Here is a 57,671-nt window from a genome sequence, read left to right as displayed (position 1 = left end):
AGGCCTCCACGTCCGTGCCCCCGGGCCGGGAGACCGCCGTGGCCTTCTCGCCGATCGGCGTGACGATCCAGTGCCGTATCGACGGTTTGGGGAAGCCGCCGGTGTTCAGCGGGCCGCGCTCCAGCAGGGTCAGCTGGTCGTGGATCGCGCGTATGACGTCCCAGCTGCGGAAGGGGTGGATCTCCCGCGTGGCGTCGGCGGGCACGAGGTCCTCGGCGAGCTGCCAGGCGCCCCAGCGGGTGCCCATGCCGAGTATGCCCTTGGGGCCGGCGTAGAAGACCGAGTTGGACTGCTGCTCGGCGCTCAGCCGGGCCAGCGACTGGCGCAGTTCCTCGGCAGCGGTCTGGCCGGGGCCGCGCGGCACCGCCTCCGGGACCTTCGCGCCGACGCTGGTGCCCGAGAGCAGGCCGTCCCAGCGGGCCCGCAGGTCCTTGGCGGTGCTCTCGCAGATCCGCTTCGCCCAGAACCAGCCGAGTACGGGCAGGACGACGGCCGCGCGGGCGTACCACGCCCAGAATCCGCTGAACGGCATCTTGACCAGGAACAGCGCGGCGAGTATGCCGACGCCGAGGAGCAGGGCGGTGGCGATCGTCCCGGCGCGTTTGTCGTCCCGTCTGGCGACCAACATGCGCAGCTGGAAGACGAGCAGCCAGACGATCAGCCCGGGCAGGAAGAGCAGACCGCAGACGACCGTGACGGCCGTCAGGCGGTTGTCGCGCTCCCGGCGGATGTTGTTGGCCGCCAGGCAGTGCTCCACCACGAACTGGGGCTCGGAACCGAAGGACTGGATGAGCGGCGCGCGGCCGGGGGCGAGCATCCGGTCGACCACGGCCCGCGAGAACGCCTCACCGAGATTGGGCCGGAACAGCTTGATCCTGCCGGGCTTGACCGTCGACTGGTGCCACTCGTTGTCGGCCTTCTTGATCTCCTCGACCAGACTGTCCCGGTACGCCGCCGAGGCCAGCGCGGAGGTCGCCGCCTGCCCCTCGTCGCCCGAGACGGGCACCTGGGGCCCGTCCCACTCCGTTCCAAACGACATTCCCGCCCCCATCACCGCCGGCGTCGCTCCTGCGGCCTTCCCGACTTCCCTGCCCCGCACACCTGTTGGACCGGCCGTCGTGCCGATACCGGACCACTACCGGACGGCTGCGGCACGACGTGATCAGGTGATCAGCGTATCCGCCGCCACCGACAACCCGTGGGCGGACGGCCGAAGCCGTCCGCCCGTGCGGAGCCGGACGCGCGGAACTACGCGCCGTCCCCGGCCTGTTCGCGGATCCGTTCGGCGATCTGCGGCGGCATCGGTTCGTGCCGGGCGTAGACCCGGTCGAAGCGGGCCGTGCCGTGCGACACCGACCGCAGGTCGACGGCGTACCTGCCGATCTCGAACTCGGGCACCTCCGCACGGATCAAGGTCCGGCCGGAGCCCACCTGTTCGGTGCCGAGCAGCCGGCCGCGCCGGCTCGACAGGTCGCTCATCACGGAGCCCACGTAGTCGTCGCCGACCAGCACGGTCACCTCGGCCACCGGCTCCAGCAGATGGATCTTCGCCTCCGCGGCGGCCTCGCGCAGTGCCAGCGCGCCCGCGGTCTGGAACGCGGCGTCGGAGGAGTCCACCGAGTGCGCCTTGCCGTCCACCAGCGTGACCCGGACGTCGATGAGCGGGTACCCGGCGGCGACGCCCTTGGCGGCCTGCGCCCGTACGCCCTTCTCGACGGACGGGATGAACTGCCGGGGCACCGCGCCGCCGACCACCTTGTCCACGAACTCGATGCCCGAGCCGCCGGGCAGCGGCTCCACCTCGATCTCGCAGATCGCGTACTGGCCGTGACCGCCGGACTGCTTCACGTGCCGGCCGCGCCCGGCGGCCTTGTGCGCGAACGTCTCCCGGAGGGAGACCTTGTGCGGCACCACGTCGACCTGGACCCCGTAGCGGTTGCGCAGCCGCTCCAGCGCGACGTCCGCGTGGGCCTCGCCCAGACACCACAGGACCACCTGGTGGGTGTCCTGGTTCTGCTCCAGGCGCATCGTGGGGTCCTCGGCGACCAGGCGGCTCAGCCCCTGCGAGAGCTTGTCCTCGTCGGCCTTGCTGTGCGCCTGGATGGCGAGCGGCAGCAGCGGGTCGGGCATCTGCCAGGGCTCCATCAGCAGCGGGTCGTCCTTCGCCGAGAGCGTGTCGCCGGTCTCGGCGCGGCCCAGCTTGGCCACGCACACCAGGTCGCCGGCGACGGCGTGCGTCACCGGCCGCTGCTGCTTGCCGAACGGCATGGACAGGGCGCCGATCTTCTCGTCGACGTCGTGGTCCTCGTGCCCGCGGTCGGCCAGACCGTGCCCGGAGACGTGCACCGTCCGGTCGGGGCGCAGGGTGCCGGAGAAGACACGGACGAGGGAGATGCGGCCCACGTAGGGGTCGGAGGAGGTCTTGACGACCTCGGCGACCAGTGGGCCCTCCGTGTCGCACGGCTTCAGCTCCCGCGACCGGCCGTCGATGGTGGTGACCCCGGGCAGGGGATGCTCGAACGGGGTCGGGAACCCGCGGGTGATCAGCTCCAGCAGCTCGACCGTGCCGAGGCCGTGCCGGGCGCCCTCGGCGGCGGGCGCGGCGGCCAGGACGGGGAAGAAGCTGCCGCGGGCGACGGCCCGCTCCAGGTCCTCGATCAGTGTCTTGATGTCGACCTGCTCGCCGCCCAGATAGCGGTCCATGAGGGTCTCGTCCTCGCTCTCGGCGATGATCCCCTCGATCAGCCGGCTACGGGCCTCCTCGATGTCCGGCAGCTGGTCCTCGCCGGGCTCGGACTCCTTGCGCTCGCCGGTCGAGTAGTCGAACAGCTTCTGCGACAGCAGCCCGATCAGCCCGGTCACGGGCGTGTGCCCGTCGGGGCCCTCGGGGGCGCGCAGTGGCAGGTACAGGGGCAGGACGGCGTCCGGGTCGTCGCCACCGAAGGCCTCCGCGCAGATCCGGGTCATCTCCTCGAAGTCCGCGCGCGCGGCCTCCAGGTGCGTGATCACGATCGCGCGGGGCATGCCGACGGCCGCGCACTCCTCCCACAGCATCCGCGTCGAGCCGTCCACGCCGTCCGAGGCCGAGACGACGAAGAGGGCCGCGTCCGCGGCGCGCAGACCGGCCCTGAGTTCCCCGACGAAGTCCGCGTACCCGGGGGTGTCGATGAGGTTGACCTTGGTGCCGTCCCATTCGACCGGCACCAGCGAGAGCTGGACGGAGCGTTGCTGCCGGTGCTCGATGTCGTCGTAGTCCGAGACGGTTCCGCCGTCCTCGACGCGGCCCGCCCGGTTCACCGCCCCCGCGGTCAGCGCGAGGGCCTCCACCAGAGTCGTCTTGCCCGATCCGCTGTGGCCGACCAGCACCACGTTCCTTACGGACGCGGGACGGTCGGCCGCCAGAGCCCTGCCGGCGGCTCCGGGGTGTGTCTGTGCCTTGTCGCCCATGATCCTGCCTCCCGTGCACGGTGAGGTCACTGTGGGCGCGGACACGCGGGACCCGCGTGCACTGGCTGGCGGCTCCGGCGACGCCCGCGGTCATTCGAGCTTTCCACTCCCGTCACGCCGCGTCCATACGAGGGACCGCGAAGGGTGCGCACGGGCACCGATCGGGCGTCGCACGCCCCGCCCGTGGCCGCGCGCACCGGTTCGCGGCGCGAGGTGCGGGTGCCCGCCCGTCACGCACGCACGCGCGTGGCTACGATGGGCCAGCCGGCGGCCACCAGGGCCACGGCGACACCGACCGTCGGGAAGGCCATGCTGAACAAGTACGCGCGTGCATTCTTCACGCGTGTCCTCACACCGTTCGCCGCGTTTCTCATCCGCCGGGGCGTGAGCCCCGACGCGGTCACGCTCATCGGCACGGCCGGGGTGGTCGCGGGCGCGCTGGTCTTCTACCCCATGGGCGAGTTCTTCTGGGGCACGGTCGTGATCACCCTGTTCGTCTTCTCCGACCTGGTCGACGGCAACATGGCCCGCCAGCTGGGCCGTTCCAGCCGATGGGGCGCCTTCCTGGACTCCACGCTCGACCGGGTCGCCGACAGCGCGATCTTCGGCGGCTTCGCGCTCTGGTACGCGGGCAACGGCAACGACAATGTGCTGTGCGCCGTCTCGATCTTCTGCCTGGCCAGCGGCCAGGTGGTGTCGTACACCAAGGCGCGCGGCGAGTCGATCGGGCTGCCGGTGGCCGTCAACGGGCTGGTCGAGCGCGCCGAGCGGCTGGTGATCTCGCTGGTCGCGGCCGGTTTCGCGGGCCTGCACAAGTTCGGCGTGCCGGGCATCCAGTGGCTGCTGCCGATCGCTCTGTGGATCGTCGCCGTGGGCAGCCTGGTCACCCTGATCCAGCGGGTGGTGACCGTCCGCCGCGAGTCCGCCGAGGCCGAGGCGGCCGCCGCCCAGGAGAACACGTCCCAGGGGAGCGAGGCCGCGAAGTGAGCACCGGCGAGCGGCTGACCGACGCGCTGTACGGCCTGGGCTGGAGCACCGTCAAGAAGCTGCCCGAACCCGCCGCGGTCCGCCTCGGCCGGACCATCGCCGACCTCGCCTGGAAGCAGCGCGGCAAGGGCGTGGAGCGGCTGGAGTCGAACTACGCGCGCGTGGTGCCCGACGCCGGGCCCGAGCGCCTGGCCGAACTCTCGCGCGCGGGCATGCGCTCGTACCTGCGCTACTGGATGGAGTCCTTCCGGCTCCCGGCCTGGAGCGCCGAGCGCGTGAAGACGGGCTTCGAGGCCAAGGACATACATTTCCTGACCGACGGTCTTGCCTCCGGCCGGGGCGTGGTCCTCGCCCTGCCGCACCTGGCCAACTGGGACCTGGCCGGCGCCTGGGTCACCACCGCGCTGGAAACGCCGTTCACCACGGTCGCCGAGCGCCTGAAGCCCGAGACGCTCTACGACCGTTTCGTCGCCTACCGCGAGGGCCTCGGCATGGAGGTGCTCCCGCACAGCGGCGGCTCCGCCTTCGGCACCCTGGCCCGGCGGCTGCGCGACGGCGGCTTGGTCTGCCTGGTCGCCGACCGCGACCTGTCCGCCTCCGGTGTAGAGGTCGACTTCTTCGGTGACCGGGCGCGGATGCCCGCGGGCCCCGCCCTGCTCGCCCAGCAGACGGGCGCCCTGCTGCTGCCGGTCACGCTCTGGTACGACGACTCGCCCGTCATGAAGGGCCGGGTGCATCCGCCGGTCGAGGTCCCCGAGTCGGGTACGCGGGCCGAGAGGACGTCCGTCATGACACAGGCGCTGGCCGACGCCTTCGCCACGGGGATCGCCGAGCACCCGGAGGACTGGCACATGCTCCAGCGGCTGTGGCTCGCCGACCTCGACCCCGCGAAGGGATCCTCGTGAGAATCGGGATCGTCTGCCCGTACTCCTGGGACGTGCCCGGTGGCGTCCAGTTCCACATCCGCGACCTCGCCCAGTACTTCATCCGGCTCGGCCACGAGGTGTCCGTCCTGGCCCCGGCCGACGACGACACGCCCCTGCCGCCGTACGTCATCTCGGCCGGCCGCGCGGTCCCGGTGCCGTACAACGGCTCCGTGGCCCGCCTGAACTTCGGCTTCCTGTCGGCCGCGCGGGTGCGGCGCTGGCTGCATGAGGGCAAGTTCGACGTGGTCCACATCCACGAGCCGACCTCGCCCTCGCTGGGCCTGCTCACCTGCTGGGCCGCCCAGGGCCCCATCGTGGCCACCTTCCACACCTCCAACCCCCGCTCGCGCGCGATGATCGCCGCGTACGCGATCCTGCAGGCCGCCCTGGAGAAGATCAGCGCCCGGATCGCGGTCAGCGAGTACGCCCGGCGCACCCTGGTCGAGCACCTGGGCGGGGACGCGGTGGTCATCCCCAACGGCGTCGACGTGGACTTCTTCGCCAGGGCCGAGCCCAAGCCGGAGTGGCAGGGCGGCACCATCGGCTTCGTCGGCCGCATCGACGAGCCCCGCAAGGGCCTGCCCGTCCTGATGAAGGCCCTGCCGAGAATTCTGGCCGCCCGCCCGCAGACGCGGCTGCTGGTCGCGGGGCGGGGCGACGAGGAGGCGGCCGTCGAGGGGCTGCCGAAGGAACTGCGCTCACGGGTGGAGTTCCTCGGCATGATCAGCGACGAGGACAAGGCCCGTTTCCTGCGCAGCGTCGACCTGTACATCGCGCCCAACACCGGTGGCGAGAGCTTCGGGATCATCCTGGTCGAGGCGTTGTCGGCGGGCGCCCCTGTCCTCGCCTCCGACCTGGACGCCTTCGTGCAGGTGCTCGACCAGGGCGGGGCGGGCGAGGTGTTCGCCAACGAGGACGCCGACGCGCTGGCCGAGGCCGCCGTCCGGCTGCTGGACGACCCGGCACGGCGGACGGAGCTGCGCGAGCGCGGCAGCGCCCATGTGCGGCGGTTCGACTGGTCGACGGTGGGCGCGGACATCCTGTCCGTCTACGAGACGGTGACGGCCGGCGCGGCGGCGGTCGCGGCGGACGAACGGACGACGGGCCTGTGGGCCCGCTTCGGACTGGCCCGGGACTGAGCCGCAGACGGTGCACGTGGCGTTAGCGGAGCCGGAGGCGGGAGCATGCGGCGGAGCGGATCCGGCGTGGGCCAGAGCTTGTGCGGCGTGGCCCGACCCGGCGGCGGCCCGGGCGCCGGACGCGCGGCACGGATCGTGAGCGGCAGCATGTGGCGGGAGTCCACCCGGCGCGGCCGGACGAGTGGGTCGTCCCGATAGCCTTCGCCCGTGACCGCAACCCTCATCTGGATCCTTGTCGCGCTCGTGGTGATCGGTGTGTACCTGAGCTGGACGGCCGGGCGGCTGGACCGGCTGCACGTGCGGATGGACGCCGCCCGGGCCGCGCTCGACGCCCAGCTGCTGCGGCGGGCCTCCGTGGCGCAGGAACTGGCGACCTCGGGTGTGCTGGACCCGGCCGCCTCGATCGTGCTGTACGAGGCCGCGCACGCGGCCCGGCAGGCCGAGGAGGAGCAGCGGGAGGTCGCCGAGAGCGAGCTGAGCCAGGCGCTGCGCGCCGTCTTCGCGGAGCCGGCCCAGGTGGAGGTCCTGCGGGAGGCCCCGGGCGGCGAGGAGGCGGCCCATGAGCTGGCCGAGGCCGTCCGCCGGGTCCCGATGGCCCGCCGCTTCCACAACGACGCCGTCGGGGCCGCCCGCAGGCTCCGCGGGCACCGCAAGGTCCGCTGGTTCCGGCTGGCCGGCCACGCCCCGTTCCCGCTGGCCTTCGAGATGGACGACGAACCGCCGGCAGCCCTGGTGGAGCGCGTCTCCTGACCGGCCCGGGGCCGACCCGGAGCCAAAAGGATCCACAGGCTTCCCATTGGCCCTTGCTGTGGCCTGGTCCACTCGCGTTTCCTCGGTGAAGCAAAAACCCTCTTTCACTTCAGTGAGGTCACCCGTGTCCACCATCGACAACCAGGCTCCCGAGACCGGCACCGCCCGCGTGAAGCGCGGAATGGCCGAACAGCTCAAGGGCGGCGTGATCATGGACGTCGTCACGCCGGAGCAGGCCAAGATCGCCGAGGACGCGGGCGCCGTCGCCGTCATGGCCCTGGAGCGGGTCCCGGCCGACATCCGCAAGGACGGCGGCGTGGCCCGTATGTCCGACCCGGACATGATCGAAGGCATCATCGACGCCGTCTCGATCCCGGTCATGGCCAAGTCCCGCATCGGCCACTTCGTCGAGGCCCAGGTCCTTCAGTCCCTCGGCGTCGACTACATCGACGAGTCCGAGGTCCTCACCCCGGCCGACGAGGTCAACCACTCCGACAAGTGGGCCTTCACCACCCCCTTCGTCTGTGGCGCCACCAACCTGGGCGAGGCCCTGCGCCGCATCGCCGAGGGCGCCGCGATGATCCGCTCCAAGGGCGAGGCCGGCACCGGCAACGTCGTCGAGGCCGTGCGCCACCTGCGGCAGATCAAGAACGAGATCGCCCGCCTGCGCGGCTACGACAACAACGAGCTGTACGCCGCCGCCAAGGAGCTGCGCGCCCCGTACGAGCTGGTCAAGGAGGTCGCCGAGCTGGGCAAGCTCCCGGTGGTCCTCTTCTCCGCCGGTGGCGTGGCCACCCCGGCCGACGCGGCCCTGATGCGCCAGCTCGGCGCCGAGGGCGTGTTCGTCGGCTCCGGCATCTTCAAGTCCGGCGACCCGGCCAAGCGCGCCGCCGCCATCGTCAAGGCCACCACCTTCTACGACGACCCGAAGATCATCGCGGACGCGTCCCGCAACCTCGGCGAGGCCATGGTCGGCATCAACTGCGACACCCTCCCCGAGACCGAGCGCTACGCCAACCGCGGCTGGTAGTCATCCCCCGAGGAACCACCGAGGAACTGCACGTACATGACTGACGCACCCGTCATAGGCGTCCTGGCCCTCCAGGGCGACGTACGGGAGCACCTCATCGCCCTGGCCGCGGCCGACGCCGTGGCCAGGCCGGTGCGGCGCCCCGAGGAACTCGCCGAGGTCGACGGCCTCGTCATACCGGGCGGCGAGTCCACCACCATCTCCAAGCTGGCCGTGCTCTTCGGCGTGCTGGAGCCCCTTCGCGCGCGCGTGCGCGACGGCATGCCCGTCTACGGCACCTGCGCCGGCATGATCATGCTCGCCGACAAGATCCTCGACCCGCGCTCGGGCCAGGAGACCATCGGCGGCATCGACATGATCGTGCGCCGCAACGCCTTCGGGCGCCAGAACGAGTCGTTCGAGGCCGCGCTCGACGTGCGGGGCGTCCCGGGTGATCCTGTGGAGGGCGTCTTCATCCGCGCTCCCTGGGTCGAGTCCGTGGGCGCCGGGACCGAGGTGCTCGCCGAGCACGAGGGCCACATCGTCGCCGTCCGCCAGGGCAACGCGCTCGCCACGTCGTTCCACCCGGAACTGACCGGCGACCACCGTGTGCACTCCCTGTTCGTCGACATGGTGCGCGCGAACCGTACGGCGGAGTCCTTGTAGGATCTCTGGCGTTCGTTCATGGATGGGTTACGCGAAGGAGACAGGCAGATGTCCGGCCACTCTAAATGGGCCACGACGAAGCACAAGAAGGCCGTGATCGACGCCAAGCGCGGCAAGCTCTTCGCGAAGCTGATCAAGAACATCGAGGTCGCGGCGCGGATGGGCGGCGTGGACCTCGATGGCAACCCGACCTTGTACGACGCCGTGCAGAAGGCGAAGAAGTCGTCGGTTCCGAACAAGAACATCGACTCGGCGATCAAGCGTGGCGGTGGTCTCGAGGCCGGTGGCGCCGACTACGAGACGATCATGTACGAGGGATACGGCCCGAACGGTGTCGCCGTGCTCATCGAGTGCCTCACCGACAACCGCAATCGCGCTGCCTCCGACGTCCGTGTCGCCATGACCCGCAACGGCGGCTCCATGGCCGACCCGGGTTCGGTGTCGTACCTGTTCAACCGCAAGGGCGTTGTCATCGTCCCCAAGGGCGGGCTGACCGAGGACGACGTGCTCGGTGCCGTCCTGGACGCCGGTGCCGAGGAGGTCAACGACCTCGGTGAGTCCTTCGAGGTCATCAGCGAGGCCACCGACCTGGTCGCGGTCCGCACCGCCCTCCAGGAGGCCGGCATCGACTACGACTCCGCGGAGGCCAACTTCGTCCCGACCATGCAGGTCGAGCTGGACGAGGAGGGCGCCAAGAAGATCTTCAAGCTGATCGACGCCCTGGAGGACAGCGACGACGTGCAGAACGTCTTCGCCAACTTCGACGTGAGCGACGAGGTCATGGAGAAGGTCGACGCGTAACGCTGCCGAGGGCTTCGCAGGGTCTCAGGGGCCGACGGGTCAACCCGTCGGCCCGTCGCGTTGCCGGGCGTTGGTGCGAAGCGTTGTCAGTGGCACCCGATAGCCTGCACGAACTGGGGGTATCGCCCAGCGGTGGCCGGGGGAGATCGAAGGGAGCGGCCCGTGCGGGTGTTGGGGGTGGACCCGGGCTTGACCCGGTGCGGTGTCGGCGTCGTCGAGGGCGTCGCGGGGCGCCCGCTCAGCATGCTCGCCGTCGGGGTCGTACGGACGCCCGCGGACGACGACCTCAGTCACCGCCTGCTCGCCGTCGAGCGGGGCATCGAGCGGTGGCTGGACGAGCACCGGCCCGAGTTCGTCGCCGTCGAGCGCGTCTTCAGCCAGCACAACGTCCGCACCGTCATGGGCACCGCCCAGGCCAGCGCCGTCGCCATGCTGTGCGCCGCCCGGCGCGGCATCCCCGTCGCCCTGCACACCCCCAGCGAGGTCAAGGCCGCCGTCACCGGCAGCGGCCGTGCCGACAAGGCCCAGGTCGGGGCCATGGTCACCCGGCTCCTCCGGCTTGCCGCGCCGCCCAAGCCGGCCGACGCCGCCGACGCCCTCGCGCTCGCCATCTGCCACATCTGGCGCGCCCCCGCCCAGAACCGGCTCCAGCAGGCCGTAGCCCTGCACACCGCCAACGCAACGAAAGGCCGTACGGCATGATCGCCTTCGTCAGCGGCACGGTCGCCGCGCTCGCTCCCGACGCCGCGGTCGTCGAGGTCGGCGGTGTCGGCATGGCCGTCCAATGCACGCCGAACACACTGTCGACGCTCCGCATCGGCCGGCCCGCCAAACTGCACACCTCCCTCGTCGTCCGCGAGGACTCCCTCACCCTGTACGGCTTCACCGACGACGACGAACGCCAGGTCTTCGAGCTCCTGCAGACCGCGAGCGGCGTCGGCCCGCGCCTGGCCCAGGCCATGCTGGCCGTGCACGCCCCGGACGCGCTGCGGCGCGCCGTCGCCACGGGTGACGAGAAGGCCCTCACCGCCGTGCCGGGCATCGGCAAGAAGGGCGCCCAGAAGCTGCTGCTGGAGCTGAAGGACCGCCTCGGCGAGCCCGTCAGTGCCCCCGCGATCGGCGCCCCGGTGAGCCAGGGCTGGCGCGACCAGCTGCACGCGGCCCTGATCGGCCTGGGCTACGCCACCCGCGAGGCCGACGAGGCCGTGGCCGCCGTGGCACCCCAGGCCGAGGCCGCCGGCGGCACCCCGCAGGTCGGCCGGCTGCTGAAGGCCGCCCTGCAGACCCTGAACCGCGCCCGCTGACCCGCGCCGCCCGCTAGGAGACCTTCAGTGAACTGGGACGACACGACCGACACCTCCGCCGAGGAGCGGCTGGTGGGCCCTGTCGCCGACCGGGAGGACCAGGCCGTCGAGGCCGCCCTGCGCCCCAAGGACCTCGGCGAGTTCATCGGCCAGGAGAAGGTCCGCGAACAGCTCGACCTCGTCCTGCGCGCCGCACGCGCGCGAGGCGCCACCGCCGACCACGTGCTGCTCTCCGGCGCCCCCGGACTCGGCAAGACCACCCTGTCGATGATCATCGCGGCCGAGATGGGCGCCCCCATCCGCATCACCTCCGGCCCCGCCATCCAGCACGCGGGTGACCTCGCCGCGATCCTCTCCTCCCTCCAGGAGGGCGAGGTCCTCTTCCTCGACGAGATCCACCGCATGTCCCGGCCCGCCGAGGAGATGCTGTACATGGCGATGGAGGACTTCCGCGTCGACGTCATCGTCGGCAAGGGCCCCGGCGCCACCGCCATCCCGCTGGAGCTGCCCCCGTTCACCCTGGTCGGCGCCACCACCCGCGCGGGCCTGCTGCCGCCCCCGCTGCGCGACCGCTTCGGCTTCACCGCGCACATGGAGTTCTACGAGCCGCGCGAGCTGGAGCGCGTCGTGCACCGCTCGGCGCACCTGCTGGACGTGGAGATCGAGGCGGACGGCGCCACCGAGATCGCCGGCCGCTCCCGCGGCACGCCCCGTATCGCCAACCGCCTGCTGCGCCGCGTCCGCGACTACGCGCAGGTCAAGGCGGACGGCGTGATCACCCGCGACATCGCCGCCGCGGCCCTGGCCGTGTACGAGGTCGACGCGCGCGGCCTGGACCGGCTCGACCGTGGCGTGCTGGAGGCTTTGCTGAAGCTGTTCGGCGGCGGTCCGGTCGGCCTGTCCACCCTCGCCGTCGCGGTGGGGGAGGAGCGGGAGACGGTCGAGGAAGTCGCCGAACCGTTCCTCGTCCGGGAGGGCCTGCTGGCCCGCACCCCGCGCGGCCGTGTCGCCACGCCCGCCGCGTGGGCGCACCTCGGTCTGACCCCGCCCGGCTCGGCGTCGGCGGGAAACGGACAACCGGACCTCTTCGGGACGTGACGGCGGCGTGATCGTTTCGTGACGGCGAGGCCATTGGCCGGGGCAGGAACCCAGGTGCCATGCTGGGCGTTGTTCCATGCGCGCGGACTCGCTTAGACTCCGCCGATGCCGCCCTTGCGGGTGGCGCCGACCACACCCCCATCCAAGGCCGCTCTCCGTCGCGGTCGCGCGAAGGAAACCCCGTCCCGTGAACACCTTTACCCTTCTCCCCTTCATCGTGCTCATCGCGGCCATGTTCCTGATGACGCGTTCGGCCAAGAAGAAGCAGCACCAGGCCGCCCAGATGCGCAACGAGATGCAGCCTGGCTCCGGCGTCCGCACGATCGGGGGGATGTACGCGACGGTCAAGGAGGTCAATGAGGACACCGTCCTCCTCGACGCCGCGCCGGGCGTCGATCTCCTCTTCGCCAAGAACTCCATCGGCGCCGTGCTCACCGACGACGAGTACAACCGCATCGTGCACGGCATCGAGCACGACCTGAAGTCCGACGCCGACGTCGTCCCGGACGACGCCTCCTCCCTCACCGAGACCGACGAGACCGACGGGCCCGCCGCTGCCGCCGCCTCCGACGACAAGATCGACCTCGGTAAGCAGGACGCCGCCGAGCGCGGGACCGACGCGATCCAGGCCGCAGAGGACAAGGCCGACGCGGCCGAGGCCGCCAAGGCCAAGGCGGAGGACGAGCCGAAGAAGACCGACGGCGACTCCGACGCGAAGTAGTCGCGCCCCGGGGTGTGCGGCGGCGGCATGATGACGCCCCGCACCCCGGGCGCGTCTGTTCCCGCACGGGAGCCCGACACCATGTCATGGCCGACCGCACCCGACCGGGCGCGGGACGGCCCGAGAGGGAGTACGAGAAGGTGGCAGCACCTAAGAGGGGCCGAAGCGCGAGCGCCCAGAGCAAGCCAGGGCGCTCGCTGGCTCTCATCCTGATCGCCATCGTGGCGATGACCGGAGGGATGTTCGCCTCCGGGCACACCACTCCGCGTCTCGGCATCGACCTCGCCGGTGGTACGAGCATCACGCTCAAGGCGAAGGCCGACCAGGGGGCCGCGATCAACAAGGCCAACATGGACACCGCGGTCGACATCATGAACCGCCGTGTCAACGGCCTGGGCGTCTCCGAGGCGGAGGTGCAGACCCAGGGGACCGACAACATCATCGTCAACATCCCCAAGGGCACCAACTCCAAGGAGGCCCAGCAGCAGGTCGGCACCACCGCCAAGCTGTACTTCCGCCCGGTCCTGGCCAGCGAGCCCAGCGGCGCCGCCACGCCGAGCCCCTCGCCGAGCGCCTCCTCCAGCGGCAGCCCCTCGCCGAGCCCGTCGGCGAGCGCCTCCGCCAAGCAGAAGGCGTCCTCCCCCGGCTCCGCGTCCCCCACGGCCACGGCGACCTCCCAGGGCCGCGCCGTCAGCGACGCGCTGAAGGCCGACTCGACCCCCTCGCCGAGCGGCTCCGCCTCCGGCAGCTCCAAGCCGTCGGCCACGCCCTCGGCCTCCTCCGGCAGCGGCGCGGACACCGCCAAGCTCCAGGCCCGCTACGCGGCCCTGGACTGCAGCAAGGCCGCCGACCGCGCCAACGCCGGCAAGAAGGCCAAGCCCAGTGAGCCCACCGTGGCCTGCGGCGAGATCGACAAGGTCTGGTACAAGTTCGTGCTCGGCCCGGCCGCCGTGGACGGCACCGAGGTGAAGAAGGCGCAGGCCGTCTTCGACACCCAGGGCGCCTCCGGCTGGCAGGTCCAGATGAAGTTCACCTCCACCGGGGCCAAGAAGTTCGCGGACATCACCGGCGAGCTGGCCAAGAACCAGCGGCCGCAGAACGAGTTCGGCATCGTCCTCGACGGCGAGGTCGTCTCCAGCCCCTTCGTGCAGCAGGCCATCACCGGCGGCCAGGCGGAGATCTCCGGCAGCTTCAAGCAGGAGGAGGCCCAGAGCCTCGCCAACATGCTGTCGTACGGCGCCCTGCCGCTCTCCTTCCAGGAGCAGTCGGTCACCACCGTCACCGCCGCGCTCGGCGGTGAGCAGCTGCACGCCGGTCTGCTCGCCGGCGCGATCGGCCTCGCCCTGGTCGTGATCTACCTGGTCGCCTACTACCGCGGTCTGTCGATCGTGGCCATGGCCTCGCTGCTGGTCTCGGCGATGCTCACCTACGTGATCATGGCGCTGCTCGGCCCGGCCATCGGCTTCGCGCTGAACCTGCCGGCCGTCTGCGGAGCCATCGTCGCCATCGGTATCACCGCGGACTCGTTCATCGTGTACTTCGAACGCATCCGGGACGAGATCCGCGAGGGCCGCACACTGCGCCCCGCCGTTGAGCGGGCCTGGCCGCGCGCCCGGCGCACCATCCTGGTCTCCGACTTCGTGTCGTTCCTCGCCGCCGCGGTGCTGTTCATCGTCACCGTCGGCAAGGTGCAGGGCTTCGCCTTCACGCTGGGCCTGACCACCCTGCTCGACGTGGTCGTCGTCTTCCTCTTCACCAAGCCGCTGATGACGCTCCTCGCGCGCCGCAAGTTCTTCGCCGACGGCCACAAGTGGTCCGGCCTCGACCCGAAGAGCCTGGGCGCCAAGCCTGCGCTGCGCCGCACCCGCCGTCCCGCCGGCCCTGCCTCCGGCCCCGTCGACCCCAAGGAGGCCTGAGCGATGTCGAAACTCGGCAACCTCGGCGCCCGGCTCCACCGCGGCGAGATCAGCTACGACTTCATCGGCAAGCGCAAGATCTGGTACGGCATCTCGATCCTGATCACCATCACGGCCATCGTCGGCCTGGCGGTGCGCGGCCTGAACATGGGCATCGAGTTCCAGGGCGGCGCGGTCTTCACGACGCCCACCAAGATGAGCACCTCGGTGGCCAAGGCGGAGGAGTACGCCCACGACGCCTCCGGCCACGAGGCGATCGTGCAGAAGCTGGGCAACGGCAGCCTGCGCATCCAGATCGCCGGCATCGAGACCGACCAGTCCGACAGGATCAAGCAGGAGCTGGCCAAGGACCTGAACCTCGACCCCGAGAAGCTCGCCGCCGACCTGGTCGGCCCGAGCTGGGGCGAGCAGATCGCCAACAAGGCCTGGGAGGGCCTGGCGATCTTCATGGTCCTCGTCGTCATCTACCTGGCGATCGCCTTCGAGTGGCGCATGGCCATCGCCGCGCTGGTCGCGCTGATCCACGACATCACCATCACGACCGGTATCTACGCCCTGGTCGGCTTCGAGGTCACGCCCGGTACGGTCATCGGTCTGCTGACCATCCTCGGCTACTCGCTCTACGACACGGTCGTCGTCTTCGACAGCCTCAAGGAGCAGACGAAAGACATCACGAAGCAGACCCGCTTCACCTACAGCGACATCGCCAACCGGTCGATCAACGGCACGCTGGTCCGCTCGATCAACACCACGGTCGTCGCCCTGCTGCCGGTCGCCGGTCTGCTGTTCATCGGTGGCGGCTTCCTCGGGGCCGGCACGCTGAACGACATCTCGCTGTCGCTGTTCGTCGGCCTCGCGGCCGGTGCGTACTCCTCGATCTTCATCGCCACACCGCTCGTGGCCGATCTCAAGGAGCGCGAGCCGGCGATGAAGGCCCTCACCAGGCGGGTGCTTGCCAAGCGGGCCCAGGCGACCACGGAGGAGGACCTCATGGCGGACCGCTCCGCCGGCGGTGACGACTCCGACGACGCCGCTCCCGCCGTCGTGGGCCCGCGCAACCAGCCCGCTTCCCGCACCCGGGGCCGCGGCCGACCCTCGGGGAAGCGCCGATGACCGACCTCGCGGACCTCTCGGAGCTGCTGCTCAGCCGCATCCGTGACGTCGCCGACTACCCGGAGCCGGGCGTGATGTTCAAGGACATCACCCCGCTCCTGGCGGACCCTGCCGCGTTCAAGGCCCTCACCGACACCCTGGCCGGGATCGCCGCGAGCACCGGCGCGACCAAGGTCGTCGGACTGGAGGCCCGGGGCTTCATCCTCGGCGCCCCGGTGGCTGTCCGCGCGGGCCTGGGCTTCATCCCGGTCCGCAAGGCGGGCAAGCTGCCCGGCGCCACCCTGAGGCAGGCGTACGACCTCGAGTACGGCTCCGCCGAGATCGAGGTGCACGCCGAGGACCTGGCCCCCGGCGACCGCGTCCTGATCGTGGACGACGTCCTGGCCACCGGCGGCACCGCAGAGGCCGCGGTCCACCTCATCCAGCGCGCCGGGGCCGAGGTCTGCGGTGTCGCGATGCTGATGGAACTGGGTTTCCTGGGCGGCCGCGCCCGACTGGAGCCCGCCCTCGGCGGGGCACCGGTGGAGTCCCTGCTCCAGGTCTGAACACGGCACTGAGCACGGCACGAGGCAGCCGTCGGCGTACCGAGCGATCTCGGCTTCGCCGACGGCCGCTTCGTTTCCACCCCCCGCCCCCGCTCGGAACATCCGAGATCCACCTCCGGAATCCCGTGGGGCCCTCCCGCGTTTCAGGGGTACACGGTCCTCACATCCGCCTGAAGGCGATGACTAGGCGCAGGATCGCTACCATGGGGTCTCCGGAGCCTGACCGGGGGACCCGGATCGCGCACGAGGAGTCCTCTTGCCAGACGAGGCCCAGCCACTGACCGCCGCCAAGCCCGAGCCCGCCTCGGCGCCCGCGGCCAAGCCCGCGCCGAACCCGTCGCACGCGACGAACGCGAAGAACGACACCCGCGGGACGGTCGAGCACGCCCAGTCCGGGCCCGTCGAGAAGAGCGCCGACGCCGCGCGGCCCAAGCCGGCCCCCACTGCCGACTCCGCTCGCCCGGGGGGCTCCCCGTCGTCCGAGCGCCCGGCGCAGCCGCCCGTGGTGCGCCAGCCCACCGCCCAGCCGGCCCGCAGCGGCTCCTCCAACCGCGTCCGCGCCCGCCTCGCCCGCCTCGGTGTCCAGCGAGCGAACCCGTACAACCCGGTCCTGGAGCCGTTGCTCCGCATAGTCCGCAGTAACGACCCCAAGATCGAGAACGCCACGCTGCGCCAGATCGAGCGCGCCTACCAGGTCGCCGAGCGCTGGCACCGCGGCCAGAAGCGCAAGAGCGGCGACCCGTACATCACGCATCCGCTCGCCGTCACCACCATCCTCGCCGAGCTGGGCATGGACCCGGCCACCCTCATGGCGGGACTGCTGCACGACACCGTCGAGGACACCGAGTACGGCCTGGACGACCTGCGCCGCGACTTCGGCGACGTCGTCGCCCTGCTCGTCGACGGCGTGACCAAGCTGGACAAGGTCAAGTTCGGCGAGGCCGCGCAGGCCGAGACGGTGCGCAAGATGGTCGTCGCCATGGCCAAGGACCCCCGTGTCCTGGTCATCAAGCTCGCCGACCGCCTGCACAACATGCGCACCATGCGCTACCTCAAGCGCGAGAAGCAGGAGAAGAAGGCGCGCGAGACCCTCGAGATCTACGCGCCCCTCGCCCACCGCCTGGGCATGAACACCATCAAGTGGGAACTGGAGGACCTCGCCTTCGCGATCCTCTACCCCAAGATGTACGACGAGATCGTACGGCTGGTGGCCGAACGGGCGCCGAAGCGTGACGAGTACCTGGCCATAGTGACCGACGAGGTCCAGGCCGACCTGCGCGCCGCCCGTATCAAGGCGACCGTCACCGGCCGCCCGAAGCACTACTACAGCGTCTACCAGAAGATGATCGTGCGAGGCCGTGACTTCGCCGAGATCTACGACCTGGTGGGCATCCGTGTCCTCGTCGACACGGTCCGCGACTGCTACGCCGCCCTCGGCACGGTGCACGCGCGATGGAACCCGGTCCCCGGCCGGTTCAAGGACTACATCGCGATGCCCAAGTTCAACATGTACCAGTCGCTGCACACGACGGTCATCGGGCCCAACGGCAAGCCGGTCGAGCTGCAGATCCGCACCTTCGACATGCACCGCCGCGCCGAGTACGGCATCGCCGCGCACTGGAAGTACAAGCAGGAGGCCGTCGCCGGCGCCTCCAAGGTGCGGTCCGACGCGCCCCGCAGCACCGGCAAGGACGACCACCTCAACGACATGGCGTGGCTGCGACAGCTGCTGGACTGGCAGAAGGAGACCGAGGACCCGGGCGAGTTCCTGGAGTCCCTGCGCTTCGACCTGTCGCGCAACGAGGTCTTCGTCTTCACGCCGAAGGGCGACGTCATCGCCCTCCCGGCCGGCGCCACCCCGGTCGACTTCTCCTACGCCGTGCACACCGAGGTGGGCCACCGCACGATAGGGGCCCGCGTCAACGGCCGCCTCGTACCGCTCGAGTCCACCCTGGACAACGGCGACCTGGTCGAGGTCTTCACCTCCAAGGCGGCCGGCGCCGGGCCCTCCCGCGACTGGCTCGGCTTCGTCAAGTCGCCGCGGGCGCGCAACAAGATCCGGGCCTGGTTCTCCAAGGAGCGCCGGGACGAGGCGATCGAGCACGGCAAGGACGCCATCGTGCGGGCCATGCGCAAGCAGAACCTGCCGATCCAGCGCATCCTGACCGGCGACTCGCTCGTCACGCTCGCGCACGAGATGCGCTACTCGGACATCTCCGCGCTGTACGCGGCGATCGGCGAGGGCCATGTCTCCGCACCGAACATCGTGCAGAAGCTGGTCCAGGCCCTCGGGGGCGAGGAGGCGGCCACCGAGGAGATCGACGAGACGGTCCCGCCGTCGCGCAGCCGGAGCCGCAAGCGGCGCTCCAGCGCCGACCCCGGTGTCGTCGTCAAGGGCGTCGACGACGTCTGGGTGAAGCTGGCCCGGTGCTGTACGCCCGTACCCGGCGACCCGATCATCGGCTTCGTCACGCGCGGCAGCGGCGTATCGGTGCACCGCAGCGACTGCGTCAACGTCGATTCACTGTCCCGCGAGCCGGAGCGCATGCTCGACGTGGAATGGGCGCCCACCCAGTCCTCGGTCTTCCTGGTCGCCATCCAGGTCGAGGCGCTGGACCGCTCCCGGCTGCTGTCGGACGTCACGCGCGTCCTGTCCGACCAGCACGTCAACATCCTCTCGGCGGCCGTCCAGACCTCCCGCGACCGGGTGGCCACCTCCCGGTTCACCTTCGAGATGGGCGACCCCAAGCACCTCGGCCACGTCCTGAAGGCCGTCCGGGGCGTCGAGGGCGTGTACGACGTCTACCGCGTGACATCGGGTCGCAGCCGGTCGTAGAAGTGTCCGGAACGGGGGCGGACGGCTCGCGTTCCAGGAGCAGCAGCCCGGGGACGCGGGGGGTGATCCGGTCTCCGTGGAACCGGCCCGGCTGAAACGACCGGGCGGCCCGGGGTGGGAGCACCACCGGGCCGCCGCGATCGGGACGGAGAGGTTCGCAGGACGGCCGGTCAGCCGCCGAACTCGTGCAGGCCCTTCAGAGCCTGGTCCAGCAGCGCCTGGCGGCCCTCCAGCTCACGCTCCAGCTTGTCGGCCTTGCCGTTGTTGCCCTGGGCGCGCGCCTGCTCGATCTGCGCGTTCAGCCTGTCCACGGCGGCCTGCAGCTGACCGGTCAGACCCTCGGCACGCGCGCGTGCCTCCGGGTTCGTCCGGCGCCACTCGGCCTCCTCGGCCTCCTGGATCGCCCGCTCGACGGTGTGCATCCGGCCCTCGACCTTGGGACGCGCGTCCCGCGGGACGTGGCCGATGGCCTCCCAGCGCTCGTTGATCGAGCGGAAGGCGGCCCGGGCGCCCTTCAGATCCGTGATCGGCAGGAGCTTCTCGGCCTCCTCGGCCAGCTCCTCCTTCAGCTTGAGGTTCTCCGACTGCTCCGCGTCCCGCTCGGCGAACACCGAGCTACGGGCGGCGAAGAACACGTCCTGGGCGCCGCGGAAGCGGTTCCACAGGTCGTCCTCGTGCTCGCGCTGGGCACGGCCCGCGGCCTTCCAGTCCGCCATCAGCTCGCGGTAGCGGGCCGCCGTCGGACCCCAGTCCGTCGAGCCGGACAGCGCCTCGGCCTCGGCCACCAGCCGCTCCTTCGTCCGGCGGGCCTCCTCGCGCTGCGCGTCCAGCTGCGCGAAGTGCGCCTTGCGGCGCTTGGAGAACGCCGACCGGGCGTGCGAGAAGCGGTGCCACAGCTCGTCGTCGGACTTGCGGTCCAGACGCGGCAGCCCCTTCCAGGTGTCCACCAGCGCCCGCAGCCGCTCACCGGCGGCCCGCCACTGGTCGGACTGGGCCAGCTCCTCCGCCTCGGCGACCAGCGCCTCCTTGGACTTGCGGGCCTCGTCGGACTGCTTGGCCCGCTGCTGCTTGCGCTCCTCGCGACGCGCCTCGACGGTCTCCACGAGCTTGTCCAGCCGCCCCCGCAGCGCCTCCAGGTCGCCGACCGCGTGGTGCGCGTCCACCTGCTCGCGCAGATGGCCGATCGCGGTCTGGGCGTCCTTCGCCGACAGGTCGGTGGTCTTTACCCGCTTCTCGAGGAGGCCGATCTCGACAACCAGGCCCTCGTACTTGCGCTCGAAGTAGGCAAGCGCCTCCTCAGGGGAGCCGGCCGCCCAGGAACCGACGACCTGCTCGCCGTCGGCCGTACGCACGTACACGGTCCCCGTCTCGTCGACGCGGCCCCACGGGTCGCTGCTCACAGCGCCTCCTCCACATGATGCCTGCGGGGGGCCTCAGCACCCCCGGGCATCGTCCACAGTTTCGTCACGGCCAACATAGGCGACCAGCGGGTTGCGTGTCCGCATCCAGCGCGACCGAAATTCCGCAGTTGGCCGTTCTCGGATTTCCGACTACATCAGGACTTGGTGACGGTCGCCTTGTCGATGACGACAGTCGCGTTCGGAGCGGTGTTGCCGGTCGTCGGATCGGCGGCCTGGGCTCCGGCCGCCGCGATCTTCCCGAGCACCTTCATACCGGCCTCCGACACCGTTCCGAACGGCGTGTAACTGGGCGGCAGCGGGCTGTCCTTGTACACCAGGAAGAACTGGCTGCCTCCGGTGTGCTTCTGTCCCGTGTTCGCCATCGCGACCGTGCCCGCCGGGTACGTGTTGCCCTTGAGGCTCTTGTCCTTCAGGTTCTCGTCCGGGATCGTGTAGCCGGGGCCGCCGCTGCCCGTGGCCGTCGGGTCGCCGCACTGGAGCACGAAGATCTGGTCGGCGGTGAGCCGGTGGCACTTCGTGTGGTCGAAGTACCCCTTGCCGGCAAGGAAGTCGAACGAGTTCACCGTGTGCGGGGCCGCCGACGCCTTCAACGCGATGTCGACATCACCGCACGTCGTCGCCAGCTTCATCGTGTACTTCGCCGACGTGTCGATCGTCATCGCCGGCTCCTTCTTCCAGCTCAGCTTCTTCACCGAGCCGGCCGCGGGCTTCGCGCACGGGTCCGGAGCCTTGCTGGTGGGCGTGGCGCTGGGCGTGGTCTCCGCGCTCGCGTTCGCCTTCTTCTCGTCGTCCTTGAGCACCCCCGTCGTGTACAGCGCGACACTGCCGATCACGACCACGCCGAGTACCGACGCGATCACGGAGTTGCGCAGGCGGGCCTTGCGCCGTGCCTGGGTGCGCCGCTGCTGCTGCCGCAAGAACTTCTCCCGGGCGAGCTGACGCCGCCGCTGCTCCTGGCTGACCACCGGGTTGTCTCCTCATGCGTGTCGTGTGTCGGGCGGAACGCGTACGTCATCGTGAGCCGACCGCTGCGTGTAGCCCCGTACCGTATATGGGTTCGCTGAGGAAACGGCAGCGCCGGTAGGCTCTGACCGCAGCTGGAAGCCGCCTGTAATCGACACAACGAAGGACGATCGTGCTCATTGCCGGGTTCCCCGCCGGGGCCTGGGGGACGAACTGTTATCTCGTCGCCCCCGCCGCCGGTGAGGAGTGCGTGATCATCGACCCCGGCCTCCAGGCCACCGAAGGCGTCGAGGAAGCACTGAAGAAGCATCGGCTCAAGCCCGTCGCCGTCGTCCTCACCCACGGCCACATCGACCACGTGGCCTCGGTCGTCCCGGTCTGCGGGGCACACGACGTACCGGCCTGGATCCACCCCGGGGACCGGTACATGCTGAGCGACCCCGAGAAGGCGCTCGGCCGGTCCATCGGGATGCCCCTGATGGGCGAGCTGACCGTGGGCGAGCCGGACGACGTCAAGGAGCTGACCGACGGCGCCACGCTGGAGCTGGCCGGCCTCACGTTCTCCGTCGCGCACGCGCCGGGCCATACCAAGGGGTCGGTGACCTTCCGGATGCCCGAGACGACCGACATCCCGTCGGTGTTCTTCTCCGGGGATCTGCTGTTCGCCGGCTCCATCGGACGTACCGACCTGCCGGGCGGGTCCATGGCGGACATGCTCGAGTCGCTGGCCCGCGTGTGCCTGCCGCTCGACGACTCCACCGTGGTGCTGTCCGGCCACGGCCCCCAGACGACCATCGGCCAGGAGCGCGCCACCAATTCCTATCTGCGGCAGGTGGCGGCCGGCCAGGGAGCCTCCGAGGCTCCCCGACGAGGAATGTGACGAGAGAGCTTCCGTGAGCACCTTCAAGGCCCCCAAGGGCACCTACGACCTGATTCCGCCGGACTCCGCCAAGTACCTGGCGGTCCGCGAGGCGATCGCGGCCCCGCTGCGCAACTCCGGCTACGGCTACGTCGAGACTCCCGGCTTCGAGAACGTCGAGCTGTTCGCGCGCGGTGTCGGTGAGTCCACCGACATCGTGACCAAGGAGATGTACGCCTTCGAGACCAAGGGCGGCGACCAGCTGGCCCTGCGCCCCGAGGGCACCGCGTCCGTGCTGCGCGCGGCCCTGGAGGCCAACCTGCACAAGGCGGGCAACCTCCCGGTCAAGCTCTGGTACTCCGGCTCGTACTACCGCTACGAGCGCCCCCAGAAGGGCCGTTACCGGCACTTCTCCCAGGTCGGCGCCGAGGCGATCGGCGCGGAGGACCCGGCGCTGGACGCCGAGCTGATCATCCTGGCCGACCAGGCGTATCGCTCGCTGGGCCTGCGCGACTTCCGCATCCTGCTGAACAGCCTGGGCGACAAGGAGTGCCGGCCGGTGTACCGGGCCGCGCTCCAGGACTTCCTGCGCGGCCTGGACCTGGACGAGGACACGCTGCGCCGCGCGGAGATCAACCCCCTGCGCGTCCTCGACGACAAGCGCGAGTCGGTGCAGAAGCAGCTCACGGGTGCCCCGCTGCTCCGTGACTACCTCTGCGACGCCTGCAAGGCGTATCACGAGGAGGTCCGCGAGCTGATCACGGCGGCGGGTGTGGCCTTCGAGGACGACCCGAAGCTGGTGCGCGGCCTGGACTACTACACCCGCACCACCTTCGAGTTCGTGCACGACGGCCTGGGCTCCCAGTCCGCGGTGGGCGGCGGCGGCCGCTACGACGGCCTGTCCGAGATGATCGGCGGCCCCGCGCTGCCGTCCGTCGGCTGGGCCCTCGGCGTCGACCGCACGGTGCTGGCGCTGGAGGCCGAGGGCGTCGAGCTGGGCATCCCGGCCGCGACCAGCGTCTTCGCGGTCCCGCTCGGCGAGGAGGCCCGGCGCGTGCTGTTCGCGAAGGTCACCGAGCTGCGCAAGGTGGGCATCGCGGCGGACTTCTCCTACGGCGCCAAGGGCCTGAAGGGCGCCATGAAGAACGCCAACCGCAGTGGCGCCCGCTACACGGTCGTCGCCGGCGAGCGGGACCTCGCCGAGGGCGTCGTCCAGCTCAAGGACATGGAGTCCGGCGAGCAGACGGCGATCGGCGTGAACGAGATCGTGGCGGAGCTGGAGTCCCGGCTCGGCTAGCGCGGAGCCACCCGAAGGGCGCCGGGTCTTCCCGGCGCCCTTCGCGCTGCTCAGGCAACGTCTGGCGGACCGTCAACCCGGCGGGAGCGGATTCGTCCTGCCGGGCGATGCCCACATGAGACCTCCACGCGCGCGTGCCCGTCGCCTGGCCGGCGCCGAGGACCGGGGCCTTGCGCGCGTGCCGGGACCGGTCGCCCTGGAGGATCTCCACCGTGCCGCTCTTCCCGGCGCCATCGGCCCCGAGCGGGCCGAACCCCTCATCGCGCCGGGTGCCGAGGACGAGCCCGTCCACCGCGGTCACGTCTCCGTACCGCCCGCGCGGCCCCCGGATGTCCACCGCTAGTTCGTTCGCGTGTGCTGCCATGCCCTCCGAGGAACGGCCCGGAACCGAACGGTCCGTGACCGCCGTGCGTACCTCCTTGTGTCCCGCGAACGGTCGACACACATGTCCGTGCGGCACAATGGCCCTGCCCGAAGATGGTCCACTCTCAAGTGACGGATCGGCGTGATGAGCAAGACGACAGTCAAGGACGTCTCCACGGAGCCCGGGCCCGAGCGTGCCGCCGACGCCCCCCGCGCGGTGGGCGGCAGCCGTGCCTTCGCCATCCTGCTGGTGATCACCGGCGCGGCCGGACTGCTCGCCGCCTGGGTCATCACGATCGACAAGTTCAAGATCCTCGAGGCCAAGGTCGCGGGCAAGACCTTCACCCCCGGCTGCAGCCTCAACCCGGTCGTCTCCTGCGGCAGCGTCATGGAGAGCAAGCAGGCCGCCGCGTTCGGCTTCCCGAACCCGATGCTCGGACTGGTCTGCTACGGCATCGTCATCTGCGTCGGCATGAGCCTGCTGGCCCGCGCCCGCTTCCCCCGCTGGTACTGGCTGACGTTCAACTTCGGCACCCTGTTCGGCGTGGCCTTCTGCACCTGGCTGCAGTTCCAGTCCCTATACCGGATCAACGCGCTGTGCCTGTGGTGCTCGCTGGCCTGGGTCGCCACGATCACCATGTTCTGGTACGTCACCTCCTTCAACGTCCGCAACGGCTTCCTGCCGGCCCCGCGCCCGCTGAAGTCCTTCTTCGGCGAGTTCACCTGGGTGCTGCCGGTCCTGCACGTCGGCATCATCGGCATGCTGGTGCTGACCCGCTGGTGGGACTTCTGGACCAGCTGACAGCAGGGCCCCGCTGACCGCCGGGACCGGAATGTCAGTGCGGTGTTCTAGGGTTTCACCGTGGAACCCGACCTCTTCACCGCCGCAGCGGAAGAACGCCAGGAGAAGGACCCGGCGGCCAGTCCCCTGGCGGTGCGGATGCGCCCGCGCACGCTCGACGAGGTCGTGGGCCAGCAGCATCTGCTGAAGCCCGGCTCGCCCCTGCGCCGGCTGGTGGGCGAGGGCGACGGCGGGCCCGCCGGACCCTCCTCGGTGATCCTCTGGGGCCCGCCCGGCACCGGCAAGACGACCCTCGCGTACGTCGTCTCCAAGGCCACGGACAAGCGGTTCGTGGAGCTGTCCGCGATCACCGCGGGCGTCAAGGAGGTCCGCGCGGTCATCGACGGCGCCCGCCGCGCCACCGGCGGCTTCGGCAAGGAGACCGTCCTCTTCCTGGACGAGATCCACCGCTTCAGCAAGGCCCAGCAGGACTCCCTCCTCCCGGCCGTCGAGAACCGCTGGGTGACCCTGATCGCGGCCACCACGGAGAACCCGTACTTCTCGGTGATCTCCCCGCTGCTCTCCCGCTCCCTCCTGCTCACCCTCGAACCGCTCACCGACGACGACATCCGGGGCCTGCTGAGACGGGCGCTGAGCGACGAGCGCGGCCTGAGGGGCGCCGTCGGCCTACCCGAGGACACCGAGGACCACCTGCTGCGGATCGCCGGCGGCGACGCCCGCCGGGCCCTGACCGCCCTGGAGGCCGCCGCCGGGTCCGCCCTGGACCAGGGCGAGGCCGAGATCAGCCTCCGGACGCTGGAGCAGACCGTCGACCGGGCCGCGGTGAAGTACGACCGCGACGGCGACCAGCACTACGACGTCGCCAGCGCGCTCATCAAGTCCATCCGCGGCTCCGACGTCGACGCGGCCCTGCACTACCTGGCCCGCATGATCGAGGCGGGCGAGGACCCCCGGTTCATCGCCCGCCGCCTGATGATCTCCGCCAGCGAGGACATCGGCCTGGCCGACCCGAACGCCCTGCCGACCGCGGTCGCCGCCGCCCAGGCCGTCGCCATGATCGGTTTCCCGGAGGCCGCGCTCACCCTCAGCCACGCGACCATTGCCCTGGCCCTCGCCCCCAAGTCCAACTCCGCGACCACCGCGATCGGCGCCGCGATGCAGGACGTGCGCAAGGGCCTGGCCGGCCCGGTCCCGCCCCACCTGCGCGACGGCCACTACAAGGGCGCCGCCAAGCTCGGCCACGCGCAGGGGTATGTGTACCCGCACGACCTGGCCGAGGGCATCGCCGAACAGCAGTACGCCCCGGACGCCCTCAAGGACCGCGAGTACTACACGCCGACCCGGCACGGCGCCGAGGCCCGGTATGCCGACGCGGTCGAATGGACCCGCAAGCACCTCGGTCGCAAGCGCACCTGAGCACCCTGTAGAATGCTCCGAAGTGCTGAGTCCCGTGCTGTCAGAGCGGGACAACCAGCCGGAGACCCGGTCCTCACGGACTGACTCCAGGAGCGTCGCGCACCGTCGAACGGTGTCGCGGGCAGCCCACCACCACCCGAGGTTCCGGGAACGGTCGGTGGGCCACTCGCGTGCTGCACGTATGTGCCCAGACCAGGGAAGCGGCTGCCCGGAAGGTCCCTCGCGGACCCGACGGGTTTTCCCGGCTGCGGATGCGACCTCTCTCCACCTGACAAGCCGGAAATCACGAAAAGAGACAGAGACAGTGGCGAACCAGTCCCGCCCCAAGGTCAAGAAGTCGCGTGCCCTCGGTATCGCGCTGACCCCGAAGGCCGTCAAGTACTTCGAGGCCCGCCCCTACCCGCCGGGTGAGCACGGCCGCGGCCGCAAGCAGAACTCGGACTACAAGGTCCGTCTGCTCGAGAAGCAGCGTCTGCGCGCGCAGTACGACGTGTCCGAGCGCCAGCTCGTCCGCGCCTACGAGCGTGCCTCCAAGGTCCAGGGCAAGACCGGTGAGGCCCTGATCATCGAGCTCGAGCGCCGTCTCGACGCGCTGGTCCTGCGTTCGGGCATCGCCCGCACGATCTACCAGGCCCGCCAGATGGTCGTCCACGGCCACATCCAGGTCAACGGCCAGAAGGTCGACAAGCCGTCCTTCCGTGTCCGTCCGGACGACGTCGTGCAGGTCCGCGACCGCTCCAAGGACAAGACGCTCTTCCAGATCGCCCGCGAGGGTGGCTTCGCCCCCGACGGTGAGACCCCGCGCTACCTGCAGGTGAACCTCCGCGCCCTGGCCTTCCGCCTGGACCGCGAGCCGAACCGCAAGGAGATCCCGGTGATCTGCGACGAGCAGCTCGTCGTCGAGTACTACGCCCGCTGATCCCAGCCCCGGCGCAGCACCTCAGCCCGCCGTCTCCCCGCCCTTCCGGGTGGGCGAGGCGGCGGGTTCGCGTTTCACGGCCTCCCCGGGGCCCTGCGGCACCCGCCCGCGCGGAGCCGGCAGAGCCCCCAACGGCCGCACGCCGCCCTGCCTCAGCGCCCGGGCCACGGCCCCCTGCCGGTCCAGCCGCGCCCCCTCGCGGACGCACTCCTCGTACCGCGTGTCACCGAGCGCCTGCCGCGCGGTCGCCTCGCACTGCTCGTGCGGGGCGTTGTAGTACGCCGAACCGAACAGCGGCAGCCCCACCGACGGCCACAGCCGGCCCGCCGCGCCCTGCAGCACCGCGGCCTCGGCCGGGTCGCCCTCGGTCGCCGTCACCAACGCCAGCAGCTCGATCGCCAGCACCGAGCCCAGCAGGTCGTGGAAGACGTGCGCGTTGCCCAGGCAGTCCGCGAGCAGCTTCCGCGCCCGCTCCAGTTCGCCGTTCCGCCAGGCCGCGTACGCCAGCACATAGAGCGCGTACGAACGCGCCCAGCGCTCCCCGTGGTCCTCGCAGACCCGGCGCACGTCCTCGCACAGCCGCACCGCGTCCGGCAGGTCCCCCTGGAAGGCCCGGGTCATCGCCAGCTCCACCTGACCCATCAGGACGTTGCTGTTGAGTTCGCCGATCTCCTGATAACGCTCCAGCGCCGACCGCAGCAGGATTTCCGCGCGGGCCATGTCATCCGTGACCAGGGCCAGACAGCCGGTGCGGTGCTCCGCGTACGCCACCGCCGTCGCATCGGCCGACCGCTCCGCCTGCTCACGGCACTCGCGCAGCGCCTTCAGCGCGGGCACGGTGTCGCCCTGCAGGATCGCCACATAGCCCAGCACCCACAGCGCCTTCAGCCGGGACCGCTCGTACTCCGACTCCCGCTCCAGGCTGCCCTCCAGCCAGCGCCGCCCCTCCGCCAGCCGGCCGCAGCCGACCCAGCAGAACCACAGCGCCCCCGCCAGATACTGGCCGAGGTGCGCCTCCTCCGGCTCGGTCAGGCAGAACCCCAGCGCGGCCCGCAGATTCGGCAGCTCCGCCTCGACCCGGGCGGCCACCTCCCGCTGCCGGGGCGAGAACCAGTCCAGCTCGCACCAGGTCGCCAGGCCCAGGTACCAGTCGCGGTGCCGTCTGCGCAGCCGGCCCGCGTCCCCGGTCGCCTCCAGCCAGTCGGCGCCATAGGCCCGCACGGTGTCCAGCATCCGGTAGCGGGGGCCCGTCGGGGTCTGCTCATGGGAGACGACCGACTGGGCGAGCAGCTCCGACAGCACGTCCAGGACGTCCTCGGCGGGCAGCCCGTCCCCGCCGCACACGTACTCGGCCGCCTCCAGGTCGAAGGACTGCGCGAACACCGAGAGCCGGGCCCACAGCAGCCGCTCGGCCGGCGTGCACAGCTCGTGGCTCCAGCCGATCGCCGTGCGCAGCGTCTGGTGCCGGGGGAGCGCGTCCCGGCCGCCGCCGGTCAGCAGCCGGAACCGGTCGTCGAGACGCTGGAGCAGCTGCCCCGGGGTAAGGGCCCGCAGCCGCCCCGCCGCCAGCTCCAGCGCCAGCGGCAGCCCCTCCAGACGACGGCACAGCTCCCGCACCTCGGGGCCGTCGGCCACCTGGACCCCCTGGCCCAGGGCCCGGTCCGTGAACAGCTCCACCGCCTCGTCCTCCGTCAGCGGCGCCAGCGGGAACAGCCGCTCGCCCGCCAGCCCCAGCGGACGCCGGCCCACGGCCAGTACCCGCAGCTGCGGCAGCTTGCGCAGCAGCTCCGCCGTCAGCTCGGCACAGGCCTCCACCAGATGCTCGAAACCGTCCAGCACCAGCAGGGCCCGGCGACCGGCCAGGTGCTCCAGCAGCATCTCCCGGGGCATACGGGCGGTGTGGTCGGTCATCCCCAGCGCCTCCACGACCGCGTACTCCGCGAACTGCGGATCGCGTACCGGTGCCAGCTCCACCCGGCCCCAGCCCAGGCCGCCGGCCGGGGCACCGGACGCCCGGTGTGCCGCCGCGCGCACGGCGAGCCGGGATTTCCCGACGCCGCCGACCCCGGTCACGGTCACCAGCCGGGACCGGTCGAGCGCCGTCGCCAGCTCGGCGAGCTCGGCCGAGCGCCCGACGAAAGCGGTGAGTTCGAGGGGCGGATCGCCGTCCGTCCGGGGGCCGCGGCTCTGAGGACCTCGCATGGGCACGGAGCGTACTGAAGTGTGTTCATTCCGTACAATCGCTTCACGCGACTCCGTCCCCGCTGCCCGGTAATCCGGTACGGAGCCTCGGCCCCGGCGCGATAGGCTCGGGGCACTGCTTTTTCATGGTTCCGATGTTCAGAGCACGTTTCAGGGAGCGGGTGCGCACAGTGTCCGGTGGAGAGGTGGCCGGGATCCTGGTGGCCGTCTTCTGGGCGATCCTGGTCTCCTTCCTCGCCGTCGCACTGGTGAGGCTGGCCCAGACGCTGAAGGCGACGACCAAACTCGTGGCGGACGTGACCGATCAGGCCGTCCCGCTGCTCGCCGACGCATCCACGGCGGTGCGCTCCGCGCAGACCCAGATCGACCGGGTCGACGCGATCGCCTCCGACGTCCAGGAGGTCACGTCGAACGCCTCCGCGCTGTCGACCACCGTCGCCTCCACCTTCGGCGGCCCGCTGGTCAAGGTCGCGGCCTTCGGCTACGGCGTGCGCCGGGCGCTGGGCGGCCGCAAGGAGGACGAGCCCGTCAAGTCGCCCCGGCGTACGGTGATCGTGGGCCGCACGGTCCCTGCCGCACGACGCAAGCGAAACCCCCGCGGGAAGAGGGACTGAGACCGAGCGATGTTCCGCCGTACGTTCTGGTTCAGCACGGGTGTCGCCGCCGGTGTGTGGGCCACCACCAAGGTCAACCGCAAGCTGAGGCAACTGACCCCGGAGAGCCTGGCCGCCACCGCGGCGAACAAGGCCCTGGAGACCGGTCAGCGGCTGAAGGACCGCGCGGTCGGCTTCGCGCTCGACGTCCGCGACAACATGGCGCAGCGGGAGGCCGAGCTGGGGGAGGCGCTGGGTATCGACGCGGACCCCGAACTCCCCGCACCCCGGCGGTACACCGCCATCGAGAACCGCAGCAACCCGAAGTACATCGAGAACACGACGTACTGGAACGACCGGAATGAGGACCACTGATGGAGTCGGCTGAGATCCGCCGCCGCTGGCTGAGCTTCTTCGAGGAGCGCGGGCACACCGTCGTCCCTTCGGCGTCGCTCATCGCGGACGACCCGACTCTGCTCCTCGTCCCCGCCGGCATGGTGCCCTTCAAGCCCTACTTCCTGGGTGAGGTCAAGCCGCCCTTCTCGCGTGCCACCAGCGTGCAGAAGTGCGTGCGCACGCCCGACATCGAAGAGGTCGGCAAGACCACGCGCCACGGCACGTTCTTCCAGATGTGCGGCAACTTCTCCTTCGGCGACTACTTCAAGGAAGGCGCCATCAAGCTCGCCTGGGAGCTGCTCACCAGCCCCCAGGACAAGGGCGGTTACGGTCTCGACCCCGAGCGCCTGTGGATCACCGTCTACAAGGACGACGACGAGGCCGAGCGCATCTGGCACGAGGTCGTCGGCGTGCCCAGGGAGCGCATCCAGCGCCTGGGCATGAAGGACAACTACTGGTCCATGGGCGTCCCCGGCCCCTGCGGCCCCTGCTCCGAGATCAACTACGACCGCGGCCCCGAGTTCGGCGTCGAGGGCGGCCCCGCCGTCAACGACGAGCGGTACGTGGAGATCTGGAACCTCGTCTTCATGCAGTACGAGCGGGGCGAGGGCACCGGCAAGGACAACTTCGAGATCCTCGGGGACCTGCCGAGCAAGAACATCGACACGGGCCTCGGCCTGGAGCGGCTCGCCATGATTCTGCAGGGCGTGCAGAACATGTACGAGATCGACACCTCCATGGCCGTCATCGGCAAGGCCACCGAGCTGACCGGTGTCGCCTACGGCGACGCGCACGACTCGGACGTCTCCCTGCGCGTGGTCACCGACCACATGCGTACGGCCACGATGCTGATCGGCGACGGCGTGACCCCCGGCAACGAGGGCCGCGGTTACGTCCTGCGCCGCATCATGCGCCGCGCCATCCGCAACATGCGCCTGCTCGGTGCAACCGGCCCGGTCGTCAGGGACCTGATCGACGTCGTCATCCGCATGATGGGGCAGCAGTACCCCGAGCTGGTCACCGACCGCGAGCGGATCGAGAAGGTCGCCCTCGCCGAGGAGAACGCCTTCCTCAAGACGCTCAAGGCCGGCACCAACATCCTCGACACCGCCGTGACCGAGACCAAGCAGTCCGGCGGCACGGTCCTCTCCGGCGACAAGGCCTTCCTGCTCCACGACACCTGGGGCTTCCCGATCGACCTCACCCTCGAGATGGCCGCCGAGCAGGGCCTGTCCGTGGACGAGGAGGGCTTCCGCCGCCTGATGAAGGAGCAGCGGGAGCGCGCCAAGGCCGACGCCCAGGCCAAGAAGACCGGCCACGCCGACATGGGCGCCTACCGGGAGATCGCCGACTCCGCCGGTGCCACCGACTTCATCGGCTACACCGAAACCGAGGGCGAGACCACGATCGTCGGCATCCTCGTCGACGGCGTCTCCTCGCCGGCCGCCATCGAGGGTGACGAGGTCGAGGTCGTCCTCGACCGCACTCCCTTCTACGCCGAGGGCGGCGGCCAGATCGGCGACACCGGCCGGATCAAGGTCGACTCCGGTGCCGTCATCGAGGTCCGCGACTGCCAGAAGCCGGTCCCGGGCGTGTACGTCCACAAGGGCATCGTCCAGGTCGGCGAGGTGACGGTCGGGGCCAAGGCCCACGCCTCGATCGACGCCCGCCGCCGCACCGCCATCGCCCGCGCCCACTCGGCCACGCACCTGACCCACCAGGCCCTGCGCGACGCCCTCGGCCCGACGGCCGCCCAGGCCGGTTCCGAGAACCAGCCCGGCCGCTTCCGCTTCGACTTCGGCTCCCCGTCCGCCGTGCCGACGGTCGTGATGACCGACGTCGAGCAGAAGATCAACGAGGTGCTCGCCCGCGACCTCGACGTGCGCGCCGACGTCATGGGCATCGACGAGGCCAAGAAGCAGGGCGCCATCGCCGAGTTCGGCGAGAAGTACGGCGAGCGGGTCCGTGTCGTGACCATCGGCGACTTCTCCAAGGAGCTGTGCGGCGGCACGCACGTGCACAACACCGCCCAGCTGGGCCTGGTGAAGCTGCTCGGCGAGTCCTCCATCGGCTCGGGTGTGCGCCGGATCGAGGCCCTGGTCGGCGTGGACGCCTACAACTTCCTCGCCCGCGAGCACACGGTCGTCGCTCAGCTCCAGGAGCTGATCAAGGGCCGCCCGGAGGAGCTGCCGGAGAAGGTCTCCGCCATGCTCGGCAAGCTGAAGGACGCCGAGAAGGAGATCGAGAAGTTCCGCGCCGAGAAGGTGCTGCAGGCCGCCGCCGGTCTCGCCGGGTCCGCCAAGGACGTGCGTGGCGTGGCCGTGGTGACCGGCCGGGTCCCGGACGGCACCACGCCGGACGACCTGCGCAGGCTGGTCCTCGACGTGCGCGGCCGCATCCAGGGCGGCCGGGCCGCCGTGGTCGCCCTGTTCACGGTCAACAACGGCAAGCCGCTGACGGTCATCGCCACCAACGAGGCCGCCCGCGAGCGCGGCCTCAAGGCCGGCGACCTGGTCCGTACGGCCGCCAAGACGCTCGGCGGCGGCGGTGGCGGCAAGCCGGACGTCGCCCAGGGCGGCGGCCAGAACCCGGCCGCCGTCGGTGAGGCCGTCGAGGCCGTCGAACGTCTCGTCGCCGAGACCGCCAAGTAGAGAGCGGTCAGGGACATGCGCAGAGGACGTCGACTCGCGATCGACGTCGGGGACGCCAGGATCGGGGTCGCCTCGTGCGACCCCGACGGGATCCTCGCCACCCCGGTGGAGACCGTCCCCGGCCGGGACATCCCCGCCGCACACCGCCGGCTCGGTCAGCTGGTGGAGGAGTACGAACCGATCGAGGTCGTCGTCGGTCTCCCTCGCTCCCTCAAGGGGGGCGAGGGCCCGGCCGCGGTCAAGGTCCGCGCCTTCGCCCAGGAGCTGGCCAAGGGCATCGAACCGGTGCCGGTCCGCCTGGTCGACGAGCGGATGACGACCGTGACGGCGAGTCAGGGGCTGCGCGCCTCCGGGGTGAAGTCCAAGAAGGGCCGCTCGGTCATCGACCAGGCGGCCGCCGTCATCATCCTGCAGCAGGCCCTGGAATCCGAACGAGTGTCAGGCAAAGCACCCGGCGAGGGCGTCGAAGTGGTCATCTGATCGCGATACGGTAACGTTCCGCGCGATGCGCCGGTGTTTCGAACAGCCGGGGCACAAGAAGAGGCGGAACGGAAGCCGGCCCCCCAGCCGCGCGACCGTCGGCCTCGCGGCTCTAGGGGATCGATGACTGAGTATGGCCGGGGCCCAGGCTCCGAACCGTGGCATCCGGAGGACCCGTTGTACGGGGACGGCGGATGGGAAGGGCAGCAGGCGCACATCGGCCAGCAGTCTGCCTACGGCGGCCAGCCGCAGCAGCAATACCCGCAGCAGCCGCAGTACGGCGACTGGAGCCAGGACCAGCAGCCCGGGTACGGCGGAGAGCAGCAGCACCACTACTACGAGGGTCAGGCCCAGGGGCAGTCCGCGTACGACCAGCAGTTCGCCGGTCACACCCAGCAGCAGTTCCAGCAGGACGAGTGGGACGCGACCGGCGCCCACGGCCATGTGCCCTACGCCGCCGACCCCGGTGATCCGTACAACCAGCAGCCCGTGGCGTACGGCGGTGAGCAGCCGGATCTCTACGGCACCGAGGACGCCTATCCTCCGCCGGTGCCGCCCAGCCGCAGGCGCCCCGAGCCGGAACCGCAGCCGGAGCCCGCGGCCGAGGAGGAGCACGCCTTCTTCGCGGGAGGCGGCGACGGCGACGAGGAGGAGCACGAGCTCCAGAGCCGACGCGAGCGGCGCGGCAAGGGCCGCAAGCCCGTCAAGGGCAAAAAGGGACGCACCGGCTGCGCCTGCATGGTGGTCGTCCTGGTGTTCGGCGGCGGACTCGGTGGAGTCGGCTACTTCGGCTACAAGTTCTACCAAAATCGTTTCGGCGCGGCCCCGGACTACGCGGGCAGCGGGAACGGCGAGCAGGTCACGGTCACCATCGGCAAGGGCGCCGGCGGCTGGGAGATCGGTCAGAAGCTGAAGGAGGCGGGCGTCGTCGAGAGCGCGGCCGCGTTCGTCTCCGCGCTGCAGGCGAACCCCAAGGGCAAGTCGCTTCAGGACGGCGTCTACACGCTCGAGAAGCAGATGTCCGCCGCGAGCGCGGTGGAGCTGATGCTCAGCCCGAAGAGCCGCAGCAACCTGATCATCGCCGAGGGCCGGCGCAACACGGAGATCTACGCCCTGATCGACAAGCGCCTCGAAGTGGCGGCGGGCACCACCGCGCGCGTCGCGAAGAAGGAGTACAAGCACTTCGGCCTGCCCGCCTGGGCGCTGAACCGCACGAGCCTCAAGGACCCGCTGGAAGGCTTCCTCTATCCCTCCAGCTACGCGGTGGCCAAGGGCCAGAAGCCTGAAGCCGTCCTGAAGAGCATGGTGTCCCAGGCCACCGCCAAGTACCAGGAACTGGGCCTGGAGAAGAAGGCCAAGGTCCTCGGCCTCGACGGTCCCTGGCAGCTGCTCACCGTGGCGAGCCTGGTGCAGGCCGAGGGCACGAGCCACGACGACTTCCGCAAGATGGCCGAGGTCGTCTACAACCGCCTCGAACCCGACAACCCGCAGACCTACGGGCGGCTGGAGTTCGACTCCACGTACAACTACGTGAAGAACCAGAGCAAGCTCGATCTGAGCATCGCCGAGCTGCGCAGGTACGACAATCCCTACAACACGTACTTCTCCAAGGGGCTGCCGCCGGGCCCGATCGACAACCCCGGCGAAGAGGCGCTCCGCGGCGCGCTCGACCCGACGCACGACGGCTGGTACTACTTCATCTCCATGGACGGCAAGACCAGCAAGTTCACCAAGACGCTCGATGAGCACAACAAGCTGGTCGAGGAGTGGAACGCGTCGAGGAAAAAGAACTGATGACAGTGACCCGCCGAGCCGCCGTGCTCGGTTCGCCCATCGCCCACTCCCTCTCCCCGGTGCTGCACCGGGCCGCGTACGGCGAACTCGGGCTCACCGACTGGTCGTACGACCGCTTCGAGGTCGACGAGGCCGGGCTGCCCGCATTCCTCGACAAGCTCGGGCCGGAGTGGGCGGGGCTGTCGCTGACCATGCCGCTCAAGCGGGCGGTCATCCCGCTGCTGGACGAGATCAGCGACACGGCCGCCTCCGTCGACGCGGTCAACACGGTCGTCCTCGCCGAGGACGGCCGCCGGCTCGGCGACAACACCGACATCCCGGGCATGATGGCCGCCCTGCGCGAGCACGGCATCGAGGAGGTCGACTCCGCCGCCATCCTCGGCGCCGGTGCCACCGCCTCCTCCGCGCTCGCCGCGCTGTCCCGGATCTGTACCGGGGAGGTCGTCGCCTACGTCCGAAGCGAGGCCCGCGCCGCCGAGATGCGCGAGTGGGGCCGGCGGCTGGAGGTGGACGTGCGGACGGCGGACTGGGCGGACGCGGCCGAGGCCCTGCGTGCCCCGCTGGTGGTCGCGACCACGCCGGCCGGGACGACCGACGCCCTCGCCGCCGCCGTACCCGAACGCCCCGCCACCCTCTTCGACGTGCTCTACGACCCCTGGCCCACCGAGCTGGCGGCCCGCTGGTCCATGTTCGGCGGTGCCGTGGTCAGCGGCCTCGACCTGCTGGTCCACCAGGCCGTCCTCCAGGTCGAGCAGATCACCGGCCGCTCCCCGGCCCCGCTGGAGGCCATGCGCCACGCCGGGGAGAAGGCGCTCGCCGCCCGCTGAACCGCCGCCGTCGCGTCCGCCTGCTGGACCGGCGGCCGGACACCGGCACCGGACGTGGGAGGATCGGAGGTGGCGTACCGGGGTCGCGCACCCGGTGACGCCGTCGCCGTACGCGAGGACGTGCGTACGCAGGGCAGTACCGGGCGCGAACACTGAGGAGCACCGTTGAGCAGGCTGCGTTGGCTGACCGCGGGGGAGTCCCACGGTCCGGCACTGGTCGCAACGCTGGAGGGCCTTCCCGCCGGCGTGCCGATCACCACGGAGATGGTGGCGGACCACCTGGCACGGCGGCGGCTCGGTTATGGCCGCGGTGCGCGTATGAAGTTCGAGCGCGACGAGGTCACCTTCCTCGGCGGCGTGCGGCACGGACTCACGCTCGGTTCCCCGGTCGCCGTCATGGTGGGCAACACCGAGTGGCCCAAGTGGGAGCAGGTCATGGCGGCCGACCCGGTCGACCCCGAGATCCTCGCCGGACTCGCCCGCAACGCGCCGCTGACCCGCCCCCGGCCCGGCCACGCCGACCTGGCGGGCATGCAGAAGTACGGCTTCGACGAGGCCCGCCCGATCCTGGAGCGTGCCTCCGCGCGCGAGACCGCGGCCCGTGTGGCCCTCGGCGCCGTCGCCCGCTCCTACCTGAAGGAGGCGGCCGGCATCGAGATCGTCTCCCACGTCGTGGAACTGGCCTCCGCCAAGGCCCCCTACGGCGTCTACCCGACCCCTGCCGACGTGGAGAAGCTGGACGCGGACCCGGTGCGCTGCCTGGACGCGGACGCCTCGAAGGCGATGGTCGCGGAGATCGACCAGGCCCACAAGGACGGCGACACGCTCGGTGGCGTCGTGGAGGTGCTGGCCTACGGCGTTCCGGTCGGCCTGGGCTCGCACGTGCACTGGGACCGCCGCCTGGACGCCCGTCTGGCCGCCGCCCTGATGGGCATCCAGGCCATCAAGGGCGTGGAGGTCGGCGACGGCTTCGAGCTGGCCCGGGTGCCGGGCTCGAAGGCGCATGACGAGATCCTGACCGGCCCCGAGGGCATCAAGCGGGCCTCCGGCCGCTCCGGCGGTACCGAGGGCGGCCTGACCACGGGCGAGCTGCTGCGCGTCCGCGCCGCGATGAAGCCGATCGCGACCGTACCGCGCGCCCTGAAGACGGTGGACGTCTCCACCGGCGAGGAGACCCAGGCCCACCACCAGCGCTCGGACGTCTGCGCGGTGCCGGCCGCCGGGATCGTCGCCGAGGCCATGGTCGCGCTCGTCCTGGCGGACGCGGTCGCGGAGAAGTTCGGCGGCGACTCCGTCCCCGAGACCCGCCGCAACGTGCGGTCCTACCTCGACAACCTGCGGATCCGGTGAGCGCTGTGCCCGCCGTCGTACTGGTCGGCCCGATGGGCGTCGGCAAGTCCACCGTCGGCCGGCTGCTGGCCGAGCGGCTCGGCGTCGGCTACCGGGACACCGACGAGGACATCGTCGCCGCCGAGGGCCGCACCATCGCCGACATCTTCGTGGACGAGGGCGAGCCCGTCTTCCGCGCGATCGAGAAGCGCGCGGTGCGCACCGCGCTGACCGAGCACGAGGGCGTCCTCGCGCTCGGCGGCGGCGCGATCCTCGACCCGGACACGCGCGCGCTGCTCGCCGGACACCGGGTGCTCTACCTCTCCATGGACGTCGAGGAGGCCGTCCGGCGCACCGGCCTCAACGTGGCTCGCCCGCTGCTCGCGGTCAATCCGCGCAAGCAGTGGCGCGAGCTGATGGAGGCCCGGCGGCACCTGTACGAGGAGGTCGCCCGCGCCGTCGTGCCGACCGACGGCCGTACCCCCGAAGAGGTCACCCAAGCTGCGCTGGACGTACTGGAGTTGAGGGAAGCATGAGCGAGGCAGTCACCCGGATCCAGGTCGCCGGCACCGCGGGCACCGACCCGTACGAGGTGCTGGTCGGCCGGCAGCTCCTGGGCGAGCTGGGCGGGTTGATCGGGCCGAAGGCCAAGCGCGTCGCGGTGATCCATCCGGAGGGCCTCGCCGAGACCGGGGACGCGTTGCGCGCCGATCTGGCCGAGCAGGGCTACGAGGCCGTCGCGATCCAGGTGCCGAACGCGGAGGAGGCCAAGACCGCCGAGGTCGCCGCCTACTGCTGGAAGGCGCTCGGGCAGTCCGGTTTCACCCGCACCGACGTCATCGTCGGTGTCGGCGGCGGCGCCACCACGGACGTGGCCGGTTTCGTGGCCGCGACCTGGCTGCGCGGGGTGCGCTGGGTCGCCGTCCCGACCACCGTGCTCGCCATGGTGGACGCGGCGGTCGGCGGCAAGACCGGCATCAACACCGCCGAGGGCAAGAACCTGGTGGGCGCCTTCCACCCGCCGGCCGGTGTCCTGTGCGACCTGGCCGCGCTGGACTCCCTCCCGGTCAACGACTACGTCTCCGGGCTCGCCGAGGTCATCAAGGCCGGCTTCATCGCCGATCCGGTGATCCTGGACCTCATCGAGTCCGACCCCGAGGCGGCCCGGACCCCGTCGGGTCCGCACACGGCCGAGCTGATCGAGCGGTCGATCCGGGTGAAGGCCGAGGTCGTCTCCTCGGACCTGAAGGAGTCCGGCCGGCGGGAGATCCTCAACTACGGCCACACGCTGGGCCATGCCATCGAGAAGAACGAGCGCTACAAGTGGCGGCACGGTGCCGCCGTCGCGGTCGGCATGCACTTCGCCGCCGAACTGGGCCGTCTGGCGGGCCGGTTGGACGACGCGACGGCGGACCGGCACAGGACGGTCCTCGAGTCCGTCGGCCTGCCCCTGCACTACCGCTACGACCAATGGCCCAAGCTGCTGGAGACGATGAAGGTCGACAAGAAGTCCCGCGGTGACCTGCTGCGCTTCATCGTCCTCGACGGCCTGGCCAAGCCGACCGTCCTGGAAGGCCCCGACCCGGCCGTCCTGCTCGCCGCCTACGGAGAAGTGGGCCAGTAGATCCCGCGTCGCTCCCCATGTCCGGTTCCCGGCCGTCCAACGTGCCGTGCGGACCGGGCACTTCCGGCCGCCCCCGGCCGTTTCACCAAACGACGGCCGGGGACGGTACCGTTCGGTAGGGAGCGCGCAGGCCCGAAGGGCTGAGCAGGATCGGGCTGTCGACACCGACTCGGGCGCCCCGGAGGCGAACGAGTCAAGACGACGAGACGGAGTGGCAACGGATGCAGCACGCAGTGGGGTCGCCGCTGCCGCCGCCCCACCGGCCGGGGCAGGGACCGCACGCCGGCTGGGCGCCGGCCGGGCACCACCCGGGCCCGCACCCGGGAGTCTCCCAGGGACCCGCCCCCGTTCCCCAGCCACCCCCGGCGCCGGGCTTCCCGGTCCCGCCCGCTGTCATGCCGCCGGCACCCCCGCAGCCTCCGGCCGCACAGCATGCCCCCGCCCAGCCGGCCCCGGATACCACCGGCCATGTACCGCTGCCACCCGGCGGCCCCGTCGGAGTCCCCACGGCGCCGCCCGCCGCGGTCACGGTCCCCGACCCGACGGCCACCACGCTGGCGGTCCTGCTGATCGGCCCGGCGGGTGCGGGCAAGACGAGCGTCGCCAAGTACTGGGCGAACCGACGGCGCGTGCCCACGGCCCACATCAGCCTGGACGACGTCCGTGAATGGGTCCGCTCGGGCTTCGCGGACCCCCAGTCCGGCTGGAACGACAACTCCGAGGCCCAGTACCGCCTCGCCCGCCGCACCTGCGGCTTCGCCGCCCGGAACTTCCTGGCCAACGGCATCTCCTGCATCCTGGACGACGCCGTCTTCCCGGACCGCCCGGTCGTGGGCCTCGGGGGCTGGAAGCGCCACGTGGGCCCCGGTCTGCTTCCGGTCGTCCTGCTCCCGGGCCTGGACATCGTCCTGGAGCGCAACGCCGAGCGCACCGGCAACCGCCGCCTCACCGACGAGGAGGTGGCGCGTATCCACGGCCGTATGGCCGGCTGGTACGGCTCGGGCCTCCCGATCATCGACAACTCCCAGCTGGACGTTCCCGCGACGGCGCAGGTCCTGGACGAGGTCCTGGCCAGGGCCATCGCGAGCCCGCCGAGCTGGTAGCGAAGCGGAGCAACGGGCGGAGCGGAGCACACGGGCCCCAGCACCCCCACCAACCCCACTCGGCCCCCACCAACCGGCACAATTCGCCCAAAACTCCTACGCTCGTCTCATGTCAGAGGTGTACGCGAACCGCCGATCCCGGCTGAGGGAACACTTCAACGCGGCCGGTACTGCGGCAGCGCTCGTCACCCGCCCCGCCAATGTGCGCTACCTCGCCGCCGCGGCCCCGCAGGGCTCCGTCCTGCTCCTGGGCAAGCACGAGGACCTGCTCGTCTGCACCGGGCCGCCCGAAGACCGTCCGTACGAAGGGCGGCCGGACGAGCACCTGCGCTTGCACCTGTCCGCACCCGACGGCGACCCCGCGGTCGCCGCGGCCGGCCTCGCCGCGGCACAGGGTGCCGATGCCCTGGCCGTGGAAGAGCACCATGTCACCGTGGCCCGGCACCGGGCCCTCACCTCGGTCGCCCCCGGGCTCCGCCTCGCCGACCTCGGCGCGGCGGTCGAGCAGCTCAGGGTCGTCAAGGACGAGGAGGAGATCTCCTGCCTGCGCATCGGTGCGGAGATCGCCGACCAGGCCCTCGGCGAGCTGCTGGAGTCCATCCTGGTCGGCCGCACCGAACGGCACCTCGCGCTGGAGCTGGAGCGGCGCCTGGTCGACCACGGCGCCGACGGGCCGGCCTTCCCCACCTCCGTGGCCACCGGGCCGCACTCCGGCCGCCGTGGCCACCGCCCCACCGACCGGCGCGTGGAGGAGGGCGACTTCCTCTCCGTGTGCCTCGGCGCCACCTACCGCGGCTACCGCTGCGAGATCGGCCGCACCTTCGTCATCGGCACCTCGCCCGCCGACTGGCAGATCGAGCTGTACGACCTCGTCTTCGCCGCCCAGCGGGCCGGCCGCGAGTCCCTGGCGCCCGGCGCCGCATACCGGGACGTGGACCGCGCGGCACGCCAGGTACTGGACTCCGCGGGCTATGCGGAGGCCCTCCCACCGCTGACCGGACACGGTGTCGGACTCGAAATCGACGAGGACCCGCAGCTGGCCCCCGCAGCCATGGGTAAACTGGACGCTTGCGTGCCGGTCACCGTCGAACCGGGGGTCCACCTCCCGGGCCGGGGCGGTGTCCGGATCGATGACACGCTCGTCGTGCGCCCCGAGGCGGACGGCGGACCCGAGCTACTCACCATCACGACCAAGGAGCTGCTCGCGCTGTAGGAGTGCGTGCCCCGGGGTCGTCCACGTCAGTCCAGGAGATTCCGCAACCGTGGCTTCCACGAACGACCTCAAGAACGGCCTGGTGCTCAAGCTCGAAGGCGGCCAGCTCTGGTCCGTCGTCGAGTTCCAGCACGTCAAGCCCGGCAAGGGCCCGGCCTTCGTGCGCACCAAGCTCAAGAACGTGCTCTCCGGCAAGGTCGTCGACAAGACCTTCAACGCCGGTGTCAAGGTCGAGACGGCCACTGTCGACAAGCGCGACATGCAGTTCTCGTACATGGACGGCGAGTACTTCGTCTTCATGGACATGGAGACCTACGACCAGCTGATGGTCGACCGCAAGGCCGTCGGCGACGCCGCCAACTTCCTCATCGAGGGCTTCACGGCCACCGTCGCGCAGCACGAGGGCGAGGTGCTCTTCGTCGAGCTGCCGGCCGCCGTCGAGCTGACCGTCCAGGAGACCGAGCCGGGCGTCCAGGGTGACCGCTCCACCGGTGGCACCAAGCCCGCCACCCTGGAGACCGGCCACCAGATCCAGGTCCCGCTCTTCATCACCACCGGTGAGAAGATCAAGGTCGACACCCGCACGAGCGACTACCTCGGCCGGGTGAACAGCTAACCGTGGCTGCCCGCAACACGGCCCGCAAGCGCGCCTTCCAGATCCTCTTCGAGGGCGACCAGCGCGGAGCCGACGTCCTGACGGTCCTCGCGGACTGGATCCGGCTCTCCCGGTCCGACACCCGCCAGCCGCCGGTCAGCGAGTACACGATGCAGCTGGTCGAGGGCTACGCGGAGCACGCGAGGCGCATCGACGAGCTGATCGCGCAGTACGCGGTGGGCTGGACGCTCGACCGGATGCCGGTCGTCGACCGCAACATCCTGCGGCTGGGCGCCTACGAGCTGATCTGGGTCGACGAGACCCCGGACGCCGTCGTCCTGGACGAGATGGTGCAGCTGGCGAAGGAGTTCTCGACTGATGAGTCGCCGTCGTTCGTGAACGGTCTTCTCGGCCGCCTGAAGGAACTCAAGCCGACGCTGCGCCGCGAGGCGTGAGCCGGTAAGACCATACGCCGGAGGGTCCGCAGCGCGCGTGCTGCGGGCCCTCCGGCGTTCTCACGGCGCCACCGGGGGAAGTCCCCGGAACAGTGCTGAAAACACCGCCGGGGTGGCCGGAACTGTCCAGTTCCGGCCACCCCGGCGGCACGTTTCTGCTGAGTCGTGAAGCGGTTTACGCGTCTTCGTGCGTGGCCACCGCGCGGCGCGCGTCCGCGTCCAGGACGCCCCAGCTGATCAGCTGCTCGGTGAGGACCGAGGGGGACTGGTCGTAGATGACGGCGAGTGTGCGCAGGTCGTCCTGGCGGATCGACAGCACCTTGCCGTTGTAGTCACCACGCTGGGACTGGATCGTCGCCGCGTAGCGCTGGAGAGGGCCCGCCTTCTCGGCCGGCACCGTGGCCAGCCGCTCCAGGTCCAGGACCAGCTTCGGCGGCGGCTCGGCGGCGCCGCCCGGCGTGGTGCCCGGCAGCAGCTCCTGCACGGGAACGCCATAGAAATCGGCCAGCTCGGCAAGGCGCTGCACGGTCACGGCGCGGTCACCGCGCTCATACGAACCGACCACCACGGCCTTCCAGCGCCCCTGGGACTTCTCCTCGACACCGTGGAGGGAAAGGCCCTGCTGGGTGCGGATGGCCCGGAGCTTGGCCCCGAGCTGTTTGGCGTATTCGCTGGACATATGGCTCCCCGGACACTGTGTCGACGCGGCCGGCTGTTTTCCCGCCGCGCGGCTGGTAACTCACTGTGAGGTTACGCAGCGTGACTCTGGTGCGTCAAGCCGAATGGTCCACACCGACTCTTCCGTGCTAGCGGTCGCGGATTAGGCCAAGGGGGTGATCGTGGGGCTGTCGGCGACCTGCTACCGTGGATGGCGCAAATCCGACGTCCTTTAAGGTCCGTCCCGTGAGGCGGAGAAGGAGGTCCGTTTCATATGGACACGCACGCACATGCGCATGCGACCGATGCGCGGCCCGTACTCGAGGGCCCCGACATCGCGCGGGTGCTCACCCGAATCGCCCACGAGATCGTCGAGCGCGCCAAGGGCGCCGACGACGTGGTGCTCCTCGGCATTCCGACCAGGGGTGTCTTCCTCGCTCAGCGGCTCGCCGCCAAGCTGGAGCAGATCACCGACCGCACGGTCCCGGTCGGCTCGCTCGACATCACCATGTACCGCGACGACCTGCGCATGCACCCGCCGCGTGCGCTGGCCCGCACCGAGATCCCCGGTGACGGCATCGACGGCAAGCTGGTCGTCCTCGTCGACGACGTGCTCTTCTCCGGCCGCACCATCCGCGCCGCCCTCGACGCCCTGAACGACATCGGGCGCCCGCGCGCGGTGCAGCTCGCGGTCCTGGTCGACCGCGGCCACCGGGAACTGCCCATCCGTGCCGACTACGTCGGCAAGAACCTCCCCACGTCGCTGCGGGAGACGGTCAAGGTCCAGCTCGCCGAGGAGGACGGTCGGGACACCGTGCTGCTCGGCGCGAAGCCGGCCGGCCAGTAGCAAGCCAGGCGCACGGCCGTTTCGGTGTGCCCGCACACGCGCCGGTTTGCCCGAATCCTCCCGAATGAACTGCCTTACGGAGCCTGACAGATGCAGCGTCATCTCATCTCGGCCGCCGACCTCACCCGCGACGACGCCGTCCTGATCCTCGACACCGCCGAGGAGATGGCCCGGGTCGCCGACCGGCCGATCAAGAAACTGCCGACCCTGCGCGGCCGCACGATCGTCAACCTCTTCTTCGAGGACTCCACCCGCACCCGGATCTCCTTCGAGGCCGCCGAGAAGCGGCTGTCCGCGGACGTCATCAACTTCTCCGCCAAGGGCTCCAGCGTGTCCAAGGGCGAGTCCCTGAAGGACACCGCCCAGACCCTGGAGGCGATGGGCGTGGACGCCGTCGTCATCCGGCACGGTGCCTCCGGAGCCCCGTACCGCCTGGCCAACTCCGGCTGGATCGACGCGGCCGTCATCAACGCCGGCGACGGCACCCACCAGCACCCCACCCAGGCCCTGCTGGACGCCTTCACCCTGCGCCGCCGGCTGATCGGCAGGGACGCCGGCCTCGGTCAGGACCTGTCCGGCAAGCGCGTCACCATCGTCGGCGACATCCTGCACAGCCGGGTCGCCCGCTCCAACGTCGACCTGCTGCACACCCTCGGCGCCGAGGTCACCCTCGTCGCCCCGCCCACCCTGGTGCCGGTCGGCGTCGAGACCTGGCCCTGCGAGGTGTCGTACGACCTCGACAGCACCCTGCCCAAGTGCGACGCCGTGATGATGCTGCGGGTCCAGCGCGAGCGGATGAACGCCGCGTTCTTCCCGACCGAGCGCGAGTACTCGCGGCGCTACGGCCTCGACGGCGACCGCATGGCGAAGATGCCCGAGCACGCCATCGTGATGCACCCCGGCCCGATGGTCCGCGGCATGGAGATCACCGCCGAGGTCGCCGACTCGGAGCGCTGCACCGTCGTCGAACAGGTCGCCAACGGCGTCTCCATCCGGATGGCCGTCCTCTACCTGCTGCTGGGCGGCAACGAACCCGCCGTCACCCACGCCCGCCCGCCCGTCTCCCACCACCACCCTTCCGACGAGCGCTCCGCGCACACCTCTTTCGCCGAGGAGAAGTAAGACCCATGAGCAAGATCCTGATCCGTGGTGCGAAGGTGCTCGGCGGCGAGCCGCAGGACGTGCTGATCGACGGCGAGACCGTCGAGGCCGTGGGCACCGGGCTGTCCGCCGAGGGCGCCGAGGTCGTGGACGCCGGCGGCAAGGTGCTGCTGCCGGGTCTGGTCGACCTGCACACCCACCTGCGCGAGCCGGGCCGCGAGGACTCCGAGACGGTGCTCACCGGTACCCGGGCGGCGGCGAGCGGCGGTTACACGGCCGTCTTCGCCATGGCCAACACCTTCCCGGTCGCCGACACCGCAGGCGTCGTCGAGCAGGTCTACCGGCTCGGCCAGGAGCACGGCTACTGCGATGTGCAGCCCATCGGCGCCGTCACCGTCGGCCTGGAGGGCAAGAAGCTCGCCGAGCTGGGCGCCATGCACGAGTCCGCCGCCGGCGTCACCGTCTTCTCCGACGACGGCAAGTGCGTGGACGACGCCGTGATCATGCGCCGGGCGCTGGAGTACGTGAAGGCCTTCGGCGGTGTCGTCGCCCAGCACGCGCAGGAGCCGCGGCTGACCGAGGGCGCCCAGATGAACGAGGGCGTCGTCTCCGCCGAGCTGGGCCTGGGCGGCTGGCCGGCCGTCGCCGAGGAGTCGGTCATCGCCCGGGACGTCCTGCTCGCCGAACACGTCGGCTCCCGGGTGCACATCTGCCACCTCTCGACCGCGGGCTCGGTGGAGATCGTCCGCTGGGCCAAGTCCCGCGGCATCCAGGTCACCGCCGAGGTCACCCCGCACCACCTCCTCCTCACCGACGAGCTGGTGCGCACGTACAACCCCGTGTACAAGGTCAACCCGCCGCTGCGCACCGAGCGCGACGTGCTGGCCCTGCGCGAGGCGCTCGCCGACGGCACGATCGACATCGTCGCCACCGACCACGCCCCGCACCCGCACGAGGACAAGGACTGCGAGTGGGCCGCGGCCGCCATGGGCATGGTCGGCCTGGAGACCGCGCTGTCGGTGGTCCAGGAGACCATGGTCGACACGGGCCTGCTGGACTGGGCCGGCGTCGCCGACCGTATGTCCTTCAAGCCCGCGCGGATCGGACAGGCCACCGGACACGGCCGTCCCGTCTCGGCTGGTGAGCCCGCCAACCTCACCCTCGTCGACACGGAATACCGTGGCCAGGTGGACCCCGCGGGCTTCGCCTCGCGCAGCCGCAACACCCCGTACCAGGGGCGTGAGCTGCCGGGCCGTGTGACACACACGTGGCTGCGGGGCAAGGCCACGCTCGTCGACGGGAAGCTCACGTGACACCTGTAATCCTGCTGGCCGAGGCCAGGAAGTCGGCCGAGGTCACCGACTGGGGGGCCCGCATCGGCTGGCTCGTCGGGCTCGCCCTCTTCGTCGCGCTCGTCTACTGGCTGATGCGCGAGGGCTGGAAGTGGCGCGGCACGCTGCAGAGTGATCTGCCCGCGCTGCCCAGCGCGCCGGAGGAGACGGGCCCGGCGAGACTGAGCATGAGCGGCCGCTACCACGGCTCCACCACCGCCGGGCAGTGGCTGGACCGCATCGTGGCCCACGGTCTGGGCACCCGCAGCCGGGTCGAGCTGACCCTGACGGACCTGGGCCTGGAGGTCGAACGCCCCGGCGCCACCGACTTCTTCGTCCCCACCGCCGCGCTGCGCGAGGCCCGGCTCGACAAGGGCATCGCCGGCAAGGTGCTCACCGAGGGCGGACTGCTGGTGGTGACCTGGGCGCACGGCGACAAACTGATCGACTCCGGCTTCCGCTCCGACCACGCGGCCGAGCACACCGAATGGGTCGACACCCTGAATCAGATGATCAACGACACGGAAGGCGCGCGATGACGACCTCCACCAGGGGAGCTGCCAAGGTTCCCGCCGTACTCGTCCTGGAGGACGGCCGCAGCTTCCGCGGCCGCGCCTACGGGGCCGTGGGGGAGACCTTCGGCGAGGCCGTGTTCTCCACCGGCATGACCGGTTACCAGGAGACCCTCACCGACCCGTCGTACGACCGCCAGATCGTCGTCGCGACCGCCCCGCAGATCGGCAACACGGGCTGGAACGACGAGGACGACGAGTCGGGGCGCATCTGGGTCTCCGGCTACGTCGTGCGCGACCCCGCGCGCGTGCCGTCCAACTGGCGCTCAAGGCGCTCCCTGGACGACGAGCTGGTCGCACAGGGCGTCGTCGGCATCAGCGGCATCGACACCCGCGCCCTCACCCGCCACCTGCGTGAGCGCGGCTCGATGCGCGCCGGCATCTTCTCCGGCGAGGCGATCGCCCCCGAGTCCGAGCTTCTCGCGCGCGTGCAGGCCCAGCCGCACATGAAGGGCGCGAGCCTCTACGAGGAGGTCGCGACGAAGGAGGCGTACGTCGTCCCGGCGGTCGGCGAGAAGCGCTTCACCGTCGCCGCCATCGACCTCGGCATCAAGGGCATGACCCCGCACCGCATGGCCGAGCGCGGCATCGAGGTGCACGTGCTCCCGGCGACGGCTTCCGCCGAGGACGTCTACGCGGTCGACCCGGACGGAGTCTTCTTCTCCAACGGACCCGGTGACCCGGCGACCGCCGACGGCCCGGTCGCGCTGATGTCCGCCGTCCTGGAGCGCAAGACGCCCCTGTTCGGCATCTGCTTCGGCAACCAGATCCTCGGCCGCGCGCTCGGCTTCGGCACCTACAAGCTGAAGTACGGCCACCGGGGCATCAACCAGCCGGTCCAGGACCGTACGACCGGCAAGGTCGAGGTCACCGCGCACAACCACGGCTTCGCCGTGGACGCGCCGCTCGACAAGGTCAGCGAGACCGAGTTCGGCCGCGCCGAGGTCTCGCACGTCTGCCTGAACGACAACGTCGTGGAGGGGCTCCAGCTGCTCGACCAGCCGGCCTTCTCCGTCCAGTACCACCCCGAAGCGGCAGCGGGCCCGCACGACGCCGCCTACCTGTTCGACCGCTTCGTATCCCTGATGGAGGGCCAGCGTGCCTAAGCGCACCGATATCCAGTCCGTCCTGGTCATCGGCTCCGGCCCGATCGTCATCGGCCAGGCCGCCGAGTTCGACTACTCCGGCACCCAGGCGTGCCGCGTGCTCAAGGCCGAGGGCCTGCGTGTGGTCCTCGTCAACTCCAACCCGGCGACGATCATGACCGACCCGGAGATCGCCGACGCCACCTACGTCGAGCCGATCACCCCCGAGTTCGTCGAGAAGATCATCGCCAGGGAGCGCCCCGACGCCCTGCTGCCCACCCTGGGCGGCCAGACGGCCCTGAACACCGCCATCTCGCTGCACGAGAACGGTGTCCTGGACAAGTACGGCGTCGAGCTGATCGGCGCCAAGCCCGAGGCCATCCACAAGGGCGAGGACCGTGAGCGGTTCAAGGAGGTCGTGGAGGAGGTCCGTCGCAAGATCGGGCACGGCGAGTCCGCCCGCTCCGTCATCTGCCACTCCATGGACGACGTCCTCAAGGGCGTGGAGACCCTCGGCGGCTACCCGGTCGTCGTCCGCCCGTCCTTCACCATGGGCGGCGCCGGCTCCGGCTTCGCGCACGACGAGGAGGAGCTGCGCCGCATCGCCGGCCAGGGCCTCACGCTCTCCCCGACCACCGAGGTGCTCCTGGAGGAGTCCATCCTCGGCTGGAAGGAGTACGAGCTGGAGCTGATGCGCGACAAGCACGACAACGTCGTGGTCGTCTGCTCCATCGAGAACTTCGACCCGATGGGCGTGCACACCGGTGACTCGATCACCGTCGCCCCGGCGATGACGCTGACCGACCGCGAGTACCAGATCCTGCGTGACGTCGGCATCGCCGTGATCCGTGAGGTCGGCGTCGACACCGGCGGCTGCAACATCCAGTTCGCGGTGAACCCCGAGGACGGCCGTGTGATCGTCATCGAGATGAACCCGCGCGTGTCGCGCTCGTCGGCCCTGGCCTCCAAGGCGACCGGCTTCCCGATCGCCAAGATCGCCGCGAAGCTCGCCGTCGGCTACACCCTGGACGAGATCCCGAACGACATCACGCAGGAGACCCCGGCCTCCTTCGAGCCCACGCTCGACTACGTGGTCGTCAAGGCCCCGCGCTTCGCCTTCGAGAAGTTCCCGCAGGCCGACTCCACCCTCACCACCACCATGAAGTCGGTCGGCGAGGCCATGGCCATCGGCCGCAACTTCCCCGAGGCCTTCCAGAAGGCGCTGCGCTCGCTGGAGAAGAAGGGCAGCCAGTTCACCTTCGTCGGCGCGCCCGGCGACAAGGACGCTCTGCTGCGCGAGGCCGTACGGCCCACCGACGGCCGGATCAACACGGTCATGCAGGCCATCCGCGCGGGCGCCACGCCCGAGGAGGTCTTCGAGTACACGAAGATCGACCCCTGGTTCGTCGACCAGCTGTTCCTGATCAAGGAGATCGCGGACGAGCTGGCCGAGGCGCCCGAGCTGACCGGCGAACTGCTCGCCGAGGCCAAGCGGCACGGCTTCTCCGACCAGCAGATCGCCGAGATCCGCGGGCTGCGCGAGGACGTCGTCCGCGAGGTCCGGCACGCCCTCGGCATCCGCCCGGTCTACAAGACGGTCGACACCTGCGCCGCCGAGTTCGCCGCGAAGACGCCGTACTTCTACTCCTCCTACGACGAGGAGACGGAGGTGGCTTCCCGTGAGAAGCCCGCGGTGATCATCCTGGGCTCCGGCCCCAACCGCATCGGCCAGGGCATCGAGTTCGACTACTCCTGCGTCCACGCCTCCTTCGCGCTGTCCGACGCCGGGTACGAGACCGTGATGGTCAACTGCAACCCGGAGACCGTGTCCACGGACTACGACACCTCCGACCGCCTGTACTTCGAGCCGCTGACGCTCGAGGACGTGCTGGAGATCGTCCACGCGGAGTCCCTCGCCGGCCCGATCGCCGGTGTGATCGTCCAGCTGGGCGGCCAGACCCCGCTCGGCCTGTCGCAGGCGCTGAAGGACAACGGCGTGCCGGTCGTCGGCACGTCCCCCGAGGCGATCCACGCCGCCGAGGACCGCGGTGCCTTCGGCCGCGTCCTCGCGGAGGCGGGCCTCCCGGCCCCGAAGCACGGCACGGCCACCACCTTCGAGGGGGCCAAGGCCATCGCGGACGAGATCGGCTACCCGGTCCTGGTCCGGCCGTCGTACGTCCTCGGCGGGCGTGGCATGGAGATCGTCTACGACGAGACCCGCCTCGCCTCCTACATCGCCGAGTCGACCGAGATCAGCCCCTCCCGGCCGGTCCTGGTCGACCGCTTCCTGGACGACGCCATCGAGATCGACGTCGACGCGCTCTACGACGGCGAGGAGCTGTACCTCGGCGGTGTCATGGAGCACATCGAGGAGGCCGGCATCCACTCCGGCGACTCGGCGTGCGCCCTGCCCCCGATCACCCTCGGCGGCTTCGACATCAAGCGGCTGCGCGCCTCCACCGAGGCCATCGCCAAGGGCGTCGGCGTGCGCGGCCTGATCAACATCCAGTTCGCGATGGCCGGCGACATCCTCTACGTCCTGGAGGCCAACCCGCGTGCCTCCCGTACGGTCCCCTTCACCTCGAAGGCGACGGCGGTGCCGCTCGCGAAGGCCGCCGCGCGCATCTCGCTGGGCGCGACCATCGCCGAACTCCGGGCGGAGGGCCTGCTTCCGGCGAACGGCGACGGCGGCGAGCTGCCGCTGGACGCGCCGATCTCCGTGAAGGAGGCCGTCATGCCGTGGTCGCGCTTCCGCGACATCCACGGCCGCGGCGTCGACACCGTCCTCGGCCCGGAGATGCGCTCCACGGGTGAGGTCATGGGCATCGACTCCGTCTTCGGCACGGCGTACGCCAAGTCGCAGGCGGGTGCCTACGGCCCGCTGCCCACCAAGGGCCGCGCGTTCATCTCGGTCGCCAACCGCGACAAGCGGTCGATGATCTTCCCGGCGCGCGAGCTGGTCGCCCACGGCTTCGAACTGCTCGCCACCTCGGGCACGGCCGAGGTCCTCAAGCGCAACGGCATCAACGCCACCGTCGTGCGCAAGCAGTCCGAGGGCACCGGCCCGAACGGCGAGCGGACCATCGTCCAGCTCATCCACGACGGCGAGGTCGACCTCATCGTCAACACCCCGTACGGCACCGGCGGCCGCCTCGACGGCTACGACATCCGTACGGCGGCCGTGGCGCGGTCCGTGCCCTGTCTGACGACCGTCCAGGCACTCGCCGCGGCGGTCCAGGGCATCGACGCCCTCAACCACGGCGACGTGGGCGTCCGCTCGCTCCAGGAACACGCGGAACACCTGACCGCGGCCCGCGACTAGCAGCCCTGAGGGGGACACCGGAAACGGTGTCCCCCTCTTCATGAGGACACACAGACATGTACAAGCTCTTCTTCCGTCTGGTTTTCACCCGGATGGACCCCGAGAAGGCCCACTACCTGGCCTTCCGCTGGATCCGCCTCGCCGTCCGCGTCCCCGTGCTGCGCACCTTCGTCGCGGCCGCGCTCGCGCCCCGCCACAAGGAGCTGCGCACCGAGGCCTTCGGGCTGCGCATGCACGGCCCCTTCGGGCTCGCCGCGGGTTTCGACAAGAACGCCGTCGCCATCGACGGGATGTCGATGCTGGGCTTCGACCACGTCGAGATCGGCACGGTGACGGGGGAGCCGCAGCCGGGCAACCCCAGGAAGCGGCTGTTCCGGCTCGTCGCGGACCGCGCGCTGATCAACCGGATGGGCTTCAACAACGACGGCTCACTGGCCGTGGCGGCCCGCCTCGCGACCCGCGAGCCGGTCTTCAAGACCGTCGTGGGCGTCAACATCGGCAAGACCAAGGTCGTCCCGGAGGCGGAGGCCGTCGGCGACTACGTGAAGTCGGCCGAGCGCCTCGCCCCGTACGCCGACTACCTGGTCGTCAACGTCTCCTCGCCGAACACGCCCGGCCTGCGCAACCTCCAGGCCACGGAGGCGCTGCGCCCGCTGCTGAGCGCCGTGCGCGAGGCCGCCGACCGTACGGTCGCCCATCGGCGCGTCCCGCTCCTGGTGAAGATCGCCCCCGACCTCGCGAACGAGGACATCGACGCCGTCGCCGACCTGGCCGTGGAACTGGGCCTGGACGGCATCATCGCCACCAACACCACCATCGCGCGCGAGGGCCTCGGCCTCAGGTCCGCCCAGTCGCTGGTGAAGGAGACCGGCGGCCTGTCCGGAGCGCCCCTCAAGGAGCGGTCCCTGGAGGTCCTGCGCCGCCTGTACGCGCGCGTGGGCGACCGGATCACCCTGGTGGGCGTCGGGGGCATCGAGACCGCCGAGGACGCCTGGCAGCGCATCCTGGCCGGTGCCACGCTGGTGCAGGGGTACAGCGCCTTCGTGTACGAGGGCCCTTTCTGGTGCCGCGCGATCCACAAGGGCCTCGCCGCGCGCCTGCGCACCAGCCCGTACGCCACCCTCGCCGACGCGGTCGGCGCCGACGTGAGGAAGACCGCATGACTGTTCCGGAGCCCTTCGGCGCCCGGCTGCGCCGAGCCATGGACGAGCGCGGCCCGCTCTGCGTCGGCATCGACCCGCACGCCTCGCTGCTCGCCGAGTGGGGCCTGAACGACGACATCGCCGGCCTGGAGCGGTTCAGCCGCACGGTCGTCGAGGCGGTGGCCGACCGGGTCGCCGTCATGAAGCCGCAGAGCGCCTTCTTCGAGCGGTTCGGTTCGCGCGGCATCGCCGTCCTGGAGAAGTCGGTCCAGGAGGCGCGGGCGGCCGGCACGCTCGTCGTGATGGACGCCAAGCGTGGCGACATCGGCTCGACCATGGCGGGGTACGCCGAGGCCTACCTGCACCAGGACGCCCCGCTGTTCTCCGACGCCCTCACCGTCTCGCCCTATCTCGGTTACGGCTCGCTCAGCCCGGCCGTCGTACTGGCCCGGGAGAGCGGGGCCGGGCTGTTCGTGCTGGCCCTGACCTCGAACCCGGAGGGACCCGAGGTCCAGCACGCCGTCCGCGCGGACGGCCGGGGCGTGGGCGCGACCATGCTGGCCCACCTGGCATCCGAGAACGCGGGGGAGGAGCCGCTGGGGTCCTTCGGGGCGGTCGTCGGCGCCACGGTGGGCGACCTGTCGTCGTACGACCTCGACATCAACGGCCCGCTCCTCGCGCCCGGCGTCGGCGCGCAGGGGGCGACGGCGGCCGACCTGCCCAAGGTCTTCGGGTCGGCGGTGCGCAACGTCGTGCCGAACGTCAGCCGGGGTGTGCTGCGTCACGGTCCGGACATCGAGGCGCTGCGGACGGCCACCGAGCGCTTCGCGGAGGAGATCCGGACCGCCCTCGGCGGCGCCTGAGTCCTCCGATGAGTGCCCGGCGGAGCGACACCGGGGCGACTTGAGTGTGAATACATCCTCAAATCGTGGGCAGTATGTCTGAAATGTCCGGCCTGACGGAGGCTGACCAGGACTTTTCCGCTGTTCTCGCTGACTCTGGCGGACTTGCCCGCTAGTCTCCGAGCAGAGTGAACGGGCGAAGCGTGTTGCTCGTAGCTCCCCAGGTGTGGGGCGACTAGGTTCCTCACCGGTCCGTATCCGACAGTTCGACATCCGAGGTGACGTAGGCGTGGCTCTTCCGCCCCTTACCCCTGAACAGCGCGCAGCCGCGCTCGAAAAGGCCGCCGCGGCTCGCCGGGAGCGGGCCGAGGTCAAGAATCGACTCAAGCACTCCGGCGCCTCCCTGCACGAGGTCATCAAGCAGGGCCAGGAAAACGACGTCATCGGCAAGATGAAGGTCTCCGCGCTGCTCGAGTCCCTGCCGGGCGTGGGCAAGGTCCGCGCCAAGCAGATCATGGAGCGTCTGGGAATCTCCGAGAGCCGCCGAGTGCGGGGTCTCGGTTCCAACCAGATCGCCTCTCTGGAGCGTGAGTTCGGCAGCACCGGCTCCTGAGTCCGGTTCCCGCCGGACCGGGAGTCCCGGGCACTGCGGGATTGCTGGAATAATCGCTGCATGGCAGTAACACTCCGGGGGACGACCCCCGAGCCCCCGGACGCACGTCCGCGGCTGACCGTGCTCTCCGGCCCCTCGGGGGTCGGCAAGAGCACGGTCGTCGCCCATATGCGCAAGGAACACCCCGAGGTCTGGCTCTCGGTGTCGGCGACCACTCGCAAGCCGCGCCCCGGCGAGCAGCACGGAGTCCACTACTTCTTCGTCACCGACGACGAGATGGACAAGCTGATCGCCAACGGTGAGCTGCTGGAGTGGGCCGAGTTCGCCGGCAACCGCTACGGCACGCCCCGCGCGGCCGTGCTGGAGCGGCTGGAGAACGGCGAGCCCGTCCTGCTGGAGATCGACCTCCAGGGGGCCCGGCAGGTCCGCGAGTCCATGTCCGACGCCCAGCTGGTGTTCCTGGCTCCGCCCTCCTGGGAGGAGCTGGTGCGCAGGCTCACCGGGCGGGGCACCGAGCCGCCCGAGGTCATCGAGCGCCGCCTGGAGGCCGCCAGGACCGAGCTGGCGGCCGAGCCGGAGTTCGACGAGACCCTGGTCAACACCTCCGTCGAGGACGTGGCCCGTGAGCTGCTAGCCTTGATGGACGTCCTGTGATCGAGCCCGCCGTGCACTGAACGGTGCCGACCGGTCACACCGACTGCATCTTTCCCACCCATCGGAAGGTAGAGCGTGTCCTCTTCCATCACCGCGCCCGAGGGCATCATCAACCCGCCGATCGACGAGCTTCTCGAGGCCACCGACTCGAAGTACAGCCTCGTGATCTACGCGGCCAAGCGTGCCCGCCAGATCAACGCGTACTACTCGCAGCTCGGCGAGGGCCTCCTCGAGTACGTCGGTCCGCTCGTCGACACGCACGTGCACGAGAAGCCGCTCTCGATCGCCCTGCGGGAGATCAACGCCGGTCTGCTGACCTCCGAGGCCATCGAGGGCCCGGCGCAGTAGTACTTTCAGATCGCAGTTGCTTTGTCCACAGGCCCGGCAGTCACGCTGCCGGGCCTGTGGTGTGTGATGGTCTCGTACGTAGCCTCGTACGTTGTCGAGCCGGAGAGAGATGGCGAGAGATGGCGGACAAGCCGAGGGTTGTTCTGGGGGTCAGCGGCGGGATCGCCGCCTACAAGGCCTGCGAGCTGCTGAGAAGGTTCACGGAGTCGGGCCACGACGTGCGCGTGGTGCCCACCTCCTCCGCACTGCACTTCGTCGGCGCCGCGACCTGGTCCGCCCTGTCCGGCAACCCCGTCTCCACCGAGGTCTGGGACGACGTCCACGAGGTCCCGCACGTCCGCATCGGCCAGCACGCCGACCTGGTCGTCGTGGCCCCGGCGACGGCCGACATGCTCGCCAAGGCCGCCCACGGCCTCGCCGACGACCTGCTGACCAACACGCTCCTCACCGCCCGCTGTCCGGTCGTCTTCGCGCCCGCCATGCACACCGAGATGTGGGAGCACCCCGCCACCCAGGAGAACGTGGCCACGCTGCGCCGCCGCGGCGCCGTCGTCATCGAGCCCGCCGTCGGACGGCTCACCGGTGTCGACACCGGCAAGGGCCGGCTGCCCGACCCGGCCGAGATCTTCGAGATCTGCCGCCGGGTGCTGGCCCGGGGCGTCGCGGAGCCCGACCTCCAGGGACGCCATGTCGTCGTCTCGGCAGGCGGCACACGCGAGCCCCTCGATCCGGTCCGCTTCCTCGGCAACCGCTCCTCCGGCAAGCAGGGCTACGCCCTGGCCCGCACCGCCGCCGTCCGTGGCGCCCGCGTGACGCTGATCGCGGCCGACACCGCACTGCCCGACCCGGCCGGCGTCGACGTGGTGCGGGCCGGCACGGCCGTCCAGCTGCGCGAGGCCGTCCTGAAGGCCGCGGCCGACGCAGACGCGGTGGTCATGGCCGCCGCCGTCGCCGACTTCCGCCCGGCGTCCTATGCGGCCGGGAAGATCAAGAAGAAGGACGGCCAGGACCCCGACCCGATCGTCCTGGTGCGGAATCCGGACATCCTCGCGGAGATCTCGGCCGACCGCGCCCGCCCCGGCCAGGTGATCGTCGGCTTCGCCGCCGAGACCGACGACGTCCTGGCCAACGGCCGCACCAAGCTCGCCCGCAAGGGCTGCGACCTGCTCGTGGTCAACGAGGTGGGGGAGCGCAAGACCTTCGGCTCCGAGGAGAACGAGGCGGTCGTGCTGGGCGCCGACGGCAGCGAGACCCCTGTCCCGCACGGGCCGAAGGAGGCCCTCGCGGACACCGTCTGGGACCTCGTGGCCGCCCGTCTGGGCTGACCCGCTGGGCCGTCCGGGCCCGACCCGGTTCCGCCGTCCGGCCCGATTTGTTTCAGCCGTTCGACGTCTCTTCTCCCCCGGGCAATGTCGCGTGGCGCCCCTGGCCAAGGCCACTCGGCATTGTGCAGAATGCCCGTGCCGCAGGTCACAGCGCTCCCGAGAGGCGAGACGGTGGCCCATCGGCCGAGTGCGACCGATAAACTGTTCACGGTCGACGCCAGGCGCAGCCCCGTGTCGTCCGCAAATGATCAGCCAGCAGCCGCTGCAACCCCAGGGAGCGTTGTGTCCCGTCGCCTGTTCACCTCGGAGTCCGTGACCGAGGGTCACCCCGACAAGATCGCTGACCAGATCAGCGACACCATTCTCGACGCGCTTCTGCGCGAGGACCCGACCTCCCGGGTCGCCGTCGAGACGCTGATCACCACCGGCCTGGTGCACGTGGCCGGCGAGGTGACGACGAAGGCCTACGCGGACATCGCCACCCTCGTCCGCAGCAAGATCCTCGAGATCGGCTACGACTCCTCCAAGAAGGGCTTCGACGGCGCCTCCTGCGGCGTGTCGGTGTCCATCGGCGCGCAGTCCCCCGACATCGCGCAGGGCGTCGACACGGCCTACGAGACCCGGGTCGAGGGCGACGAGGACGAGCTGGACCGGCAGGGCGCGGGCGACCAGGGCCTGATGTTCGGCTACGCCTCCGACGAGACGCCGACCCTCATGCCGCTGCCGATCTTCCTGGCGCACCGCCTGTCCAAGCGCCTCTCCGAGGTCCGCAAGAACGGCACCATCCCCTACCTGCGCCCGGACGGCAAGACGCAGGTCACCATCGAATACGACGGCGACAAGGCCGTCCGCCTCGACACGGTGGTCGTCTCCTCCCAGCACGCCTCCGACATCGACCTGGAGTCCCTGCTGGCCCCCGACATCCGCGAGTTCGTCGTCGAGCCCGAGCTGAAGGCGCTCCTGGACGAGGGCATCAAGCTGGACACCGAGGGCTACCGCCTGCTGGTCAACCCGACCGGCCGCTTCGAGATCGGCGGCCCGATGGGCGACGCCGGCCTGACCGGCCGCAAGATCATCATCGACACCTACGGCGGCATGGCCCGGCACGGCGGCGGCGCCTTCTCGGGCAAGGACCCGTCCAAGGTGGACCGCTCGGCCGCCTACGCGATGCGCTGGGTCGCCAAGAACGTCGTGGCGGCCGGCCTGGCCTCCCGCTGCGAGGTCCAGGTCGCCTACGCCATCGGCAAGGCCGAGCCGGTCGGCCTGTTCGTG

53 protein-coding genes (2 of these 53 only partly in view) are annotated in these 57,671 nt (G+C 70.8%); 47 read left to right on the top strand and 6 right to left on the bottom strand.

The genetic code is table 11. From position 1 onward, the window contains the following. Both AC07C1_RS21330 and AC07C1_RS21325 read right to left on the bottom strand, forming a co-directional pair. Nucleotides 1-1,039 carry the 5' portion of a hypothetical protein gene (locus AC07C1_RS21330; protein WP_478941129.1) on the bottom strand. 608 nt of this gene lie to the left of the window's left edge, so 1,039 of the gene's 1,647 nt are visible here — the first part of the coding sequence; it begins with the start codon at nucleotides 1,037-1,039; its stop codon lies beyond the left edge, outside the window. 209 nt (nucleotides 1,040-1,248) lie between these two features. Continuing rightward, complete coding sequence (locus tag AC07C1_RS21325; protein ID WP_478941127.1) at nucleotides 1,249-3,447, bottom strand: elongation factor G-like protein EF-G2; 2,199 nt, start codon at nucleotides 3,445-3,447, stop codon at nucleotides 1,249-1,251. 255 nt (nucleotides 3,448-3,702) lie between these two features. Here AC07C1_RS21325 and pgsA point away from each other — a divergent pair, with 255 nt between their 5' ends. The 15 genes from pgsA (at nucleotide 3,703) to AC07C1_RS21250 (ending at nucleotide 19,258) form a co-directional block, all read left to right on the top strand. Further along, a complete protein-coding gene (gene pgsA / locus AC07C1_RS21320; protein WP_478941318.1) occupies nucleotides 3,703-4,434 on the top strand; it encodes a phosphatidylinositol phosphate synthase in 732 nt (243 codons plus the stop codon). Next, a complete protein-coding gene (locus AC07C1_RS21315) occupies nucleotides 4,431-5,339 on the top strand; it encodes a phosphatidylinositol mannoside acyltransferase (protein WP_478941125.1) in 909 nt (302 codons plus the stop codon). Before pgsA ends, AC07C1_RS21315 begins: the two co-directional genes overlap by 4 nt. Beyond that, on the top strand, nucleotides 5,336-6,499 hold the full coding sequence (locus AC07C1_RS21310; protein ID WP_478941124.1) for a glycosyltransferase family 4 protein: 1,164 nt from the start codon (nucleotides 5,336-5,338) through the stop codon (nucleotides 6,497-6,499). The genes AC07C1_RS21315 and AC07C1_RS21310 overlap by 4 nt, the downstream gene beginning before the upstream one ends. A 207-nt stretch (nucleotides 6,500-6,706) precedes the next feature. Then, the gene (locus tag AC07C1_RS21305) at nucleotides 6,707-7,249 is read left to right on the top strand and encodes a LemA family protein (RefSeq protein ID WP_478941122.1); all 543 of its coding nucleotides are present in this window, start codon (nucleotides 6,707-6,709) and stop codon (nucleotides 7,247-7,249) included. A 124-nt stretch (nucleotides 7,250-7,373) separates the two neighbouring features. After that, nucleotides 7,374-8,279 (top strand): pyridoxal 5'-phosphate synthase lyase subunit PdxS, encoded by a 906-nt coding sequence (gene pdxS / locus AC07C1_RS21300; protein WP_478941120.1) that lies wholly within the window; start codon nucleotides 7,374-7,376, stop codon nucleotides 8,277-8,279. 36 nt (nucleotides 8,280-8,315) lie between these two features. Further along, complete coding sequence (pdxT, locus tag AC07C1_RS21295; protein WP_478941119.1) at nucleotides 8,316-8,924, top strand: pyridoxal 5'-phosphate synthase glutaminase subunit PdxT; 609 nt, start codon at nucleotides 8,316-8,318, stop codon at nucleotides 8,922-8,924. 48 nt (nucleotides 8,925-8,972) lie between these two features. Then, nucleotides 8,973-9,725, top strand: coding sequence for a YebC/PmpR family DNA-binding transcriptional regulator (locus tag AC07C1_RS21290; RefSeq protein ID WP_478941117.1), 753 nt, complete (start codon nucleotides 8,973-8,975; stop codon nucleotides 9,723-9,725). A 162-nt stretch (nucleotides 9,726-9,887) separates the two neighbouring features. Next, a complete protein-coding gene (ruvC, locus tag AC07C1_RS21285) occupies nucleotides 9,888-10,427 on the top strand; it encodes a crossover junction endodeoxyribonuclease RuvC (RefSeq protein WP_478941116.1) in 540 nt (179 codons plus the stop codon). Next, nucleotides 10,424-11,029 (top strand): Holliday junction branch migration protein RuvA, encoded by a 606-nt coding sequence (gene ruvA, locus AC07C1_RS21280; protein ID WP_478941114.1) that lies wholly within the window; start codon nucleotides 10,424-10,426, stop codon nucleotides 11,027-11,029. Before ruvC ends, ruvA begins: the two co-directional genes overlap by 4 nt. 27 nt (nucleotides 11,030-11,056) lie before the next feature. Then, the gene (ruvB, locus tag AC07C1_RS21275; RefSeq protein ID WP_478941112.1) at nucleotides 11,057-12,127 is read left to right on the top strand and encodes a Holliday junction branch migration DNA helicase RuvB; all 1,071 of its coding nucleotides are present in this window, start codon (nucleotides 11,057-11,059) and stop codon (nucleotides 12,125-12,127) included. Nucleotides 12,128-12,314: 187 nt separating this feature from the next. Further along, the gene (gene yajC, locus AC07C1_RS21270; RefSeq protein ID WP_478941111.1) at nucleotides 12,315-12,848 is read left to right on the top strand and encodes a preprotein translocase subunit YajC; all 534 of its coding nucleotides are present in this window, start codon (nucleotides 12,315-12,317) and stop codon (nucleotides 12,846-12,848) included. 140 nt (nucleotides 12,849-12,988) lie between these two features. Further along, nucleotides 12,989-14,764 (top strand): protein translocase subunit SecD, encoded by a 1,776-nt coding sequence (gene secD / locus AC07C1_RS21265; protein ID WP_478941316.1) that lies wholly within the window; start codon nucleotides 12,989-12,991, stop codon nucleotides 14,762-14,764. A 3-nt stretch (nucleotides 14,765-14,767) separates the two neighbouring features. Next, nucleotides 14,768-15,877 (top strand): protein translocase subunit SecF, encoded by a 1,110-nt coding sequence (secF, locus tag AC07C1_RS21260; RefSeq protein ID WP_478941109.1) that lies wholly within the window; start codon nucleotides 14,768-14,770, stop codon nucleotides 15,875-15,877. Beyond that, entirely contained in the window at nucleotides 15,874-16,422 is a 549-nt protein-coding gene (locus AC07C1_RS21255) for an adenine phosphoribosyltransferase (RefSeq protein WP_478941107.1), read from the top strand. The genes secF and AC07C1_RS21255 overlap by 4 nt, the downstream gene beginning before the upstream one ends. A 256-nt stretch (nucleotides 16,423-16,678) precedes the next feature. Further along, nucleotides 16,679-19,258 carry a RelA/SpoT family protein gene (locus AC07C1_RS21250; protein WP_478941105.1) on the top strand — a complete coding sequence of 860 codons (2,580 nt, stop codon included), beginning with the start codon at nucleotides 16,679-16,681 and terminating at the stop codon, nucleotides 19,256-19,258. Nucleotides 19,259-19,428: 170 nt separating this feature from the next. Here the strand turns inward: AC07C1_RS21250 and AC07C1_RS21245 are convergent, their stop codons facing one another. Together AC07C1_RS21245 and AC07C1_RS21240 are read right to left on the bottom strand one after the other, a co-directional pair. Continuing rightward, the gene (locus AC07C1_RS21245; protein ID WP_478941103.1) at nucleotides 19,429-20,658 is read right to left on the bottom strand and encodes a DUF349 domain-containing protein; all 1,230 of its coding nucleotides are present in this window, start codon (nucleotides 20,656-20,658) and stop codon (nucleotides 19,429-19,431) included. Nucleotides 20,659-20,813: 155 nt separating this feature from the next. Next, on the bottom strand, nucleotides 20,814-21,644 hold the full coding sequence (locus AC07C1_RS21240; protein WP_478941101.1) for a peptidylprolyl isomerase: 831 nt from the start codon (nucleotides 21,642-21,644) through the stop codon (nucleotides 20,814-20,816). A gap of 170 nt (nucleotides 21,645-21,814) precedes the next feature. On the opposite strand from AC07C1_RS21240, the gene AC07C1_RS21235 reads away from it, so the two are divergent. The 6 genes from AC07C1_RS21235 to rpsD all read left to right on the top strand — a co-directional run bounded on the left by AC07C1_RS21235 (nucleotide 21,815) and on the right by rpsD (nucleotide 27,298). Further along, entirely contained in the window at nucleotides 21,815-22,522 is a 708-nt protein-coding gene (locus tag AC07C1_RS21235) for an MBL fold metallo-hydrolase (RefSeq protein ID WP_478941099.1), read from the top strand. Between the two features lie 13 nt (nucleotides 22,523-22,535). Beyond that, a complete protein-coding gene (hisS, locus tag AC07C1_RS21230) occupies nucleotides 22,536-23,798 on the top strand; it encodes a histidine--tRNA ligase (protein WP_478941097.1) in 1,263 nt (420 codons plus the stop codon). Between the two features lie 115 nt (nucleotides 23,799-23,913). After that, complete coding sequence (locus AC07C1_RS21225) at nucleotides 23,914-24,141, top strand: hypothetical protein (protein ID WP_478941096.1); 228 nt, start codon at nucleotides 23,914-23,916, stop codon at nucleotides 24,139-24,141. 165 nt (nucleotides 24,142-24,306) lie between these two features. Next, nucleotides 24,307-24,963 (top strand): vitamin K epoxide reductase family protein, encoded by a 657-nt coding sequence (locus AC07C1_RS21220; protein WP_478941094.1) that lies wholly within the window; start codon nucleotides 24,307-24,309, stop codon nucleotides 24,961-24,963. Between the two features lie 60 nt (nucleotides 24,964-25,023). After that, nucleotides 25,024-26,379 carry a replication-associated recombination protein A gene (locus tag AC07C1_RS21215; RefSeq protein WP_478941092.1) on the top strand — a complete coding sequence of 452 codons (1,356 nt, stop codon included), beginning with the start codon at nucleotides 25,024-25,026 and terminating at the stop codon, nucleotides 26,377-26,379. A 304-nt stretch (nucleotides 26,380-26,683) separates the two neighbouring features. Then, on the top strand, nucleotides 26,684-27,298 hold the full coding sequence (rpsD, locus tag AC07C1_RS21210) for a 30S ribosomal protein S4 (protein WP_301975067.1): 615 nt from the start codon (nucleotides 26,684-26,686) through the stop codon (nucleotides 27,296-27,298). 21 nt (nucleotides 27,299-27,319) lie between these two features. Here rpsD and AC07C1_RS21205 read toward each other — a convergent pair whose 3' ends face one another. Next, on the bottom strand, nucleotides 27,320-29,500 hold the full coding sequence (locus AC07C1_RS21205; RefSeq protein ID WP_478941090.1) for an ATP-binding protein: 2,181 nt from the start codon (nucleotides 29,498-29,500) through the stop codon (nucleotides 27,320-27,322). Nucleotides 29,501-29,670: 170 nt separating this feature from the next. On the opposite strand from AC07C1_RS21205, the gene AC07C1_RS21200 reads away from it, so the two are divergent. The 13 genes from AC07C1_RS21200 to nusB all read left to right on the top strand — a co-directional run bounded on the left by AC07C1_RS21200 (nucleotide 29,671) and on the right by nusB (nucleotide 42,560). Then, the gene (locus tag AC07C1_RS21200; protein ID WP_478941314.1) at nucleotides 29,671-30,114 is read left to right on the top strand and encodes a DUF948 domain-containing protein; all 444 of its coding nucleotides are present in this window, start codon (nucleotides 29,671-29,673) and stop codon (nucleotides 30,112-30,114) included. A gap of 9 nt (nucleotides 30,115-30,123) precedes the next feature. Continuing rightward, nucleotides 30,124-30,468, top strand: coding sequence for a hypothetical protein (locus AC07C1_RS21195; RefSeq protein WP_478941088.1), 345 nt, complete (start codon nucleotides 30,124-30,126; stop codon nucleotides 30,466-30,468). Beyond that, entirely contained in the window at nucleotides 30,468-33,140 is a 2,673-nt protein-coding gene (alaS, locus tag AC07C1_RS21190) for an alanine--tRNA ligase (protein ID WP_478941087.1), read from the top strand. Before AC07C1_RS21195 ends, alaS begins: the two co-directional genes overlap by 1 nt. A gap of 15 nt (nucleotides 33,141-33,155) precedes the next feature. Beyond that, entirely contained in the window at nucleotides 33,156-33,620 is a 465-nt protein-coding gene (gene ruvX / locus AC07C1_RS21185; protein WP_478941085.1) for a Holliday junction resolvase RuvX, read from the top strand. A gap of 123 nt (nucleotides 33,621-33,743) precedes the next feature. Next, nucleotides 33,744-35,414 carry an endolytic transglycosylase MltG gene (mltG, locus tag AC07C1_RS21180; RefSeq protein WP_478941083.1) on the top strand — a complete coding sequence of 557 codons (1,671 nt, stop codon included), beginning with the start codon at nucleotides 33,744-33,746 and terminating at the stop codon, nucleotides 35,412-35,414. Beyond that, on the top strand, nucleotides 35,414-36,241 hold the full coding sequence (locus AC07C1_RS21175) for a shikimate dehydrogenase (RefSeq protein ID WP_478941081.1): 828 nt from the start codon (nucleotides 35,414-35,416) through the stop codon (nucleotides 36,239-36,241). The genes mltG and AC07C1_RS21175 overlap by 1 nt, the downstream gene beginning before the upstream one ends. A 165-nt stretch (nucleotides 36,242-36,406) precedes the next feature. After that, nucleotides 36,407-37,591 carry a chorismate synthase gene (gene aroC, locus AC07C1_RS21170; protein WP_478941079.1) on the top strand — a complete coding sequence of 395 codons (1,185 nt, stop codon included), beginning with the start codon at nucleotides 36,407-36,409 and terminating at the stop codon, nucleotides 37,589-37,591. Continuing rightward, nucleotides 37,588-38,106 (top strand): shikimate kinase, encoded by a 519-nt coding sequence (locus AC07C1_RS21165; protein ID WP_478941077.1) that lies wholly within the window; start codon nucleotides 37,588-37,590, stop codon nucleotides 38,104-38,106. Before aroC ends, AC07C1_RS21165 begins: the two co-directional genes overlap by 4 nt. After that, the gene (aroB, locus tag AC07C1_RS21160) at nucleotides 38,103-39,194 is read left to right on the top strand and encodes a 3-dehydroquinate synthase (RefSeq protein ID WP_478941075.1); all 1,092 of its coding nucleotides are present in this window, start codon (nucleotides 38,103-38,105) and stop codon (nucleotides 39,192-39,194) included. The genes AC07C1_RS21165 and aroB overlap by 4 nt, the downstream gene beginning before the upstream one ends. Nucleotides 39,195-39,415: 221 nt before the next feature. Continuing rightward, entirely contained in the window at nucleotides 39,416-40,297 is an 882-nt protein-coding gene (locus tag AC07C1_RS21155; protein WP_478941073.1) for a Pro-rich N-terminal domain-containing protein, read from the top strand. Nucleotides 40,298-40,406: 109 nt separating this feature from the next. Further along, complete coding sequence (locus tag AC07C1_RS21150) at nucleotides 40,407-41,510, top strand: aminopeptidase P family protein (protein WP_478941072.1); 1,104 nt, start codon at nucleotides 40,407-40,409, stop codon at nucleotides 41,508-41,510. A 49-nt stretch (nucleotides 41,511-41,559) separates the two neighbouring features. Next, nucleotides 41,560-42,126, top strand: coding sequence for an elongation factor P (gene efp / locus AC07C1_RS21145; RefSeq protein ID WP_009187601.1), 567 nt, complete (start codon nucleotides 41,560-41,562; stop codon nucleotides 42,124-42,126). A 2-nt stretch (nucleotides 42,127-42,128) separates the two neighbouring features. Then, on the top strand, nucleotides 42,129-42,560 hold the full coding sequence (nusB, locus tag AC07C1_RS21140) for a transcription antitermination factor NusB (protein WP_478941070.1): 432 nt from the start codon (nucleotides 42,129-42,131) through the stop codon (nucleotides 42,558-42,560). Between the two features lie 175 nt (nucleotides 42,561-42,735). Here nusB and bldD read toward each other — a convergent pair whose 3' ends face one another. Further along, nucleotides 42,736-43,239, bottom strand: a complete 504-nt coding sequence (gene bldD / locus AC07C1_RS21135) for a transcriptional regulator BldD (RefSeq protein ID WP_020938842.1) — start codon at nucleotides 43,237-43,239, stop codon at nucleotides 42,736-42,738. Nucleotides 43,240-43,491: 252 nt separating this feature from the next. Between bldD and pyrR the strand changes: the two genes are divergently transcribed. From pyrR to metK, 13 genes are all read left to right on the top strand, one after another. After that, the gene (pyrR, locus tag AC07C1_RS21130; protein WP_478941069.1) at nucleotides 43,492-44,064 is read left to right on the top strand and encodes a bifunctional pyr operon transcriptional regulator/uracil phosphoribosyltransferase PyrR; all 573 of its coding nucleotides are present in this window, start codon (nucleotides 43,492-43,494) and stop codon (nucleotides 44,062-44,064) included. A gap of 90 nt (nucleotides 44,065-44,154) precedes the next feature. Continuing rightward, nucleotides 44,155-45,186, top strand: coding sequence for an aspartate carbamoyltransferase catalytic subunit (locus AC07C1_RS21125; protein WP_478941067.1), 1,032 nt, complete (start codon nucleotides 44,155-44,157; stop codon nucleotides 45,184-45,186). Nucleotides 45,187-45,191: 5 nt separating this feature from the next. Continuing rightward, nucleotides 45,192-46,478, top strand: coding sequence for a dihydroorotase (locus tag AC07C1_RS21120; RefSeq protein ID WP_478941066.1), 1,287 nt, complete (start codon nucleotides 45,192-45,194; stop codon nucleotides 46,476-46,478). Next, nucleotides 46,475-47,035, top strand: coding sequence for a PH-like domain-containing protein (locus tag AC07C1_RS21115; protein WP_478941064.1), 561 nt, complete (start codon nucleotides 46,475-46,477; stop codon nucleotides 47,033-47,035). Before AC07C1_RS21120 ends, AC07C1_RS21115 begins: the two co-directional genes overlap by 4 nt. Continuing rightward, nucleotides 47,032-48,174, top strand: coding sequence for a glutamine-hydrolyzing carbamoyl-phosphate synthase small subunit (carA, locus tag AC07C1_RS21110; RefSeq protein WP_478941062.1), 1,143 nt, complete (start codon nucleotides 47,032-47,034; stop codon nucleotides 48,172-48,174). The genes AC07C1_RS21115 and carA overlap by 4 nt, the downstream gene beginning before the upstream one ends. Continuing rightward, a complete protein-coding gene (gene carB, locus AC07C1_RS21105) occupies nucleotides 48,167-51,475 on the top strand; it encodes a carbamoyl-phosphate synthase large subunit (RefSeq protein WP_478941060.1) in 3,309 nt (1,102 codons plus the stop codon). The genes carA and carB overlap by 8 nt, the downstream gene beginning before the upstream one ends. Before the next feature lie 56 nt (nucleotides 51,476-51,531). Beyond that, entirely contained in the window at nucleotides 51,532-52,638 is a 1,107-nt protein-coding gene (locus tag AC07C1_RS21100; RefSeq protein WP_478941058.1) for a quinone-dependent dihydroorotate dehydrogenase, read from the top strand. Continuing rightward, on the top strand, nucleotides 52,635-53,480 hold the full coding sequence (gene pyrF / locus AC07C1_RS21095) for an orotidine-5'-phosphate decarboxylase (protein WP_478941057.1): 846 nt from the start codon (nucleotides 52,635-52,637) through the stop codon (nucleotides 53,478-53,480). The genes AC07C1_RS21100 and pyrF overlap by 4 nt, the downstream gene beginning before the upstream one ends. 268 nt (nucleotides 53,481-53,748) lie before the next feature. Next, on the top strand, nucleotides 53,749-54,072 hold the full coding sequence (locus tag AC07C1_RS21090) for an integration host factor (protein WP_003977346.1): 324 nt from the start codon (nucleotides 53,749-53,751) through the stop codon (nucleotides 54,070-54,072). 60 nt (nucleotides 54,073-54,132) lie between these two features. Further along, nucleotides 54,133-54,726 (top strand): guanylate kinase, encoded by a 594-nt coding sequence (gene gmk / locus AC07C1_RS21085; RefSeq protein WP_478941055.1) that lies wholly within the window; start codon nucleotides 54,133-54,135, stop codon nucleotides 54,724-54,726. 75 nt (nucleotides 54,727-54,801) lie between these two features. Next, complete coding sequence (rpoZ, locus tag AC07C1_RS21080) at nucleotides 54,802-55,074, top strand: DNA-directed RNA polymerase subunit omega (protein ID WP_005319902.1); 273 nt, start codon at nucleotides 54,802-54,804, stop codon at nucleotides 55,072-55,074. A 119-nt stretch (nucleotides 55,075-55,193) separates the two neighbouring features. Beyond that, nucleotides 55,194-56,399: a bifunctional phosphopantothenoylcysteine decarboxylase/phosphopantothenate--cysteine ligase CoaBC gene (coaBC, locus tag AC07C1_RS21075; RefSeq protein WP_478941054.1), complete on the top strand. Its 1,206-nt coding sequence runs from the start codon at nucleotides 55,194-55,196 to the stop codon at nucleotides 56,397-56,399. Between the two features lie 282 nt (nucleotides 56,400-56,681). Next, nucleotides 56,682-57,671, top strand: partial view of a methionine adenosyltransferase gene (gene metK, locus AC07C1_RS21070; RefSeq protein WP_478941052.1) — the 5' portion only. It continues 219 nt past the right edge of the window; only the first 990 of its 1,209 coding nucleotides appear in the window; it begins with the start codon at nucleotides 56,682-56,684; the stop codon falls past the right edge of the window.

The sequence above is a fragment of the Streptomyces sp. NPDC045022 genome (assembly GCF_056432605.1).
This window is presented reverse-complemented; position numbering and strand designations above follow the sequence as displayed.

Excerpts from the sequence above, each read along its gene's own strand:
- AC07C1_RS21325 (WP_478941127.1), bottom strand. The coding sequence starts at position 3,447 with ATGGGCGACAAGGCACAGACACACCCCGGAGCCGCCGGCAGGGCTCTG.
- pgsA (WP_478941318.1), top strand. The coding sequence starts at position 3,703 with ATGGGCCAGCCGGCGGCCACCAGGGCCACGGCGACACCGACCGTCGGG.
- pdxT (WP_478941119.1), top strand. The coding sequence starts at position 8,316 with ATGACTGACGCACCCGTCATAGGCGTCCTGGCCCTCCAGGGCGACGTA.
- AC07C1_RS21290 (WP_478941117.1), top strand. The coding sequence starts at position 8,973 with ATGTCCGGCCACTCTAAATGGGCCACGACGAAGCACAAGAAGGCCGTG.
- ruvA (WP_478941114.1), top strand. The coding sequence starts at position 10,424 with ATGATCGCCTTCGTCAGCGGCACGGTCGCCGCGCTCGCTCCCGACGCC.
- secF (WP_478941109.1), top strand. The coding sequence starts at position 14,768 with ATGTCGAAACTCGGCAACCTCGGCGCCCGGCTCCACCGCGGCGAGATC.
- AC07C1_RS21255 (WP_478941107.1), top strand. The coding sequence starts at position 15,874 with ATGACCGACCTCGCGGACCTCTCGGAGCTGCTGCTCAGCCGCATCCGT.
- AC07C1_RS21225 (WP_478941096.1), top strand. The coding sequence starts at position 23,914 with ATGAGACCTCCACGCGCGCGTGCCCGTCGCCTGGCCGGCGCCGAGGAC.
- AC07C1_RS21220 (WP_478941094.1), top strand. The coding sequence starts at position 24,307 with ATGAGCAAGACGACAGTCAAGGACGTCTCCACGGAGCCCGGGCCCGAG.
- AC07C1_RS21205 (WP_478941090.1), bottom strand. The coding sequence starts at position 29,500 with ATGCGAGGTCCTCAGAGCCGCGGCCCCCGGACGGACGGCGATCCGCCC.
- AC07C1_RS21195 (WP_478941088.1), top strand. The coding sequence starts at position 30,124 with ATGTTCCGCCGTACGTTCTGGTTCAGCACGGGTGTCGCCGCCGGTGTG.
- alaS (WP_478941087.1), top strand. The coding sequence starts at position 30,468 with ATGGAGTCGGCTGAGATCCGCCGCCGCTGGCTGAGCTTCTTCGAGGAG.
- ruvX (WP_478941085.1), top strand. The coding sequence starts at position 33,156 with ATGCGCAGAGGACGTCGACTCGCGATCGACGTCGGGGACGCCAGGATC.
- mltG (WP_478941083.1), top strand. The coding sequence starts at position 33,744 with ATGACTGAGTATGGCCGGGGCCCAGGCTCCGAACCGTGGCATCCGGAG.
- AC07C1_RS21175 (WP_478941081.1), top strand. The coding sequence starts at position 35,414 with ATGACAGTGACCCGCCGAGCCGCCGTGCTCGGTTCGCCCATCGCCCAC.
- aroB (WP_478941075.1), top strand. The coding sequence starts at position 38,103 with ATGAGCGAGGCAGTCACCCGGATCCAGGTCGCCGGCACCGCGGGCACC.
- AC07C1_RS21155 (WP_478941073.1), top strand. The coding sequence starts at position 39,416 with ATGCAGCACGCAGTGGGGTCGCCGCTGCCGCCGCCCCACCGGCCGGGG.
- AC07C1_RS21150 (WP_478941072.1), top strand. The coding sequence starts at position 40,407 with ATGTCAGAGGTGTACGCGAACCGCCGATCCCGGCTGAGGGAACACTTC.
- bldD (WP_020938842.1), bottom strand. The coding sequence starts at position 43,239 with ATGTCCAGCGAATACGCCAAACAGCTCGGGGCCAAGCTCCGGGCCATC.
- pyrR (WP_478941069.1), top strand. The coding sequence starts at position 43,492 with ATGGACACGCACGCACATGCGCATGCGACCGATGCGCGGCCCGTACTC.
- AC07C1_RS21125 (WP_478941067.1), top strand. The coding sequence starts at position 44,155 with ATGCAGCGTCATCTCATCTCGGCCGCCGACCTCACCCGCGACGACGCC.
- AC07C1_RS21120 (WP_478941066.1), top strand. The coding sequence starts at position 45,192 with ATGAGCAAGATCCTGATCCGTGGTGCGAAGGTGCTCGGCGGCGAGCCG.
- carA (WP_478941062.1), top strand. The coding sequence starts at position 47,032 with ATGACGACCTCCACCAGGGGAGCTGCCAAGGTTCCCGCCGTACTCGTC.
- AC07C1_RS21100 (WP_478941058.1), top strand. The coding sequence starts at position 51,532 with ATGTACAAGCTCTTCTTCCGTCTGGTTTTCACCCGGATGGACCCCGAG.
- pyrF (WP_478941057.1), top strand. The coding sequence starts at position 52,635 with ATGACTGTTCCGGAGCCCTTCGGCGCCCGGCTGCGCCGAGCCATGGAC.
- gmk (WP_478941055.1), top strand. The coding sequence starts at position 54,133 with ATGGCAGTAACACTCCGGGGGACGACCCCCGAGCCCCCGGACGCACGT.
- coaBC (WP_478941054.1), top strand. The coding sequence starts at position 55,194 with ATGGCGGACAAGCCGAGGGTTGTTCTGGGGGTCAGCGGCGGGATCGCC.